Source organism: uncultured Aquitalea sp. (assembly GCF_945957525.1).
GTDB lineage: Bacteria > Pseudomonadota > Gammaproteobacteria > Burkholderiales > Chromobacteriaceae > Aquitalea.
Genome location: NZ_CAMFLA010000020.1, coordinates 1 through 56,513, shown reverse-complemented (window position 1 = coordinate 56,513; position 56,513 = coordinate 1). Strand labels below are relative to the sequence as shown.

Genomic DNA, 56,513 nt, shown 5'->3' with positions numbered 1-56,513 from the left:
GCCAGCAATTCCTGATAGCGCTTGAGGTTGAGCTTTTGCTGGGCGAGATCGGATTCGGCCGCCGTCAGTTGCGCGCGCTTGGCGCTCAGGTCCAGCTGGTAGTCGGCCGGGTCCAGGCGGGCCAGCACCTGGCCTTTTTTCACGTGCTCGCCGCTGTTGACCAGGCGGGCGACAATCTTGCCGCCCACACGAAAGGCGAGGTCGGTTTCATAGCGGGCGCGCACCTGACCGGAAAAGCTTTCCGCGCTGTCGGCTGCAGCGCTGGAGGCCAACTGGTAGCGCACCGGGCGGATGTCTTCCGCGCTGGTGTCTGGTTTGCCGCAGGCTGCAAGCATCAGCGCGGCTGCAAGCGCCAGCGCAAAGCGGGGGAGGTGGGGAATGTGCATGGCGAGGGCCTTGATTATTTTTTCAGGATGCCGGACAGGACAAGATCCAGCGCGTCCTTCAGATAGGCCAGCGGATTGTGCGTGCTGGCCAGGGGGCAGCCCGGAAGTTGGCCGAAGGAGTGGTTCATGATCATGGTGGAGATCAACGGGGCCATCAGCGCGTCCACCGCGTGAGCCACCGGCAAGGGGCGGAACTCGCCCTGGTCGATGCCGCGTTGCAGGATGAGCGCCATCATCTCCGTGCTGGGCTGGATCACTTCATCAAAGTAGAACTGCGCCAACTCAGGGAAGTTGGACGCTTCCGCGATCATCAGTTTGCACAGGCCGGCGGACGGGGCGGAGCCCACCTTGTGCCACCAGGTTTCCACCATCAGGTGCAGTAGGCCGGCAGTGGAGCCGGCGTGCTGGCCTGCCAGCAGCTGGATGTCCTTGAGATTGGCCACCAGGGTCTCCCGCACTACCGCCTTGAGGATGTCTTCCTTGTTCTGAAAGTACAGATAAGGCGTGCCCTTGGTCACGCCGGCGGCGCGCGCAATGTCTTCCATCTTGGTGGCACGGAAGCCTTTCTCCACAAATTGGGCCAGCGCGGCATCCAGAATCTCTGATGGTCGGGCTTCCTTCTTGCGGCGCCAGCGGGCGATGGGGCAATTTTCAGTCATTTCGTTTGCTGAACCGGAATTCATTAATGGCGCGAATGTAGAACAACTACTCAAGTATGGCAATTAATAAATCACTGTTCAGTAGCTTGATTGTTTAGAATGCAACACATTGTCGTCATCCGGCCGGGCCGGCTGGCCGGGCGAGCGCAGCCCGGCTAGGCCGCTACCGGCCCGCATTCATTTCAGGAGAACCATCGTGCCCGTCAACGCCACTGAAAAAGCCCAGATTCTTGCCGAAGCCCTGCCTTACATCCGTCGTTTTTCCGGCAAGACGGTAGTGATCAAGTACGGCGGCAACGCCATGACCGACGACGTGCTGAAAGAAGGCTTCGCCAAGGACGTGGTGTTGTTGAAACTGGTGGGCATCAATCCGGTGGTGGTGCATGGCGGCGGCCCGCAAATCAACGAACTGCTTGAGCGCGTGGGCAAAGAGGGCAAGTTCATTCAGGGCATGCGTGTTACCGATCAGGAAACCATGGACGTGGTGGAAATGGTGCTGGGCGGCCTGGTAAACAAGGAAATCGTGTCTCTGATCAACAAGCACGGCGGCAAGGCGGTGGGCATTACTGGCAAGGACGGTCATTTCATCCGCGCCGACAAGATGTATTTGTCCGACGAAAGCGATGAAAGGATCGACATCGGCCAAGTGGGCGAAATCGCCAGCATCGATCCGGCGCTGGTGTCGCTGCTGGACAGCCAGGATTTCATTCCGGTAGTAGCCCCCATCGGCGTGGGCTCGGAGGGCGAGGCGTACAACATCAATGCCGATCTGGTGGCCGGCAAGTTGGCCGAAACCTTGGGTGCGGAAAAGCTGATCCTGATGACCAACACTCCGGGTGTGCTGGACAAGCAGGGCCAGCTGCTTACGGGGCTGACCGCCGAGCAGGTGGATGGTCTGTTTGCCGACGGCACCATTCACGGCGGCATGCTGCCCAAGATCAGCTCCGCGCTGGACGCGGCGCGCAGCGGCGTGAACACCGTGCACATCATCGATGGCCGCGTGAAGCACGCGTTGCTGCTGGAAATCATGACCGATGCCGGCGTCGGCACCATGATCCGCGCCAATTGAGGGGGGAGCCAGTCAGGCATGCGGCGGCCGAGTGGCCTTGCAAGCGATTGATCCCGCAATGAAAAACCGGCTGCGCTGCGAGCGCTGCCGGTTTTTTTATGTCCGGCAGGCATGATCTATAGTGGTGAAACAGGGGGCTGCGTCCAGTGCCCTGTCGCACACACAAGGGGATGACAATGCAGACTGTCAGACAGATTCTGGAACGCAAGGCTTCGCGCTCGCTGGTGTCGGTGGCGCCGGACAGCACGGTTTTTCAGGCCTTGCAGGTGATGGCGGAAAACGACATCGGCGCGGTGCTGGTGATGGAGGCCGGCGATGTGGTGGGCATTTTTTCCGAGCGAGACTACGCCCGCCGCATCGTGCTGCAGGGCCGCACTTCGGCTGGTACCCGTATCCGCGACATCATGACCAGCCGGGTGGTGTATGTCACGCCGGAGCAAACCCTGGATCAATGCATGGCGCTGATGACCGAAAAGCACATCCGCCACTTGCCGGTGCTGGAGTCCAGCATTGTGCTGGGCATGCTCTCCATCGGCGATCTGGTGCACGCCACTATCGCCGAGCAGGAGGAGACCATCAATCAGCTGGTGCACTACATTCAGACGGCTTGAGCCCGTCCAGATGAAAAAAGCCGCACGGAAAGTGCGGCTTTTTTGTTGGCACAGGCTATCACACCGGCACGATGCGTTGCCTGAGCGCGATCAGCGCCGGCGCAACCTGCTCTTGCATGGTCTGGGCACTGAAGGCGAAGGCCGGACCGCTGGCGTTGAGGCTCATCGGCGGCTGGCCCGGGTTGGGCGAGGGCAGGTGCACGCCCACCGCCATCACGTCCGGCTCGTACTCGCCGAAAGACGCTGAATAGCCGCGCTGGCGATAGTCCTCGCGGGCTTCGCGCAGGCGGGCGTCCAATTCCGGCCAGCGTTTGCCGTAGCGTTCGGCCAACTCCTTGTCCAGGAGGGCGCGGGTCTCTTCGCTCAGGCCCGCATAAAAAGCGCGACCAATGGCGGTGGTGGCGATGGGCACGCGCGAGCCCACCATCAACTGCACGCTGACGCGCGACTGACTGCGGCAGGTTTCCAGATACACCATATCAGTGCCGTCGCGCATGGCCAGGCTGATGGACACATTATTGCTCAGGGCGAACTCCCGCATCAGCGGCCCGGCCGCCTGGCGGATGTCGTAGCTGGCCAGCGTTACCGAGCCCAATGCCAGCAGCGCCACGCCCAGACGGTAAAAACCGCTGTGTTCATCCTGCGTCAGATAGCCCAGCCGGGTGAGCGTGTAGGTGAGTCGCGACACCGTGGATTTGGGCAAGCCGGTGCGTGTGGCCAGTTCGTTGTTGGAAAGGGCGGATTCGCCCGGGCGAAAGGCCGCCAACACTTGCAGGCCGCGCGCCAGTGCGGTGACGAACAGCCGGTCCTTGTCATCTTCTTCCTGCATGCCTACCTCGATTCAATGTGGCGGCCAGCATAACAGACTGGCGGCCAGGGGTAAGAAATGGCTTTACATCCCGAAATGGAGTTGTTAGTCTATTCTGCAATGTAAAACATAATTCCGCAATGCGGAACAAGTCAACCAAGGAGAAATTCAAGATGGCCGCATCGTCCAGCCGCGCTCCCTTTGCTTGGGAAGATCCGTTCCTTCTGTCCGACCTGCTCACCGAAGAAGAGCGCATGGTGCAGCAGACCGCTTACGACTACTGTCAGGAGCGCCTGATGCCCCGCGTGCTGACCGCCAACCGCGAAGAGCGCTTTGATCGCGAGATCATGAGCGAGATGGGCGAGTTGGGCCTGCTGGGTTGCACCATCGACGGCTACGGTTGCGCCGGTCTCTCCAGCGTGGCTTACGGCCTGATCGCTCGTGAAGTTGAGCGTGTCGACTCCGGCTACCGCTCGGCCATGAGCGTGCAGTCCTCCTTGGTAATGCACCCCATCTGGGCCTACGGCACCGATGCGCAAAAAGACAAATACCTGCCCAAGCTCGCCACCGGCGAATGGGTGGGCTGTTTCGGCCTGACTGAGCCGGACGCCGGCTCCGACCCGGCCGGCATGAAGACCCGCGCCCGCAAAGTGGACGGCGGCTATGTGCTGAACGGCAGCAAGATGTGGATCACCAACAGCCCGGTGGCCGATGTGTTCGTGGTGTGGGCCAAGGATGACGAAGGCGAGATCCGCGGCTTTGTGCTGGAAAAGGGCATGAAGGGTTTGTCCGCCCCCAAGATCCACGGCAAGTTCAGCCTGCGCGCTTCCATCACCGGCGAAATCGTCATGGACAACGTGGAAGTGCCGGAAGACGCCATCCTGCCGCATGTCAAAGGCCTGAAGGGCCCGTTCGGCTGCCTGAACAAAGCCCGTTACGGCATCGCTTGGGGCGCGATGGGCGCCGCCGAGTTCTGCTGGCACGCCGCGCGTCAGTACACCCTGGACCGCAAGCAGTTTGGCCGCCCGCTGGCCGCCACTCAGTTGGTGCAGCTCAAGCTGGCCAATATGCAGACTGAAATCGCACTGGGCCTGCAAGCCGCGCTGCGCGTGGGTCGCCTGATGGACGAGGGCAAGGCTGCGCCGGAAATGATTTCGCTGATCAAGCGCAACAACTGCGGCAAATCGCTGGATATCGCCCGCATCGCGCGCGATATGCACGGCGGCAACGGTATTGCCGACGAGTTCCATGTCATCCGCCACGTGATGAACCTGGAAGCCGTCAACACTTATGAAGGTACGCACGATGTGCATGCCCTGATTCTGGGCCGAGCCCAGACCGGTATTCAGGCATTTGCCTGATAGCACGACGGGGGTCTGGCTCCACCGGCTCCCGTCGTTGGTTCCTGTCTGTCCTTGAGGCCCGGGTAGCACCGGGCCCTTTTTTTGGGTGCGCAGCATGGTGCCGGTTGGCCGAAGAGCCGGCAGCATCCTGTTCATCCGCGCGACGGCCGATCCGCGCGCGCGACAATACCGTTATCTAAGGAGAGCAAACATGGCTGGCGCACTGGAAGGCATCAAGGTTCTGGATTTGTCGCGGGTACTGGCCGGCCCCTGGACCGGACAGCTGCTGGCCGATCTGGGCGCCGAAGTCATCAAGGTGGAACGTCCCGGCGCGGGCGACGATACCCGCCAGTGGGCGCCGCCCAGCTTGCCGGACGGCACTGCGGCTTATTTCCTTTGCGCCAACCGGGGCAAACAGTCCGTTACGGTGGACATCACCCAGCCGGCAGGGCAGGAGATTGTGCGCAAGCTGGCGGCCGAGGCCGATGTGCTGCTGGAGAACTACAAGGTGGGCGGGCTGAAGAAGTATGGCCTGGATTACGACAGCCTCAAGGCCGTGAATCCCCGGCTGGTGTATTGTTCCATCACCGGCTTCGGCCAGACGGGGCCTTATGCCGAACTGCCCGGCTACGACTACATCGTGCAAGGCATGTCCGGGCTGATGAGCATCACCGGCCCGGCCGACGGCGAACCGCACAAAGTGGGCGTGGCGGTGACCGATCTCTTTACTGGCTTGTATGCGGCCAACGCTATCCTGGCTGCCCTGATCGCGCGCGGTCGCACCGGCGAAGGCCAGTATGTGGACATGGCGCTGTTTGATTGCTCGGTGGCGACCCTGGCCAACATCAACATGAACTGGCTGATCGGTCGCGAAGTACCGAAGCGCTTGGGCAACGCGCACGCCAACATCGTGCCCTACCAGGTATTCCGTTGCGCGGATGGTCACTTCATTCTTGCCTGCGGCAACGACAAACAGTTCCGCGCGGTGTGCCAGCTGATCGGCCAGACCGCGCTCGCCGAGGACGAGCGCTTCGCCACCAATCCGGCGCGCGTCAAGCACCGCGAGACGCTGGTGCCGATGTTGGCCGAAGCGTTTCTCGCGCGCGCTCGCGACGAGTGGCTGAAGGATCTGGACGCCGCCGGCGTGCCTTGCGGGCCGATCAATACCGTGGACGAAGCCTTTAATGATCCGCAATTGCGCCATCGCGGCCTGGAAATCAGTCTGCGCGACACGGCGGGTCAAAATGTGCCCTTGGTAGGGTGTCCGATCAAACTTTCCGGCACGCCGGTCGAGTACAATCAGGCCCCTCCCAAGTTGGGAGAACATACTGAGGACGTGTTGCGCACGCTGGGCTATGATGCTGCCTCTGTTGCTGCGCTGCGGCAAAGCGGCGTAGTTTAAACGCTTGTTTGATTTTGACGAGCGCGACTGCTTCAATGCATGATGGTGGGCAGTCATAAAAAGGGACAGCCCCACGGGCGCAAAGGAGATGCGGTGGAACGCGAATACATGGAATACGATGTGGTGATCGTCGGCGGCGGCCCTTCCGGGCTGGCCGCGGCGATTCGCCTCAAACAGCTGGCTGCTGAAAAGGGCCAGGATATCAGTGTCTGTCTGCTGGAAAAGGGCTCCGAAATCGGCGCTCACATTCTGTCCGGCGCCGTGATTGAAACCGGCGCGCTGACGGAGCTCATCCCCGATTGGAAAGAAAAAGGCGCGCCGCTGAACACGCCGGCCCTGTCCGACCGTTTCCTCTACCTGACGGAAACCGAGTCCATCCAGTTGCCTACTCCGCCGCAGATGCACAATCACGGCAACTACATCGTCAGCTTGGGCAATTTCTGTCGCTGGCTGGGCGAGCAGGCCGAAGCGCTGGGCGTGGAAATCTACCCGGGCTTTGCCGCCGCAGAAGTGCTCTACCACGCTGATGGTTCGGTCAAGGGTGTGGCCACCGGCGCGATGGGCACCGGCAAGAACGGCGATCAGGAAGGCGAGCCGGGCATGGAGCTGTGGGCTCGCCAGACGGTGTTTGCCGAAGGCTGTCGCGGCTCGCTCACCAAGGCCTTGTTCGAGCGCTTCAAACTGCGCGATGGCGCTGATCCGCAAACCTACGGCATCGGCATCAAGGAACTGTGGGAAGTCAAACCGGAAAATCATCAGCCAGGCGCCATCACCCACACCGTGGGGTGGCCGGTGGACACCGCCACTTACGGCGGCTCCTTCCTCTACCATCTGGAAGACAATCAGGTTGTGGTGGGTTATGTGGTGGGACTGGATTACCAGAACCCCTATTTGTCGCCATTCGAGGAATTCCAGCGCTTCAAGACCCACCCGGCCATTCGTGGGGTGTTTGAAGGAGGCCGTCGCTTGTCTTACGGCGCGCGCGCGCTGTCGGAAGGCGGCCTGCAAAGCGTGCCCAAGCTGACCTTCCCGGGCGGCTTGCTGGTGGGCGATACCGCCGGCTTCCTCAATGTGCCCAAGATCAAGGGCACGCACACCGCCATGAAATCGGCCATGCTGGCTGCCGATGCGGTGTACGACACCCTGACGGCTAGCCCCGAAGCGCAAGGGCTGGAAGTGAAGGGCTATGCCGAGGCTTTCCGCAACAGCTGGTTGCATGAAGAGCTGCACCAGGTGCGCAATATCCGCCCGTCTTTCCGCTGGGGGTTGTGGCCGGCCATGATCTATTCGGCCATCGACACCTTCCTGTTCCGCGGCAAGGCACCGTGGACGCTGCGTCACAAGCATGCAGACCATGAAACCCTGCTGCCGGCCAGTGATTGCTCGCCTATCAACTATCCCAAGCCGGATGGCGTGCTGACGTTTGACCGGCTGTCGTCGGTGTTCATTTCCAACACCAACCACAGTGAAGATCAACCGCCGCACCTGAAGCTGAAAAACGCCGACGTGCCCGTCGCTGTCAATCTGGCTACCTATGCCGCGCCCGAGCAGCGTTACTGCCCGGCTGGCGTGTACGAGATCGTTGGTCAGGAAGAGGGCGAGCCGCGCCTGCAGATCAATGCGCAGAACTGCGTGCATTGCAAAACCTGTGATATCAAGGACCCCACCCAGAACATCAACTGGACAACGCCGGAAGGCGGTGGCGGCCCGAACTATCCGAATATGTAAGTCGCGAGGCTTGCCCACAAAGACCCGCCGCCGGCGGGTTTTTTTGCGCTTTGCGCCACGCCGGCATGACGCAGCGCAAAAAAACGACCCGGCCCGGCTTGACGCCTTCGGTCAACCTTGGCAGGATGGCCGACATGGTTACTTTCTCCGTCGTATACAACGTCTATTTTTATTGGTACCGCAGCTCAGGCGGCGCCAAGGGATGTTGACGGACTAAAGAAAGCCACACCGAAACAAATTCCCCCAAATGCCGCCGCGGTTCTCCGGCGGCATTTGTTTTTGCAGTTTCCGACAAATCAGCTCCGGCAGCCGCAGCGGCCAATACTGGAGACCTGGTCATGAACGAAGTCAGCGATGCCGTGCAGATTGCCCGTGCCAGCGCCCGCGCCGCCCTTGAGGGCGAAGCGTGGTCTGTCACCCTGCTTACCGATGGTGAGGCTTTTGCCAATACCGTTGCGCCGCAGGCAGGCTATCTGCGCGACTATCTGCTGACCGGCGCGGCAACCGGGCAGGTGGTGCTGGAGTCCCTGCTGCCGGAGATTCGCGCCTTGGCCATGTTGCTGGCGTCGCGCCGGCAGCGCGGGGCGAAGGGCTGCATGCCGGCCCGGCTGGCGGATGCCGCCGACTGGCTGGCCGCACGCATCGCCGTGCTGCGCCTTAGCCATGTGGTGGTGACGACCACAACCTTGCCTTGTCTGGATGAAGCGAACCAGCGTCTGAAAGCCTTGTCGGAAGAAACCGGGCACGCCTTGCCGCCGGCCAGCCCCGTGCTGATGACCGGCCTGCTGGCGCCGTCCGGAGAGCAACCGCTGTTGCAGGCCTGGAGCCTGCACCCGAGCTTGGCCCCTGGTCGCGCCACCGACATGGCCGGCTGCCTGAGCGCCAGCCGCCAATTGCGCGAACATTGCCGTCGCCATCTTGGCAGCCGGCTGGTCGGGCTGGGCCTGCACTGACTGTCGCAAGACAAGGACGATATGGACATCATTACCCGCGACGATGAACGTCGCCTGAACAACCTCACGCTGATCGTTTATATCCTGCAAGGCATAGGACTGTTTACCGGTGTGGGCTGGATTGCCGCTGTCATCGTCAATCATCTGAAGCGCGAGGACACGCGCGGGACGATTTACGAAAGCCATTTCCTCTGGCAGCTGCGCACTTTCTGGATAGGGCTGCCGGTGTTGCTGATCGGCATCGTTCTCAAGTTGATTCTGGTGGGATTTTTGGTGGTGGGCGTGCTGTGGGTGTGGGCGCTTTACCGCGTCATTCGCGGGGTGCTGGCGCTGAACGACGGCAAACCGTTGCCCTACTGACAGGGCCCGCGCCGAAGAGGAAACGCCCGGGGCGAGCCTTCGTCCCGGCGGTCGCCGGGAAAAAAGCGGGCGCCCTGGTTGGAAGGCGCCCAAAGCGGCTCTGCGCGAACCGGTAACCGGAATCCGGTTTGGGTTCGCCGATGTCGCACTGGCGCGCGACATCGCGGCAGGGCCTGCGTCGCTGTGGAGTCATCGTCGTGACGACGATGGGGCAACGTCAGCACAAGCTGGCCCGGTCCGCAACATCCTAGCCCCGGCGGGACAGGGCGAACAGCGAAAAGCCCGGCCGGCTTGCGGCAGGTCAAGCGCGCTGCAGTGTTGCGGATATGGCCTTGAAATCAAGGCGGATTGGCGCATCGGCGCTGGCTTTGGCACAATGCGCATCCTCCTGTCCGGTAGTCCATCATGCAAAGAGACGATCTGGAGCGGCTGGTGCGCACCGCCATGCCCTTCGGCAAGCACAAGGGCACGCTGATTTGCGACTTGCCCGGCAATTATCTCAACTGGTTCGCGCGAGAAGGTTTCCCCAAAGGCGAGATCGGTCGTTTGCTGCAACTGATGCAGGAGATGGACCACAATGGACTGCGACCCCTGCTGGACCCGTTAAAAAGGCAATAGAAAATGGCGATTCAATGGTTTCCCGGCCACATGAACAAGGCGCGCAAAGATGTCATGGAGCGCCTGAAAGACATCGATGTGGTCATCGAAATGCTGGACGCCCGCCTGCCGGCTTCCAGCGCCAACCCCATGCTGGCCCGCATGGCCAAGGGCAAGCCCCGCTTGATGATTCTGAACAAGCAGGATCTGGCTGATCCGGCGGTCACCGCCTTGTGGCTGGACTGGTACCGCGCCCGCAAGCAGACACAGGCCATTGGTCTGGACGCCGGCGAGCGCGCCCCGTCGCAAAAGCTGGTGACTGCCTGCCGCGAGCTGGCGCCCGGCCGCGGCGGGCTGGAAAAGCCGCTGCGCGTGCTGATCTGCGGCATCCCCAATGTGGGCAAGTCCACGCTGATCAACAGCATGAGCAGCCGCAAGATCGCCAAGACCGGCAATATGCCCGGCGTGACCAAGCATGAGCAGCGCATCATCCTGGCGGACGACGTCGAGCTGTACGACACCCCGGGCATGCTCTGGCCCAAAATCGAAGTGGAAGAGGGCGGCTACAATCTGGCCGCCAGCGGCGCAGTGGGCCGCAACGCCATGGACGAAGAAGAGGTATCGCTGGAGTTGCTGAAATACCTGCTGCAACACTATGCCGGGGACGTGAGCACCCGTTACAAGCTGCATGATATCGACGGCCAGCAAGACTGGCAGGTGCTGGAGATGATAGGCCGCAAGCGGGGAGCCATGCTGGGCGGCGGCAAGGTCAACATCCAGAAGGCCGCCGAAATCGTGCTGACCGATTTTCGCGATGGCCAGATCGGCCGCATCACACTCGAGCGCCCGGCCGAGTGGGTGGTGTGGGAGAAGCGCGCCAAGGAAATCGCTGCGCAAAAAGCAGCGGAGCGCGAAGCGCAGCGCTTGCTGAAGGCCGGCGGCCAGCGTGGCTGAGCTGTAGCCAGATAGCAGCAAGGAGACAAACCGGCGGCAAACCCGCCGGTTTTGCTTTGCTGCAATCAGTTCTTAACCGGCGCTGGCTATGGTGTGGCTTTTGTCCGGGGTTTTCATTCATGCCGCATACCGCTTCCTCCTTGCGCCGCTGCTGTGCGACGGCGCTGCTTTCCCTGCTGTTTTCCACTGGCGCCTTTGCGGCCAAGCCCGTGGACAAAGAGGTATTTTCCTTTGCCACTGTCGGCGATTCGCGGGAGGAGCCGGGCGCCGGACTCAGCCGTCAGGATGCCATCTGGCTGCAGAACACCCGAGCGTGGTCGCGCATGTTGCGTGAAATCCAGGCAACGCATCCCAAAGCCCTGTTTTTCAACGGCGACATGATCATGGGCTACACCACCGACAAGCCGACGCTCAATCGTCAGTATGCCTACTGGCGCGGCATGGTGTCGCACCTGATGGAGACGGGCACCTATGTGTTGCCGGTGCCGGGCAACCATGAAGTACAGGAAAAATTCAAGGACGCGCAAAGCGGCAAGACGCGCAAGGTGGCCCGTCAGAGTAACGAGGACAGCTGGCGCGACAATATGGGCGATCTGATCCTTGATGCCGAACGTTGGCCGAAGATCGTCGGCAGCCACTACGCGGCGTTTGATCCGGCCAATCATCCCCAGGTGGGCGAGGCCGATCGCATCAGTACCGATCAGACCCAACTGAGTTACTCCTTCGATGTGGCCAACAGTCACTTCGTGGTGATCAATACCGACCCGGTGGGCAATGACGGTCATCCGCCGACTGCCTGGTTGGCCGAAGACCTGGCCCGCGCCAAGGAGCGGGGCAGCCGCCGCTTCTTCGTGTTCGGTCACAAGCCGGCCTACACCTACTTTTACAAACCGGGCATCGATCTGGAGGGTTTCGACAACGACCCGCCAGCCCAGCAGGCGTTCTGGCGTTTGATCGAACAATACGGCGCCACTTATTTCTGTGGGCACGAGCACATTTTCAGTCTGATGCAGCCGCAAAAGACGCAGGGCGGCAAAGCCTGGCAAGTGATGGTGGGTTCCGGCGGTTCGCCGTTCTCGGCGGAAAAGGGCGACAGCAAGAATCCGGAAGACCGCACCTATGCTTGGGCGCAGGTGAAGGTATACCAGAGCGGTAAGGTGAAACTGGAAATTCGCGGATTCGACGACAGCTACGGGCCAACGCGCAGCCTGCGCCGGTTGGAGCTGTAGACAGACGGACGCGCATGAAAAACGCGGGCTCAAGGCCCGCGTTTTTCATGGTTGGCCGAAGCCGGTTTACTTCAGCGCGTGGATGGCCGGCAGATTGCGCCAGGCGCCGCGCACGTCCATGCCGTAGCCGAAGACGTAGCGATCCGGTACGTCCAGGCCGACGAAGTCGGCGGCGATCGGCTTGGCCTTGCTGATCAGCTTGTTGGCGAACACGCCGCTGTAGAATTCCTTGGCGCCCATGCCGAGCACTTTGTCGCGGATGGCGGCCATGGTGTGGCCTTCGTCCAGGATGTCGTCCAGCACCAGCACGATGCGATCCTGCACGTCTTCCTTCGGCGCTTGCTTCCAGACCAGTTCGCCGCCGTGGGTCTTGTCGCCGTAGCGGGAAACGTGAACGTAGTCAAAGTCGAGCGGGAAGTTCAGGCGCGGCAGCAGCTGGCCGGTGAACACCACGGCGCCGCCCATGACGGACAGTACCAGCGGATAGGTTTCACCCAGTTTCTCGGTGATTTCCACCGCCATGCGGTCAACGGCGGCGCTGACTTCTTCAGCGGTGAACAGGATGTCCGAACTGTTGATCAGACCGCGGGCTTCGGCGATGTTGGGCATGATGGCTCCTCAGGCAAATGCAAACGCCGCTCCGTCGCAGGGAGCGGCGTGATGGTTGAATCGGTTGTCAGTCCCGCAGGCTTTGCAGGTAGCGGGTGAATTCGTCGCCCACTTCATGGTGTTTCATTCCGTAGCTCACCGTGGCTTTCAGATAGCCGAGCTTGGAGCCGCAGTCGTAACGCGTGCCGGCAAAAGGCAGGGCCAGCACCGGCTCGTCCTTCAGCAGCGCGGCGATGCCGTCGGTCAACTGGATTTCGCCGCCCGCGCCAGCTGTAGTATTGACCAGCTTGTCGAAAATGCGAGGGGTGAGAATGTAACGACCCACCACCGCCAGATTCGACGGCGCCACGTCCGGATGCGGCTTCTCGACGATGCTACTGACTTGCTGCAGGCCCTTGGCGTTGTCGCGCACTTCCACAATGCCGTAAGAGCCTGTTTCCTCGCGCGCCACGGTTTCCACGCCCAGCACCGAGCTGTGGGTTTCGTTGAACAGCTTGACCATCTGCTCCATCGCACCCGGTTCGCCGTCGATCAGGTCGTCGGCCAGAATCACGGCGAAAGGCTCGTCGCCCACTACTGGTTTGGCGCACAGCACAGCGTGGCCCAGGCCCAGCGCTTCGGTCTGGCGGATGTAGATGCAGCTGACAGATGCCGGGATGATGCCTTGCACGATGTCCAGCAGCTTGCGCTTGTTCTTGTTCTCCAGCTCGGTTTCCAGCTCGTAGGCTTTATCGAAGTGGTCTTCGATGGAGCGCTTGTTGCGGCCGGTGATGAAGATCAGCTCGGTAATGCCGGCGGCGATGGCTTCTTCCACGGCGTACTGGATGAGCGGCTTGTCGACAACCGGCAGCATTTCCTTGGGGCTGGCTTTGGTGGCCGGCAGGAAGCGGGTACCCAGACCCGCGACGGGAAAGACGGCCTTGCTGATCTTCTGCATGAATGTTTCACCTGAAAATAAAGTGAGGCTCGGCGCGCATTCTATCCTGTCTTCCGCAACGCACCAAACCTGATGGGTCAAAGCGGGTATTCCCGCAACGCTTTTGCCACGCTTTCCAGCACAGGCTCCCATTGGGCCGGCGTTTGCTGACGGAAAACGCGCATGCTGCGATACCACGGCGAGCGCTCGCCGGCGGCCATGAAAAAGGGCGCGCTTTCCGCGCGCATCAGCACCCATACCGGTACGCCCAGCGCCCCGGCCAGGTGCACTACCGAAGTGTCCACGCTGATGACCAGATCCAGATTGGCGATGACGGCGGCGGTATCGGCGAAGTCTCCCAGCGGCAGGCTGACGGCCTTGCCCTGCAATTCGGCCGGCGGTTCGCCCAATTGCAGGGAGATGAAGTCGCAGCCCGGCGCATCCAGCAAGGGCAGGAATTGCGCCAGCGGCACCGATTTGTTCTGCCGGCCGTGGTCGGCGATGCCGACGCCCCAGGTGCCGGTTTCCCAGACGATGCCCACCCGGGCGCGGCCCGTTTGTCTGGCGGGCAGGCGCGCCGCCCATTGTTGGCTGAGCGCCGCATCGGCATGCAGATAGGGCTGATCGTCCAGGTTGTCCAGCGTCACGCCCAACTGCAGTGGCAGGGACATCAGCGGCAACTGCCAGTCGTAGTCGTCATGACGCTCGCCTTGCGGCAGCAAGGCGACACCGTCCAGTTGGCCGAAGAGACGGAAAAAGGTTTTCTGGCAGGCGAGTTTGAGCTGCAATTGCGGGTAGCGGCGTTGCAGTTCTGGAATGAAGCGGGCCATCTGCAAGGTATCGCCCAAGCCCTGCTCGGCCCACAGCAACAAGGTGCCGGGGCCGGTCTGCTGCGCATGCCATGGCGCGCGCGTGTACTGCGGCTGGAGAATGGAACCCCAGCGATGCTCGTACTGCGGCCATGCTTCGGCGTAGCGGCCGGCCAGCAACAGCGCCACCGATTGGTTGAACGAGAGGTGCGGGTCGCCGGGCCGCAAGGCCAGGCCACGCTGGTAGCTGGCAATAGCTTCATCCAGCCGCAGCGCGCAACTGTAGGCGTTGCCAAGGTTGTTGCAGCGCGCCGCTGTCTCGCCGCCGCGATGCAAGGCTTCGAGATGGCACTGCGCCGCGTCGTCGTAGCGCAGCAGGAACTGCATCACCACGCCCAGATTGCTCCAGGCGTCCACGTGGTCCGGTTCGGCCTGCAACACTTCCAGCAGCAGGTTCTGCGCCAGCGGCAGCTCGCCCAGCTCTTTGAGCAGCACGGCGAGATTGCATTTGATGTTGGCCGAAGCCGGGTTCAGCGCCGCGGCTTGCAGGTAATCGTCCAGCGCCTCGTGATAGCGCTTGAGCCCCATGCGGGCATTGCCGCGATTGAACAGCGCCTGCCAGTCCTGCGGGGACTGGGCGAGGCAGCGATCAAAGGCGGCGATGGCCTCCTCATAGCGGCCGGCGGCCTGCAACTGGTTGCCTTGCTCGAAAGCGTTCATGCGGGCTCTCCTCTTTACCCTGTCAGGCCGATTGGTCCAGCATGGCCAGCAGGGCCGCTTCGTCGATGACGGCCACGCCCAGCTCCTGCGCCTTGGCCAGCTTGCTGCCGGCCTCGCTGCCCGCCACCACGAAGTGGGTTTTCTTCGACACGCTGCCGGACACCTTGCCGCCGGCCGCTTCGATGCGGTCCTTGGCCTGATCGCGGCTGAGGGTGGGCAGCGTGCCGGTGAGTACGAAAGTCTTGCCCTCGAACAGCGGATGCGCGCTGCCGGCATCCTGCGGCAAGGCAGCCAGGATGTGCTGGCGCAGCGTCTCAAGAGCGCGGAGGGCGTCCTTGTTGGCGGGTGCGTCCAGCCAGTCTGCCAGCGCGTTGATCACTTCGGCGGGCAGGTCGAGCAACAGGGTCTGCTGGCGGCTGAAGTCCGCCAGTGCGGCGAGGCTGCGGATTTGTCCTGCCAATTGCTGGCTGCGCACCTCGGTCAGGCGTGGAATGTTCAGCCGGGCCAGCAGCGCGGCGGTGTCCAGCCTTTCGGCCAACCTGGGCGAGGGAGCGTGCTCGCCCTGCGGCTGCACGTAGCGCAGCAGCTGGTCCAGCGCATCGGCGTTGTGTGACTCGCTGAAGAAGTCCGCCAACGACTGGGCCACCACGCCGCCAATGTCGGGGAGGGCGGCGAACAAGGGGGCCGGGCATTGGCGAATCAGCGCCACGCTGCCCAGCCAGTCGGCCAGGGTCTTGGCGGTGGACTCGCCGACATGACGAATGCCCAGGGCAAACAGCAGGCGCGGCAGCGGCGGGGTACGGCTGGCGGCGATGGCCTCGATGAGGTTGTCCGCCCACTTGCTGGCAATCTTGCCGGCCTTGACGGTTTCCGGCGTCGCGCCTTCGTCTTCGTCTGCCCGGCGTTTCATTTCCAGTAGGTCATCCACGCTCAAGCGGTACAGATCGGCGACGCCGCGTACGTATTCGTATTCCACCAGCTTGTCGATATATCGCTCGCCCAAGCCGTCGATATCCATCATGCGCCGGCCGGCGAAGTGCTGGATGGCCTGGCTGCGCTGCGCCTTGCAACTGAGCCCACCGGAGCAGCGCGCCACGGCTTCGCCCTCCTCGCGCACCACATGGCTGCCGCATACCGGACAGTGAGTGGGCAGACGGTAGGGCGGATATTGCGGCTTGTCTCCCGCGCTGAAGAGGTCGCCGCCGGCTGCGGGCCGCATGGGACGCTGAGCCAGCACCACGGACACCACTTCCGGGATGACATCGCCGGCGCGGCGCACGATGACGGTATCGCCCACGCGCACATCCTTGCGACGCACTTCGTCTTCATTGTGCAGTGTGGCGTTGGTGACGGTGACGCCGCCGACAAACACCGGTTTCAAGCGCGCCACCGGGGTGATGGCGCCGGTTCGGCCAACCTGTTCCTCGATGGCCTCAACTTGCGTCAACGCCTCTTCGGCGGGAAATTTGTGGGCAATGGCCCAGCGCGGCGCGCGCGAGACAAAACCCAGCGTTTCCTGCTCTTCGCGACGGTTGACCTTGTACACCACGCCGTCGATTTCAAACGGGAGGGACGGGCGACCTTGCATCACGCCTTCGTAGTAGGCGGCGAGCCCGGCAGCGCCCTCCACCACTGGTCGCAAGGCAGCCTCCACTACCGGGAAGCCAAGCGCGGCCAACCAGTTCATTTCGCCATCATGGGTTTCCGGCCAGACAGCGCCGCTGACCCGTGCGATGGCGTAAGCGAAAAAGGACAGGCGGCGGCTGGCGGTAATGCGGGAATCCAGCTGGCGCAAACTGCCGGCGGCGGCATTGCGCGGGTTGGCGAAGGTCTTGTCGCCGCGCGCGGTCTGCTCGGCGTTCAGACGCTCGAAATCCTGTTTCAGCATCACCACTTCGCCGCGCACTTCCAGCAGCGCGGGCGGCGTGGCGCTGTTCAGTCGCAAAGGTATGCTGCGGATGGTCCGGATGTTTTCGGTGACGTTCTCGCCGGCGACGCCGTCGCCGCGCGTGGCTGCCTGGGTCAGCACGCCGTCTTGGTAGATCAGGCTGATGGCGAGGCCGTCGAATTTGGGCTCGGTGGCGTAATGCACGGTGGCTTGTCCCAGCTCGCGGCGGATGCGCTCGTCGAACTGGATCAATTCCGCATGGCGTTCGGCAAACCCTGTGGCCTGCATGTCGGAGAAGGCGTTGCCCAAGGACAGCATGGGCACTTCATGGGTCACCTGGCTGAATTCCGGCAGCGGCGCGGCACCGACGCGGCGGGTGGGGGAGTCTGCAGTGCGCAGCGCCGGGTGGGCGGTTTCCAGCGCCTGCAATTCGCGGAACAGGCGGTCGTATTCGGCGTCGGGCACCGTGGGCGCGTCCAGCGCGTAGTATTCGTGCCCGTAGCGGGTAAGCAGTTCTCGCAGGTAAAGGGCGCGTTGATGCGGATCCTGGCTCATCGGGTATCTCAAACGGAAAAGGGCCGGCGGATGCCGGCCCGGTTGATGCTGATCAGGCGAACAGCCTGAGCGCGGCCACGCTGCCGGGGGCGATGCCCCGGTCGTCCATGCTGCCGTAGATGTGCACCAGTTGGTCGCGGATGCGGGCCAGGCCCACATCGGTCAGTACGCGACGGTTGTCGTCCACCAGCTGCGCGTCGAACTCCATCGCCAGCTGCTTGGCAAACTGCACGGCGCGGTCGAACACTTCCACTCCGCCGGCCACGCGGGGCACGTCGAACAGCAGGGTCAGCGCCGGGAAGCTTTTGTCCAGCAAGGTATGGAAGGTGAACGGCATCTGATCGGCCGCCATCAGCGAATACAGCGTGTTGCCGGAATCCGCCAGATAGTGGAAGGCCCCGTCCGGTTCCAGTTGCAGGCCGGCGGCTTCGGCGAAGCTGCGCAGGCGCGTGCCTTCCACCGGGATGCGCGGCACCACGTTAATGCCGATCAGGACGTCGACGTCGGCGCAGAAGCGGTCCAGTTCGCGCGCGGCCACCAGTTTTTGCTGGCGCTGCGGGAAGCTGACGGCGGCATCGTGCTCTTCGGCGAAGTGCGACACTTGCTGGCAGAACACGGCCAGCTCCTGCTCGGAAACAGAGCCGCTGCGATCCACCATCTGCATGCCGATGTTGATTTGCTTGTAGCGGGTGCCTGGCAGCGCTTCCGCCGGCTTCCACAAACCTTTTTCCGTCCGGCCAAGGATGTGGGTGCGCTTGCCAACATTGAAGCGCGGCATGGCGGCCAGTTCGTGCGGCTCGTGGAACACCACTTCGGCGATGAAATCCAGTGACGGGTCGAGCAGGGCGATCACCAGCGCCTGGTGGTCGGCGGATTCCAGCGGCGCGGGTTCTTCTTCATCGCGCGGCAGCGTGTGCGCTTGCGCCGGGGCGGGAGTGGGCGCGGCCGGCATCGGCGCAGGCTGAGGCACCGGACGCTCTACCGGCGGCGGGATGTTCAGGCGGGTGTCTTCGGGGATTTCAGGTTCGAAAGGCTCGTCGTCGAACACGTCCGGCGTGGGCGCGCCATCCAGCAGCACAGGCTCCATGCGGTCGTGGCGGGCGCCGTCGCGAACATTGTTCTTGGGCACGTTCAGCAGCACATCGTCGTGCGAACGCGCGAAGGCCTGCCGCGTCCGTTTGCGGAAGCGCCATTCCTGAAACATGTTGAATCCAAACACCAGAGCGACAACTGCCGCTCCCAAGATAATCAAACCAATCTGCAATTCGCTCATTAGGCCGTCCGCGTTAAGGCGAATAATTTCTGACATAGTATAACGAAACCCGGCTGCAACAGGCTATGCGACGTTCAATTCGCCGCGTCACACCTGCTTTTAACCGCCTGTCATCGACATGATGCGGATGATCTGGCCGGGTTTCTCCTTGAATTCGTGGCGCTCGGGCTTTAATTCGATGGCCTCGCGGATTGCTTGTTCCAGGCCTGCGTCGCTGATGCCGGCCCGCAGTAGGGGGCGTAACTCGAATTTTTCGTTCTGCCCCAGACACATGTACAGGGTGCCGTCCACCGACAGGCGCACGCGATTGCAGGTGGCGCAGAAGTGCTGGGAAATCGGCGTGATGACACCAAGGGTGAAGTCGCTGCCGCTGGCTCGCCAGTAGCGCGCAGGCCCGCCCCCCAGCGACGCGTTTTCCGGTTGCAGGTCGTAGCGTGCTTTCAGACTCTGCAGGATGGGCTGCAAATCAAGATAGGCGGTGTTGCGACCGGTGTCGCCCATGGGCATGGCCTCAATCAGTCGCAGCACGAAGCCGTTGGCGATGCAGAAGCCCACCATGGCGTCGATATCGGCTTCGTTGATGCCTTTCATGGCCACCATATTGATCTTGATGGGCGCGAGCCCAGCCTGTTTAGCCGCCGTCAGGCCGGCCATTACCTGCGGCAGACTGTCGTGTCCGGTGATTTCGTTGACGCACTCTCGCCGCAGGGAGTCCAGGCTCACGTTGACGCGTCTTACCCCGGCTTCGGCCAACCCTTGGGCATGGCGCGCCAGCTGGGTAGCATTGGTGCTGATGGAGAGATCCTGCATGCCCGGCAAGGCGGACAGGCGCGCCGCCAGCGCGGTGAGGTTGCGTCTGAGCAACGGTTCGCCGCCGGTCAGGCGCACGCGACGGGTGCCCAGGCGGGCAAAAGCAGCCACCACGCGTTCGATTTCGTCAAAGGTCAGCCAGTTGTCCGGCTCTTCGAACCCTTTGAATCCTTTGGGTATACAGTAATGACAGCGCAGGTCGCACCGATCGGTCACGGACAGGCGTAGATAATCAATGGTGCGACCGAACCGGTCCTGCAAGATATGCATGAAAGGGAACCTTATCTGGCGATGGCTTGTCGAGATGGCTGCCGACCTGCCGTTTGTCTTCAGGATAACCTCAATCAGGTGGCGGCAAAAGCCGGACAACCGGCCCCTTGTCGACGTAATGGGGGTATGGTTTGTTACAGGCTTGCCCGCTCCCCCTGTCCGTGCTGTCGATCAGGTTTTTGCGAGCCATTCTCGAATGGGCTTGCCAATTTGTACTAATGCAAACTATACTAACTCTAACGACTTGGGTGAATCATGAGCAAATCCTACAAGGAGCCTTTTCTGCCAGTTCTGCGAGAACTCGCTCGTTCCTTCCAGGCCTTCGAACAATTCTCGGCCTTCCACACTCGCCAGATGGGGCTGACGCCGCCCCAGTTTGATGTGGTGGCCACGCTGGGCAATACCGAAGGCATGACCTGCAAGGAGCTGTCGGAGAAGACGCTTATCACCAAGGGCACGCTGACCGGGGTCGTGGACCGCCTGGAAGAAAAAGGCCTGGTGACCCGCACCACGCTGGAGCACGACCGTCGCAGCGTTGCGATTGCATTGACAGACGCCGGGCATGAGTTGTTCCACAAAGTGTTCCCCGCGCATCTGGCTTATATGAAACCGGCCTTTGAGGCGTTCAGCGAGGCCGATCTGAAACAATTCTGTGAACAGCTGTCGCGTTTGCGGCTGGCGTTCACCGACGCACTGGAGCAGCAGAAACATGAAGATTGAGCGTTACGCCGCGCCGACCATTCTTTTGCACTGGTTGGTGGCGCTGATGATCATCGGTACTTTTATCGTCGGTTTGACCGTGTCCGGCATGCCGTTGTCGCCGGCCAAGTTCCGCTATATCGCCTGGCACAAATGGGCTGGCATCACCATCCTGGCATTGGTGGCCGTGCGTTTGGTCGTGCGTTTGTTGACGCGCGCGCCGTCGCTGCCGGCCCATATGGGTCCGATGGAACAGAAACTGGCGCATCTGGGCCATGCTTTGTTGTATTTGCTGATGTTCTCCGTTCCCATGACCGGCTGGTTGATGAGCTCGGCGTATGGTTTCCCGGTGGTATTCCTGCAACTGGTGCAGCTGCCGGACCTGATCGCCACCAACCATGATCTGGGCGACAAACTGAAACAGGTTCACGAACTGCTGAACTGGACCATGCTGCTGGTGGTGGTGGGCCACGCGCTGGCGGCTGTGAAGCATCACGTGGTGGACAAGGACGGCATGCTGTGGCGCATGAGCTTGCGCCAGCCTGCTGCCCGCGATTGATCCCGTCCTGCGCCCACGCCCTCAATAGAACTTCCAGAAGGAAAACCGCATGAAATTCCTGCTTCCCGCCGCTTTGCTGCTGTCTGCCGCAACCGTTTACGCCGCCGCGCCCGATCCGGCCAAGAGTCAGATCGGTTTCGCGATGAAACAGTTGAATGTGCCGGTTAACGGCAGCTTCAAGAAGTTTTCCGGCAATGTGGTGCTGGACTTGAAAAAACCTGAAGCAGGCAAGGCCGATCTGACCATCGATACCGGCAGCATCAGCCTGCCCACCGCGGAGGCCGTCGGCGAGGCCAAGAAGAAGGACTGGTTCAATGTGGCGCAGTTTCCGACTGCTCGCTTTGTCAGCACCAGCATCAAGAATCTGGGCGGCGGCAAGTTGCAGGTAAGCGGCAAGCTGACGCTCAAGGGCGTGACCCGCGATGTTTCCGCGCCCTTCACGGCGCGTCAGGAAGGCGCGCTGGTGATTGTGGAAGGCAGCATGCCGGTATCCCGTCTGGCCTTCAAGGTGGGTGAGGGTGACTGGTCGGATACCGGCACGGTGGCCGACGAAGTGCAGATCAAGTTCAAAGTGGCCGTTCCGGCCAGCAAATAACCCTGTCAGGAGAATGACGTGATGATGAAGCAAACCCTTCTTGCCGGCCTGTTCGCCGTTGCCGCTGGTTCCGTGTTCGCCGCTCCGGTGACCTACGCCGTGGACCCGACCCACACCACCGCCAGCTACAGCGTGAATCACCTGGGCTTTTCCGTGCAGTCCGGCGCTTTTACAAAAGTGAGCGGCAATGTGGTGCTGGATACGGCCGCCAAGACCGGTTCTGTTGATGTCACCATCGACACCAAGTCGCTGCAAACCTTCCTGGCCGCGCGCGACAACCACCTGAAGAGCAAGGACTTCTTCAATGTCGAGCAATTCCCGACCATCACCTTCAAGTCCAAGGACCTGAAGTTCAACGGCGACAAGCTGGCAGCGCTGAACGGCGATCTGACCATTCTGGGCGTGACCAAGCCGGTTACCCTCAAAGTGACCAACTTCGGCGGTGGCAAGAACCCGATGTCCGGCATGGAAACCTACGGCGCCAATGCGGAAACCACGATCAAGCGCAGCGATTTCGGCATGAAGACTTTCCTGCCGGCCATCGCGGACGACGTGACCCTGCAAGTGAGCATCGAAGCCGTCAAGGCGCAGTAATTGCCATCGGCTGCCGCAGGCAATCGAAAAAGCCCGCCATCAGGCGGGCTTTTTGCATTTGGGACGCGGAAGCTTCAGCGCGGCGAAGAAAAATCACTGTCACGGGTGAGACAAGGCGCGCCGTCCCGGGCTGCGCCTGAGTACGGTATGGCGGCGCAATGCAGCATCAGGGGTTCGTTGACCGCTCTTACTGCGCCGCGGCGTCGCGCAAAGAGAAGGTGAGGGGGATTTCCAGCGTGGACTCTACCGCTTCGCCGCCGCGTTTGGCCGGCACGAAGCGCCATTGCCGCACGGCTTCAACGGCGGCGCGGTCCAGCCGACGGAAACGGCTGCCTTGCTTGATATCCACGGCCTTCGGCAAACCTTGCGCGCTGACCAGCACCAGCACCACCACTCGGCCTTCCTCTCCCGCCTCTCGCGAGCGTTCCGGATAGGCCGGCGGAGGGTTGTGCAGATAAGCACTGCGATACAGCGCGGGCTGATCACCTCCCCCCGTTGCCGAGCCCTTGCTCTGGCTTCCCGTGGCGGAGGGGTCGGCCGAAGCGGCGATGCGGGCCGCGCTCGGACTGCTGTTGCTGGCAGCGTCGGCCGGAACGGGTTTCACCTTGCTGCTGGCGAGCTCCGTTGTGGCTGGGCTTGGGCCTGGCTCCTGGCTCGCCAGTGTGCTTGGGCGCCTTGTTTGAGGTTTACTGACCGCTTGTTTCGGCGCGGCTGGCGGCAACTGATGCGGCGGCGCGGGCTCGCGGGTCAGCGCTTCTCCCGCCGCCGGCGGGCCGGCCTGTTGCAATTCCACCAGCAGGGGCGCGGCCGGGCGGTCGTCGCCGCTGGGCTGCTTGAGGGAGAGCCAGCCGATCAGCCCAGCGTGCGCCAGGGTCGAGAGCAGCAGCGCCAGGCTCCAGCCCGCACGCGAGGCACCCGACCGCAATGGCGGCTGCGCTTCGGCAAACGGTTCGGGGCAGGAGTCGGGGGTGGCCATCAGCAGTGCATCGGGGCGGAAGAGCGCCCATATTGCCACCATGCAACGGCCATGGACAGCAGGTAGAACGCCAGAAACAGCATGAATGCCGGGACGAAGCTGTTGAACAAATCCAGCGCGCTGCCAAACGACTTGGGAATGAAAAAGCCGCCCAGCGTTGCGGTGACCGAGCTGATGCTCATGGCGGCAACCCCACGCCGCCCACCGCGGGCATAGGCGGCCGCCACGCTGTCTCCGCGCTCTCGTGCCAGCCGGCCGGCTTCAATCAGAAACACTTTGGGCGACAGTTGATAGGAAGAGCCGTTGCCCACGCCGGCGGCGAGAAAGATCAGCTGGAAGGCGCAGAGAAACAGCGGAAACGAACCGCCGTCCTGCTCGCTGGGCAGCGCGGCCAGAATGCCCAGCGTGCCCAGCGCCATTGCCAGATTGCAGACCAACGTAGTGACGCCGCCGCCAATGCGGTCGCCGCACCAGCCGCCCACGGGGCGGGCCAGCGCGCACATCATCGGGCCGATGAAGAGATAGGGCGTGGCGTCGACCAGCGGGAACAGCTTGCGGGAGAGCAAGGGGAAGGCAGCGGAAAAGCCGATGAAGGTGCCGTAGCTGCTCAGATACAAGAGGCAGATATACCAGGTGTGCCGCTCTTTCATCATCTGCCACTGGTCGGCCAGCGTCAGCTTGAGCTTGGGCAGATCATGGGCATACAGAAAGCACAGCGCGGATATCAGCAAAATCGGCGCGATCCAGATATAGCCTGCGTTTTGCAGCCATACCGGGTGCACTTCCGCGCCTATGCCCCAGATTTGCGGATCGCCCGCCAGCGCGCCGAACAGCGGTGCAGCGATGGCCAGCGGCACCACGATCTGCACCACCGATACGCCCAGATTGCCGAGGCCGGCGTTCAGCCCCATGGCAAAGCCCTTGGCCGCCTTGGGGAAAAAGAAGCTGGTGTTGGACAGGTGCGACGACGATGCCGCGCCGCCAATGCCGCACAAGGCCGCCACCAACAGCAGTAGCGGGAAGGGCGTGGTGATGTCCTGCACCAGATGCCCCACACCCAGCGCGGGAAGCAACAGAAACAGGCTGGAAACGCCCAGCCAGGTGCCGCCGCCTACCCAGCTCCAGATGGTGGCGTAGAAAATGCGCATGATGGCGCCCACCAGCGGCGGGATGGAAACCAGCAGAAACTGTTGCTGGCCGCTGAGCGAGAAACCGATGGCCGGGAGGTTGGCCACCACGATGCTCCACATCATCCACACGTTGAAATTCAAGTGCAGGGCAAGGGTGGAGAGAAGCAGATTGCGATTGGCAATTCTGCGGCCGCGGGTCAGCCAGAAAATGATGTTTTCCGGCTCCCAGCGTTGAATGCGGACCGTCATGCTGCTGTGTTCCGAAGATGATTGCTGATGCGCGTCCCGCGCCGGCCGGCTTGGGAAGTCGCGCAGTATGCCAGCGCGGCCGGTCTGACGGTTTGCCGTTGATCAAGTCTGGCCCTGCTCATGCTGTCTCCCGCATTTTCAGTGCTTCCACAATGTCCACCGCTACAATGCGACTGACGCCTTGCTCCTGCATAGTGACGCCCACCAGCTGCTCGGCCATCTCCATGGTGAGCCGGTTGTGGGAGATATAGAGGAACTGGGTGCGCTCCGCCATCTGTTTGACCAGATCACAGAAACGGCTGGTATTGGCGTCGTCCAGCGGCGCATCCACTTCGTCCAGCAAGCAGAAGGGCGCGGGGTTGAGCGAGAACAGCGAAAACACCAGGCTCATGGCCGTCAGCGCTTTTTCGCCGCCGGAGAGCAAATGGATGGTGCTGTTTTTCTTGCCTGGCGGCTGGGCGATGATCTGCACGCCGGCGTCCAGCAAGTCTTCGCCGGTCAGCACCAGCTCGGCGCGGCCGCCGCCAAACAGGGTGGGGAAGAATTCGCGCATCTTGCTGTTGACCGCATCGTAAGTGGACTGCAGCATCTCGCGGGTTTCGCCGTCGATTTTCTGGATGGCCTCTTCCAGCGTGGCCATGGCCTGGTTGAGGTCTTCGGTTTGCGCGGCCAGGTAGTCGCCGCGTTTGCGCGCCTCTTCCAGCTCTTCCAGCGCCGCTAGATTCACCGCGCCCAGCCCTTCCAGCGCGCGCGCCAGCCGGGCGATCTCCGCCGCCAGGGCATTGGGCTTTACGCCCTCGCTGAGGTCGGCCAGCAACAGGCTTTCGTCCGCCTCGGCTTCCTTCAGCTCTTCGGCAAACCTTTCCACGGCCAAGCGCGCTTCCTGGTGTTTGAGCAGCCAGTCCGAGCGCGCTTCGCGCAGCGCCGGCAAGGCGGCGTTGACTTCCTGTTGCCGCTGCCCCAGCTGGCGCAGCTGTTCGGTGAGACCGTTGAGCCGGTCGCGCGCCGCGCTCAGCGCCTGGTCGCGGCTGTCGCGCACTGCAATGGCTTCTTGCAGCGCCTCTTCCGGCACGGCCTCGTCCACGCTTTCGGCTTCCATCGCGAGATTTTCCAGCCGTTCGGCCAACTGCAGGTCGCGCTCTTCCAGTTCGCGCGCCCGGCGGCCCAGCTCGGCCACCTTTTGGTCTGCAGTGTGCAGCGCCAGACGGATTTCGTGCATCACGCGCTCGGCGTCGCGGGTTTTGTTGCGCGCCAGTTCAAGGCCGGTTTCCGCGTTGAGCCGGTCGATGCGGGCATCTTCCAGTTGCTCGCCCAGCATTTCCAGCGTCATTGCCGCTTCTTCACCGGACAGCTGGCATTCTTCAATGTCCTGTAGGGCCAGCGCGCGTTCTTCGGCAATGCGTTGTTGTTCGGCATGAATGAAGTTGAGCCGCGCCGCACCTTGCCGCGCCGCCTGATCCAGCTTGACGTGCTCCAGCGTGCAGGCGTTGAGTTCCGCTTCCAGCCGGGTGAGCGAGCCCTTCTGCGCGCGCACGGCTTCGGCCAACATATTGCCCATGCTCACCAGCGAGTCGCGGCGTTGTTTCAGCTTGTCGATTTCCGGTTGCAAGGCGGCTTGGCGGACTTGCGCCGCTTCCAGTTGCGCCTTGCGCGCCATCAGGCCGTCGCCGCCGCTCTCGCCATGGAAATACAGGCTGGCAGGGCTTACCTGGTGGCCTTCCGGCGTCAGCAGGCATTCGCCGGCGGTGAGTTCGGCACGGCGCGCCAGCGCTTGGTCCAGCGAGTCGGCCAGCCAGACGCGGCTCAGCCAGTCGCGCAGCGCGGCGTCGAACGGCGCGATGGCGGATACCTGATCCAGCAGGCGGGGCCAGTCGGGATGGGCGTTGTCGGTCATGGCGCAGTCACCCTGCACCAGGGTCAGCGCCGAGGGCGCGGTGTCCCGGCAATCGCTGGCGCGAGCGGTCAGGCGCTGCGCCAGCACGGCTTCCAGCGCGGCGCGCCATGCAGCCGGCACCGTCAGCGATTGCCATAGCTGCGGCGCGTCGCGCAGTGCGCGCTCGTCCAGCCAGCCGTCCAGGTTTTCGCTGGCGGATTCGCGCACCAGCATGGCGGACAGCGCGGACGCTTCGGCTTCGGCGCGCGCCAGATCGCTGTTTTGCGTCGACAGTTGTTGATCCAGCCGTTCCCGCTCCGAGGCCAGATCGGCCTGCTTGGCTTCATCGGCCACGACGCGGGCGCGCACCGCCTCCAGCGCGGCGCGGGCGCGATCCGCCTTGTCGGCCGCATCGGCCAGCGTTGCCTGGTCCGGCAGATTCAGTTCGGTCAACTCCCTTTGCAGGGTTTGGCCGCGTTCGGCCAACTGTTGCAGGCCGCGCTGCAGGTGGTCGATTTTCTGGCGCGCCAGATCGCGTTCGCGGGTGAGGTTGGCTTGTTGCGCCACCAGTTGCGTCAGCGCCTGATCGCGCTGACGGTACTCTGCCTCGGCGCCGGGCAGCAGATCGGCGCCGTCTTCCAGCGCCATCTGGGCTTCTTCCTGCCGCATTTGCGCCTCTTCGCGCCGGGGCAGCCAGTCTTCCAGCTCTTGCGCCACTTGTTGCCGGCTGCCGGCCAGCATTTGCCGCTCGTTGCGGGCGTTGTCCAGTTCGCGATCAATGCGGCCGCGGTTTTGCAGCCGGTGGCGTTGTTGTTCTTCCAGCCGCGCCAGCGCGGCGTTGGCGTCAAACAGCGCTTGCTGGGCTTCGTGCACGGCGTCGGTAGCGGCGAAGTGGCTTTCGCGCTGCACTTCCAGCTCGGTTTCCAGATGGGTGAGGGCGGTTTCCAGCGCCGCCTCTTCCGTTTCGATGCGAGACAGCTCGGCACGGGCGTGTGCTTCGTTGCGGGCGGCCTCTTCTCGCCGCGCCAGCGCCAATAGGTTCTGCTTGTGAGTGAGGCTGCCGCGCAGATCGTGATATTGCGACGCCACTTCGGCCTGCTCGGTCAGGCGTTCCACTTGACGCTCCAGCTCCTGGCGCAGGTCTTCGATGCGTTCCAGGTTGGCGCGGGTGTCGGCGATGCGATTTTCGGTTTCGCGGCGGCGGTCCTTGTATTTGGACACGCCGGCGGCTTCTTCCAGATAGGCGCGCAGCTCTTCCGGACGGGCTTCGATGATGCGCGAGATCATGCCCTGCTCGATCACCGCATAGCCGCGCGCGCCCACGCCGGTGCCGAGGAAGAGATCGGTGATGTCGCGCCGGCGTACTTGCTGGTTGTTGATGTAGTAGCTGGATTCGCCCTGACGAGTGAGTACGCGCTTGATGGCGACTTCGCTGTACTGTCCCCAGGGGCCGGTGAGCTGGCCGTCGCTGTTGTCGAACACCAGCTCCACCGAGGCGCGGCTAACCGGTTTGCGGGTGGAGGAGCCGTTGAAAATCACGTCCTGCATCGATTCGCCACGCAACTGCTTGGCGCTGGATTCGCCCAGCACCCAGCGCACGGCGTCGATCACATTGGATTTGCCGCAGCCGTTGGGGCCGATCACCGCTACCAACTGGCCCGGCACGGGGATGGTGGTGGGGTCGACAAACGACTTGAATCCGGAGAGTTTGATGTGGGTCAGGCGCAAAGCGTCCTCGCTGCGGCAATCAGGGGGAAAGCGGCATTCTAGCAGGCGCGGGGGCATTCTCGGAGCGCTGGACGCATGCCGGCGTCGGCATTCCGGAAGCCGCTGTCGCCGGCATGTCATCCAGCGGCCGGACGCTTGTGCCATAATGCCCGGATGGAATCCGAAGCCCTGTCCTTCAGCGATCACTTCCTGATCGCCATGCCCAATATGGCCGACCCGCTGTTCGCTCGTTCGCTGGTGTACTTGTGCGAGCATGGCGAGCACGGCGCCATGGGGCTGATCATCAACAAGCCGTCCGGCATCGCCATGGCGCAGCTGTTCGACCAGATCGACCTCAAGCTGGAGCAGGATCCGCTGCGGGGCGAATCGGTGTTCTTCGGCGGCCCGGTGCAGCCAGACCGCGGCTTTGTGCTGCATTCACCGGTGTGCAGCTGGCAATCCAGTTTGCTGGTGACCGACGATATTGCGCTGACCACCTCCAAAGATGTGCTGATTGCCGTCTCCGAAGAGCGCGGCCCGGAGCAGCTGCTGGTGACGCTGGGCTATGCCGGCTGGTCTGCCGGGCAGCTGGAGCAGGAAATCGCCGACAACGGCTGGCTGACGGTGAAGGCCGATCCGTCCATCATCTTCGGCTTGCCGGCCGAGCAACGCTACGACGCCGCCATGGCGCTGCTGGGCTTCGACCCCGCCCTGCTGTCGGGGGATGTGGGACATGCCTGAAGGAACGGTACTCGCCTTCGATTTTGGCGAGCAGCGCATCGGCGTGGCCATGGGCGAAACCCTGCTGGGCATCGCCCATCCGCTGATCACCATCAGCACCCCGATCAACGACGAGCGTTTCGCCGCCATCGGCAAACTCATTGAAGAATGGCGCCCCTCGCAGTTGGTGGTGGGGTTGCCGCTGTACAGCGACGGCGCGGAGAGCCCGATGACGGCCCTGTCGCGCCGCTTCGCCAATCGACTCAAGGGCCGTTTCGGCCTGCCGGTGTGGCTGGTGGACGAACGCCTCACCTCGGTGATGGCGGAGTCCATGTTGGCCGAAGCCGGTTTGCGCGGGCGCAAACAAAAACCGGCGCTCGATCAAGTGGCGGCTCAGGCCATCCTGACTACCTGGTTTGAAAGCCCGGGCCTCGCTGTCTGACCCTTCGCATGAAACTCTCCTCCCGTTTTCTCACCCTGTCGCTGATGCTGGCGTTTCTGCTCAGCTTGTCCGGCCTCGTTTATGTGCTGCTGTACACCACGCGAGGGCCGGGCCGCTGGGAGTCCGCCCCCGGTCACGTGGAGAGCAGCCGTATTCTGGTGATTACGCCGGAAGGGCATCCGGATCACACGCGCTGGGAACCCTATGTGCAATACCTCTATACCGTTAACGGCGAGCTGTATCACAGCGATCGCGTGTTTGCGGTACAGAGTGGCCTGCCGGGCGACCATAGCAGCGCGGAAGACATCACCCGCCGCTTTCCGGCAGGCAAGCCCATCGTGGTGTTTTACAACCCGCGCGAACCGGCGATGTCGGTGCTGGTGCGCGACGGCGATACCTCCATCGGTGCCGGCCAGTTCATCCTTGGCGCGCTTAGCACGCTGTTCGGCTGGGCCCTGCTGGATCGACTGATTCGTCGCCGGCATGCGCTTCGGCAAACAGGGCGGCAACATGCCTGAACGCCTCTTTCCCTTATTGTTGCTACTGGCCGGTCTAGGCGCTTTTGGCTGGTTATGGATGCTGGGCGCCAAGGGCGATGCCTCCGCCGGCTGGCCCAGCGTGGCCGGCGTTGTCCTCGAGAGCGCTATTGATGCGCGGCCGATGCGCGGCGGTGGCGACCGCGATGGCGCGGAAGAATATCTGGCTCGGGTTCGCTATCAGTATCAGGCGGCAGGCCAGACCCATGTTTCCGCCAACCGCCGTTTTCCAGACCCGGGCTACGGGCGCAATCGCCAAGAGGCGGAAGACATCGTCGCCCGCTATCCGGTAGGCGCCTCTGTACGCGTCTGGTACAACCCCGCCAATCCCGCCGAAGCTTGCCTGGAAACCGGACAGCACTGGACGGCGTGGGCCGGCAAGGCCATCGCGCTAGTGATTGCCGGCGTCGGTTTGATGCTGGTGCTGCGCGGATGACTCGCTCCCGGATTTAGCGCCGCTGACAACCGCTCGCAGAGACTCTGAGCCAAGGCGCGCCGACGCAGGCCGTACGCAAAGTAGGACAAGGAGGCGCAACGCAGGATCAGGAGCTTTGTTGGCGGGTCTGAACGCGCCCCTCCTGTGGCGCCGCGATGCCAAATTCACTGCCGCGTTTTCCTTATTCCCACCCCTTGCGTTCATCTGTCTGACTACCCGGCGCGCTCAAAACGGCCTCTTCCCGCCTCGCGGTTGATGGGCCCGGTTTTGTTGGTCGCGCTTACCAAGCCCGGCAAATCCGTTTATCCTGCCAGCGGCTTCGGCCATAATGACAAAAAGCCAACCCGCCCGGCGGCAAGCCTTCCACGCCGGTCGTATGAGAAGGGGTAAAAATATGCTGGCCATCATCGGCGGCAGCGGCCTCGCCCGTCTGCCCATCCTCGAAGTCACCCATCGTCAAGTGGTCAGAACGCCCTACGGCGACCCGTCCTGCGCCCTCACTTTCGGTCGTATCGGCCAGCAGAACGTGGTGTTCATCGCCCGTCACGGCTACGGGCATTCGCTGGCACCGCATGAAATCAACTACCGCGCCAACATCTGGGCGCTGAAGGAGCAGGGTGTCAAGGGCATCCTCTCCATTGGTTCCGTGGGCGGCATCCGTCCCGACATGGGGCCGGGCGCGCTGGTGGTGCCGGACAATATCATCGATTACACCTGGGGCCGGAAGCACACCTTTTTCGACGGCCCGGATGCGCCGGTGGTGCACGCGGAATTCACCACGCCCTATGACTCCAGCCTGCGCGACAGGCTGATCGAGGCAGTCAAGGCCAGCGCGTCGCCGGCGGTGACGGCCGGTGTGTATGCCTGCACGCAAGGCCCGCGTCTGGAAACCGCAGCGGAAATCCTCAGGTTTGAGCGCGATGGCGCCGATATAGTGGGAATGACCGGCATGCCGGAAGCTGCGCTCGCTCGCGAGCAGAACCTACCCTACGCCCACCTCTGCCTGGTGGTGAACTGGGCGGCGGGCAAGGGCGGCACCCGCACGGTCGACTTCAACAACACCATCGCCGAGCAGGGCATGAGCGGGGTTACCGCGGTGCTGCAAGCCCTGCTGGCGTCGCATCCGGCCTGATAAAAGCCGCCGGTCTGGCGCGTCGCCGTTGCGAGTTTGGGAGAGTGAAATGAATTCCCCGAGATATGATTTCTTCGCCGAAGTCTTGCTGGACAAGCCTCAGGCGGTCCTACTGCGCCACGGTGAGCGCGAGCTGACGCGCGGCCGCTTTTTCGAGCAGTCCATCCGTTTGCTCAACCATCTGGTGCAGATGGGCGCGCGCCATGGCGACCGTATCGTCATCAGCCTGGAAAACCGTCCTGAATACCTTGAGCTGGTTGCCGCGCTGGCGCTGGGCGGCATGACGGCCTGCCCGGTGGACCCGGCCATCAGCCAGGCGCAGCTGGAGAAGACCCGTGAGCAGGTAAAGGCCTCGCTCACCATCACCTCTTACGACCAACTGGCCTATTCGCTCAGCGACGCAGTGCCCGATTGCGTCGCGCAAGGCGGGCTGGATGCGCCCTTTCTGGTGGTGTTTTCTTCTGGGACGACCGGCGCGCCCAAGGGCATTGTGCAGTCGGTAGGCAACTTCTTCCGCGCCGCCGCCGCTTTTGCCGCGGCGGTGGGCATGCGGGAAGGGGAAAGCACGCTGCACAACTGGCCGATGTTTTACAACGCCGGCCTGTTCAATCTGTTTGCCTGCCCGCTGATGTCCGGCGGCAGCGTGGTGGTGGGCAAGCGTTTCGCCGCGCGCGACATCGGCGACTTCTGGCAGACGCTGGCGGAGCGCCGGCCGTCCTATGTTTATTTGTCGCCCACCATGGCCTCGTCAGTGGCCAAGACCAGCCGTTTCTTCAAACCGGACCTGACGGCCCTGCAGCAGGCTCGGGTCATTACCACCAGCTCCATCCTGTACCCCGCTATCAAGGACGAATTCAAGCGCATTTTGGGCGCGGATCTCTCGCCCTGTTTCGGCATCACCGAGCTGGGCGGGTCCTTCACCATTGGCGGCCCGGATGCCGGCGCCTTCTCTGTGGGGCAGGTAATGCCGGGTGTGACGGTGTCTATTGACGCCGCGGCGGATGGTGAGCTGTTGGTGAGCACGCCGTTCATGGCGCTGGGTTATCTGGTGGACGGGGAGCTGAAAGAGCCCTTTGACCGCGAGCAGGTTTTCCGCACCGGCGATCTTGGGCATCTGGAAGGCAAAGAACTGTTCATCTCCGGCCGCAAGAAAGACTCCATCAAGAAGGGCGGCGAGCTGATTAATCTTTCTGAAATCGAAGACCTGGTGCATGCCGCCGATCTTTGCGAAGAGTGCTACGCCGTTGGCCGTCCCGACCTGTTCTGGGGTGAAACCTACGACGTGTTCTTCATCGCGCCTCAAGGCGGCTCGGCGGAAGAGGTAAAGGCCGAACTGCTGCGCCTGTTCAACCAGGCCTTGCCGCAAACCCAGCGCCCTGATCGCATCGAAGCGGTGAACAGCATCCCGCGCACCTCGTCCGGCAAGCCCATCAAGCGTCTCATCAGTTATCAGGGCGTTACAGCGCCACAGGCAGGACAATGATCCAGACTTTCAATCCGCATGACGGCGCGCCGGTATTCAGTGCGCCGGCGGCCGACGATACCGTGGTCGACAAGGTTTGCCGAAGGGCGCGCGAGGTGTTTTTCCGCGACTGGCGCGTGCTGGAGGCGGAGCGCCGCGCGGAAGCGCTGGCCAGCGTCGCCGCCCATTTGCGCGAGCGCGCCGCGGACTACGCCCTGGCGGAGACGCGGGACACTGGCAAGCCGCAGGCGGCCGCGCTGGGCGAGGTGGCCGGCGCGGCCGCCTTGTGGGACTACGCCGCCTCGCTGGCCCGCGTGCAGCGGAGCGATGCGCTGGGCGCCTCCACGCGCGAAGGGCTGGCGTTCACGCTGCGGGAACCCATGGGAGTGGTGGGGCTGATCGTGCCCTGGAATTACCCGCTGATCACCACGGCCGAGCGCCTGCCTTTTGCGCTGGCCGCCGGCTGCTGCGTGGTGTTGAAGCCCAGCGAACTGGCGGTGGGATCGCTGCCCATGCTGCTCGAACATCTTTCGACCAACCCCTTGTTGCCGGATGGCGTGGTGCAGGCGCTGTTCGGCACCGGCAAGGAAACCGGACTGGCCCTGACGCGCCATCCCGCCGTGGACATGATTGCCTTTGTCGGCTCCACCAGCGCCGGCCGCGCCATTGAATCTTCCGCCACTGCGAATGGCAAGCGGGTGTCCGCCGAGCTGGGCGGCAGTAATCTGGTGCTGGTGTACCCGGACGCCGATCTGCCGCGCGCCGCCGAGGCGGTGGCCGCCAGCGCCCTGCGCAATGGCGGGCAGGCCTGCATTGCCGGCACCCACGTGCTGGTGGATCCGGCGGTAGCCGACCGCTTTGCCGCGCTGGTGAACGAGGTGGTGACGCGTGACTATTCCGGTCTGGACGCGCAAGGCCGGCCGCGCATCCAGCCCATGATCACTTTCGCGCACAAGCAACGATTGGCGGGCGTGGTAAACACGGCTCTGGCCGGGGGCGCATGCGCCATGTCGGCTTCGCAGCTCGATTTGCCGGGCAATTACTATGGCCCGGTGCTGCTGGACGGGCTGGCTGCCGCATCGGCATTGCGGCGACAGGAGCTGTTCGGCCCGGTGATTACCTTTACGCGCATGACGGCGGATAAATTTCCCGCCGAAATTGCCGATAACGCTTATGGACTGGCCGTTTATCTCTGGACCGCGTCGACAGCCGCCGCCTTGAGCGCCGCGCGCCATTGTCGCGTGGGACGGGTCTGGATCAACGCCGATCCGGGCTTTTGGCTGCCTGAGTTGCCGGTGGGCGGATTCGCCGGCTCAGGCACTGGCCGCGAAGGCGGTTTTGCCGGGCTGGAGACTTACTCCTTGTCCAAGTCCGTGTTGCTGTACTGAAGAACCACGCCGCCGAGTCATCCTCGCCAGACTTGGCGGCAGCCCGCCCAGGCGGGCGCCACATTCCCCAGGAGTCGCATCGTGAGCCAGATTTCTCGTCCGCTTTCGCTGGTAGAAAAGCTGAAGCAGGAAACCGTGCAGGACTATATCAACCGGTTCTTGTGGAACAAGAGCAATACCGCCCCCTTTGTGGTGGAGCTGGACCCCACCACGGCCTGCAATCTGGCCTGCCATGACTGCATCAGCGCCAATCTGCTGAATCAGGGCGGCATCGACAATGACCGTTTGCTGAAGTTGGCCGAAGAGTTTGCCCAGCACGGCGTGCGCGCGGTAGTGCTGATCGGCGGCGGCGAACCGATGGCGCATCCGAAATTCGGCGCGCTGGTGGAGTCGCTGTATCGCTCGGGCATCAAGGTGGGCGTAACCACCAACGGCACTTTGCTCAACCGCTACATGGAGCAATGCGCCACCATGACCAGTTGGCTGCGGGTGTCGGTGGATGCGGGCAGTGAAGAGGTGTTCGCCGAGTTCCGTCCGCACGCCAGTGGCAAGTCCCAGTTCAATCTGGTGATCGACAACATGCGCGAAATGGCCCAAAAGCGCACCGGCCTGCTGGGGTATTCCTTCCTGCTGCTGTCCAAGTACCGCGCTGACGGCACGCTGGAGAGCACCAATGCCGTGGATATCGAGAAAGCCGCCAATCTGGCCAAGGACATCGGTTGCGACTACTTCGAGGTCAAGCCCGCTTTCGACATGATGCACTTCCTGCAGCAGCAGGATCATGCCGTGGTGGATACGGTGAACGAGCACCTCAAGCGCATTCATGCGCTGGCCAGCGACAATTTCAAGATCATCGCGCCCTTCACACTGGAAGAAGCCCTGAAGGGCGTCGGCACGCAGATCAAACCCTATAACCGCTGCCTTACCGCGGAGCTTCGCACCGTCATTACGCCCAGCGGCGCCTACGTTTGTCCCTACCATCGCGGCAACCTCAATATGCGCATCGGCGACATCGCCAAGGTATCGCTGGAAGAACTGTGGAAGGGTGATCGACGCTCGGTGGTGATGAATCGTGTCGATCCGGCGCGCCATTGCACCTTCCACTGCATCCGTCACGAATCCAACCTGCTGCTGGAGCGGATGGCGGCCGGCGAGGTGGTGGAGCCCATCAACGATTTCGACCTGTTCATCTGATGCCCGCCATGACGTCCGCCATGAGCCCGCTTGCGCGGGAGGAGTTGCTTGCGCTGGGGTTTGCCGAAGTGGGCGAGGGCGTGACGGTATCGCGCCGCGCTGTCTTCCACGCCATTAGCGGCAAGCTGGGCGCAGGCACCCGCATCGACGATTTCGCCGTACTGACCGGCCATATCGAAACCGGCAGCAAGGTGCATATTTCACCGTTCTGCTTTTTGGGCGGCACCGGCGGCGCGATTGTACTGGACGACGGCGTGGGTTTCTCCACCCATTGCAGCGTGTTCACCAAGAGCGATGACTACCAGCAGCCAGGCGATGGCCCGCGCGACAAGGTGTGCGGTGATGTGCGCATCGGCAAGCACACCATTTTCGGCTCGCAATGCGTGGTGTTGCCGGGCGCGGAGGTGGGCGAAGGCTGCTCGATCGGCATTGGCTGCGTGGTCAAGGATGCGGTGGCAGCCGGCAGCCGGCTGGTCAGCATGGGCATCCGCTCCGTCAACCTGCCCTGAGCCCAGGCTCGGGGCTCATACACATTCTGGAGAATGCAGCATGACCGATGTGCGCCAGTGGATCGTTGATTACCTCGCCGGCGAAGGCAAGACCGGCCTGGACGACAGTCTTCCCCTGTTCCGGCAGATCGACTCCTTCACCGTGGTGGGCTTCCTCATGGCGTGCGATGAGCGCTTCCACTGTTTCGACACGCTCTCGGCCGATCAGCTTACCCAGCTCAATCTGGATCAGGCCGCGACGCTGATCGCCTCCCACGCGCGATCCGCCTGACCGCTCCGCCATGCCTTTTCCATAAAGAGGCATGCCAAAAACCGCCGGACGAGATACCATCGCCTCATCGCGACCGCATGGCCATGGGTAGCCATGCGCGTCAAGGCAGGCTTGAACAACCGGAAGGCAACGTACCTTCAGTGAGGCTAGGGCATGAGTCTGGGCAAGAAAATCCCCTTCGGCAAACCTTTCATCGTCGGCAAAGAGCTGTTTTATATCGCTCAGGCCGTCATGGGCAGCTCCATCGCCGGCGACGGCATGTTCACCCGCAAATGCCAGCAATGGCTGGAGTCCAGCCTGGGCACGCCCAAGGCCTTGCTGACCCATTCCTGCACTGCCGCGCTGGAGATGGCCGCCATCCTGGCCGATATCGGTCCGGGCGATGAAGTCATCATGCCTTCTTTCACCTTTGTTTCCACCGCCAACGCCTTTGTCCTGCGCGGAGGCGTGCCGGTATTTGTCGATATCCGCCCGGATACGCTCAATATCGACGAGCGGCAGGTGGAAGCCGCCATTACGCTCCGTACCCGTGCCATCGTCGCCGTACATTACGCCGGGCAGCCCTGCGCCATGGAGGCACTGAAAGCCATTGCCAAGCGGCATGGCGTGTTACTGATCGAGGATGCGGCGCAAGCGATCCTAGCGCAGTCCGAGGGACAGTCGCTGGGCGCCATCGGCGATCTTGGCTGCCTGAGCTTTCACGAAACAAAGAACATCATCAGCGGCGAAGGCGGCGCTTTGCTGATCAACAACCCGGCATTGCAGGAACGAGCCGACGTCATCTGGCAGAAGGGCACCAATCGCAAGGCTTTTTTCCGCGGCGAGGTCGACAAGTACACCTGGGTGGATATCGGCTCCTCTTTTTTACCCAGCGAACTGACCGCAGCCTTTCTCTACGCCCAACTGGAGCAGGCCAAGCGCATCAACGCGCACCGCAAGGCCTTGTACGCCAAATACATGACCTTGCTGGAGCCACTGAGCGAAAGCGGTTGCTTTCTGTTGCCGCAAGGGTGCGGGCATGTGCCGGAAAACGGTCACATCTTCTATCTGCGCTGCCGCGGCAACGACGAGCGCGCCGCCCTTATCGGCCACTTGAAGCGGCTGGATATTTCCGCGGTTTTCCATTACGTGCCGTTGCATGACTCCCCTGCGGGCCTGCGCTTTGGCCGCGCGCACGGCGACTTGCCGGTGACGCGCGCCGTGTCCGAAACATTGCTGCGTTTGCCGCTGTATTCGGAAATGACCATGGATCAGGTCCGTCAGGTCTGCCAGGGCATCAAGTCTTTCTATTGCTGAAACTTCAACAAACACCAACCTCCGAGGCCGGTATGTCTCACTCCTCTTCTGATTCCGAAAACCGTCGTCACGCGCCGTACTACATCTACTGCCCGCCTTTCCGGGAAACCTCCGGCGGCGTGCGCGCCATGCATTACCTGTGTCACTGGTTGAATGAATCGGGCGAGGAGGCTTATCTCATCAATGAGGGCACCTCGGACAAGCTGAACACACCGGTGCTCAAGCCGGAAATCGGCGACCGTCACCGGCTGGAAGGCCGCGAACCGGTGGTCATCTATCCGGAAGTGATTCACGGCAATCCGCTGCAAGCGCGTCATGTGGTGCGTTATCTGCTGAACATTCCCGGACGGCTGACCGATACCCCCATCGATCTGTTGGGCTGGAGCAAGAACGATATTGTCTATACCCACGGCTGGGACATCGTGCCGGAAGGTTGGCAGGCGGGCCTGCTGCAGGTGCCGCTGCTGGACACCTCGGTGTTTCACCCTGAGGGTGCGGGGGAGCGCAAGGGGTCGCTGGTATGGCTGCATCGATATCTTGCCAAAGGCGGCGAGCCGTTGCCGCTGACTGCGGATTCCACCGAGATTTCCTATCGGGTGCCGGTGCGCACGCCTGAGCAGTTGGCCGAACTCTATCGCAGCGCTGAAATGCTCTACACCTATGAGCACACCACCGCTTGTTTCGAAGCCTTGCTATGCGGCTGCCCGGTGGTGTATCTGCCCAATCCGCTGACCATGGAGCGCCCGGTGCACAGCTATCTGGGCGATGACGGCGTCGCCTGGGGGGCCAGTGATGAGGCCATCGCCCGGGCCCGCGCCACCGTGCATCTCGTCAGCGAGAAATACGCCGAAACCCGCAAGGCTTTTCTGGAGGAACTCAAGGAGTTCATCAGCCATACCCAGTCGCGGGTGAGTGGGTGGCAAGACAAACTGGCCTCCTTGAATGATCATGATCTGGTCCTGCGCACCACTCGACTGGCGCCAGCGCCGGCACTATTGCCGGCAGGGGAATTGCCCCTGCCGGACCAGCGAGTGCGTGTGGGCATTCTCACGGCAGATGTGGTGGACGGCGCGTGCGCGCGGTTGCGATTGCTGGATCCCCTGAGCATGCTGAGCCCCTGGCTGGATGTGGTGTCGTATCCGGGCAAGAACAGCCTGGGTTGTCGCGCCGAGGGCGTGGACATTGAGAAGTTCGCAGCTTGGGCGGATGTTTTCATCGTTCAGCGCGCCGCGTTCAGCAAGAACAACATGACATTTATCGACAAGCTGCAGATCACCGGCAAACCGATGATTTTCGAGCTGGATGACTGGTTGCCCGCCATGCCGGCTTCGCATCGTCAGTTCTCGGAATTCGACCCCACAAACTTGGGACGCATCTGGCGGGAAAAGCTGCATCTATTCTCTGCCGCCGTGGTCAGCACCGAGCCGCTGGCGCACAAGCTGCGCCCCTTTGTCGACAAGGTGGTGGTGTTCCCCAACGTGCTGTCCGGGACACGCATTGCCGCCCTGCCGCAGCGTGAGAATGAGCCGGATGCCCGAGTAGCCATCGGTTTTGCCGGTACCGCCACTCACCAGGACGACATGAAGATCATCGCGCGCGCCTTGCATCGCATCAATGATCGTTTCGGCGCGCCGAATGTCCGTTTTGTTTTCTGGGGGAGCGTCCCGCCCGGCTTTGAGGGGCAGGATAATGTCAGCATCGTGCAAAAGGGCGCGGCATATCCCGATTATCTGAAGGAACTGGCGCGCCTGAATATCGATATCGGTATCGCGCCGCTGGAGGAAAGCCTCTTCAATCTTGGCAAATCGGACCTTAAATGGCTGGAATACACCGCAGTTGGCGCAGCCTGCGTGCTGAGCGATGCGCCAGCCTATGCAGAAGCCAAAGCTCTCGGTTTGGCCGAAGTGGTGGATAACGATTCAGAAAGCTGGGAAAACGCTCTTTCCCGGCTGATTGAAGACAAGGCGCATCGTCAGCGTCTACGCGACCGCAGTTTCGATTATCTTCAGCAGCATGGCTTGCTGGAGAAGAAGCTGGGCATCTGGGTCGAGGCGCTCAAAAGCGTGCTGCCCAAGTCACGGGCCAGCGTGCTGGACAGTTTTGACCTGAACCGCCTCGCACCGGTGGACAATACCCTGCGTCTGATCATGTCTCCGGATAGCTATCGGGAATGGAGCGGCTGGCGCGACAGGCATGAAGTCCGCGAAATCGATGCCGAGATGATGGCTGAGCGCATGTTGCTGACCTGGAAGCAGCAACCGTTGTTCAATCTGATTATGCCGGTGAGGGAAAACGAACGAGAACGCCTTTCCGTCACGCTGGATGCCCTGCAGCGGCAGCTCTACAAGCGTTGGCGTCTCATTGTGGTGGCCGACTGGGAGCAGCCGGATCCCATTTTCAGCGACAACGACACCTTGGGCTGGTTGCAAGTGGAAACACTGGACGACCCGGTGTTGTATACCCAGGCCCTGAACGGCCTGATGGCGGAATTGCCCTGCGATTGGGTAATGCTGCTCAAAGCGGGTGCCAAACCTGAGCCTCAGCTGATGTTGAGGCTGGGGGATATGGCTAACGAGCATCCGCAGGCCTTGGCCATCTATACCGATCACGACAGCTACACGCAACCGGAGTGTCCGGTACTGCCGATGTTCAAACCGGACTTCAGTCTGGATTATCTGCGCGCTTATGACTACATCGACGGCGCGGTAGCCATGTCCTACCAGGGCTTGGTGGCCTTGGGCGGCTTCGAGGCCTACCCCGGCGCGGAGGTGTGGAATCACCTGCTGAGGTTGGCGGAGAACTATGGGCTGGATGCGATAAAGCACCTCGACGAAGTGTTGCTGCAGTTCCCGCTGGACGGCCTTGATGCTGATCATCAGCGTGAAGCCGCGCGGCAAGTGGCGCTGGAGCAGCATCTGGCCCGTCTTGGCATCCAGGCCGCCGTCTCTAAGGGCTATGAAGACAATACCCTGCATATCGACTTTGCTGTCACCGGCGAGCCGATGGTGTCCATCATCATTCCCACCAAGGACAAGCTCGAATTTTTGCAGCCTTGCGTGGAAAGCCTGTTCGCCAATACCGCCTACCCGAATTTTGAAGTCATCGTGGTGGACAACGGCTCCTCCAACCCGGACACGCACCGCTTTTATGAAGACTGGGTGGCGGATTACCCCGAACGCTTCCGTATTGTTCCTTATCCGGACAAGTTCAACTTTTCCGCCCAGTGCAACCTCGGCGTTGAGGCCGCTCGCGGCGATTATGTGCTGTTGCTCAACAACGATACCGAGATCATCCAGAAAGAATGGTTGCAACGTCTCATCGGCTTGGCGCAGCGGCCGGAAGTCGGTGCGGTCGGTCCGCGACTGGTTTATCCGGAAATCGGACGCATACAGCATGCCGGCATTGTGCTAGGCATGCCGGGCGGCACGCTGTCGGTAGCGGATCATGTCTATGAAAAAGCCATGCTTGACGAGCCAGGCTACATGAAACGCCTCCTGACGGAACAGAACTACTCCGCCGTCACCGCGGCCTGCTTGCTCGTGTCAAAGGAAAAGTACCAGGCGGTCGGGGGCTTTGATGCGACGGAACTCACTGTGCTCTTCAACGACGTGGACTTCTGTCTCAAACTGCAGCGCCATGGGCTGCTGAATGTGTTCACGCCCTATGTCACGGTGGTGCATCACCACGCCAAGAGCATCGGCAAGCTCACTTTCGAACCTGCCATCGCGCTGGAAGCGGCCGTGCGGGAGCAAAAGGAAATGGGCACCATGTTGCGCCGCTGGCTGCCGGTGCTTGCGCGCGATCCGGGTTACAACCGCCACCTCACCCTGCGCAACAAGGAAATATACTTTGAGCCGACGCGGGATGTGCCTTGGTCGCCGGGTGTGCCGGGGCGTTACAAGGTGCTGGGTATTCCTTCCCCAGGCGGCAGCGGCGACTATCGCGTTATCCTGCCTTTCCATGCCCTGCAGCAGGCGGGTCGGGTGGATGTGGCGGTGGCACCGCCGGAAAACGGCGGTGTGCCCGTGCTATCGGTGGTGGAAATGGCACGTTTCCAGCCGGATGTCTTGCTGATTCACACCATGTTGCGAGAAGGCGTGCAATACGCGGTGCGGCAGTATCGTGAATTCCTGCCGGACTTGCGCATCGTTTTCGGCCTTGACGATCTGGTCGGCGCTCTGCCTGAAAAGAGCATTCTGCATAAAATATGGCGAAAGACCATGCCTGACGCCCGGCCCAAACTGCGGGAGATGCTGGCCAATGTAGACAGCCTGGTGGTGTCTACTGAGCCGCTGGCGGACGCGTGCCGCGACATGATCGACGAGATTCATGTCATCCCAAATCGCTTGCCGCGCCATATGTGGGACAACTTGTCTTCAAAGCGCGGCGCGGGCAAGAAGCCGCGCGTGGGTTGGGTAGGCGCCATGCAGCACCAGGGCGATCTGGCCTTGATCATTGATGTAGTGAAGGCCACCTACAAGGAGGTGGACTGGGTATTCATGGGCATGTGCCTGCCCGAGCTGCGCCCGTATGTTGCTGAAGAGTACGGCTGGACAGTGTTTGCCGAATATCCGGAGAAAATGGCCTCGCTGAATCTGGATCTCGCCATCGCCCCGCTGGAAATCAATGCCTTCAACGAGGCCAAGAGCAACCTTCGCTTGCTGGAGTACGGCGCCATGCGCTGGCCGGTCATCTGCACGGACATCTTCCCCTACCAGACAAACAATGCCCCGGTATGCCGTCTGGCCAACGAGAGTCGTCTTTGGATCGAAGCCATTCGCGCTCGCGTCCACGATCTGGATGCGGCGTACCGCGAAGGGGATGAATTGTGGTCCTGGGTTAACCGCCATTACTGGCTGGAGGACCATCTGCAAGACTGGCAACAGGCCCTGATCGGGCAGACCGCAAAAAAATGAGCATGGGGGCTAAAGTTTGCCGAAGGACCGACGATAACTAGTCAAGGCCAGCAACCTCGCCCCCAAGAATGCTCTAAGGAGAATCACCATGGCACTCGTCGTCAACACCAATATCGCTTCGCTGCAGGCACAGAACAACCTGAGCAATTCCAATGCCGCCTTGAATCTGTCCCTGCAACGTCTGTCTTCCGGTCTGCGCGTTAACAGCGCCAAGGATGACGCGGCCGGTATGGCCATTTCCCAGACCCTGACTTCCGCCATCCGCGGTAACAATCAGGCCATCCGCAACGCCAACGACGGTATTTCCGTAGGTCAGACCGCTGAAGGCGCGCTGGGTCAAATCGCCAACAACCTGCAGCGTATCCGTGAAATCGCGGTTCAGTCCTCCAACGGTTCGGTCTCCGACATCAACCGTTCGCAGCTGCAGAAGGAAGTGGACCAGCTGACCCAGGAAATCTCGCGTATCACACAAACCACGCAGTTCAACGGCACCTTGCTGCTGTCCGGTGGTTCCACGCTGACTTTCCAGGTAGGCTCTTCCGGTTCCACCGACAATACCGTGTCGGTTTCCGCTTCCGACCTGACCAGTGGTACCAACGCACTGAAGTCGTACGCCAGCGCACTGTCGGCCACCGGCACCATCAACGTGCTGTCGCAAACCGGCGCACAGGCGCAACTGTCTGCTATTGATGGCGACATCGGCGCGATTTCCAACATCCGTTCGACTTTCGGTGCCGTACAAAACCGTTTCGACGCGGTGGTGGCCAACCTGCAGAACTACGTTACCAACCTGACTGCCGCCAACAGCCGTATCGTTGACGTGGACTTCGCTTCGGAAACCGCAAACCTGACCAAGAACCAGATTCTGCAACAGGCCGGTACCTCCATCCTGAAGCAGTCCAACTCCCTGACCCAGTCCGCACTGACGCTGCTGCAGTAAATCTGGTCTACAGTCAGAGGAGTGATTGATAATGGCCTCGGCTGGGTTCGCCAGCCGAGGTTTTTGCGCAGGGAGCTTAATCATGCAATTCCCGACCATCAACGGCATGCCGGTGGCCAATACCGGGCAGCCTACTAACCGGCAACAGGTTGAACTAGCGCAGGGGAGCGGCTCAGAGCAAGGCAATGCGGCGGCTTCGGTACTGCCGAACTCTCCGTCAGCGGTGGCCGCAGTAAATGCTTCGGCAAACCAGCAGGCTAGTCAGAACGCGACCCAGCAAAAAAAATCCACTCAGCAGGAACTTCAGGACTCGCTGAAGCAACTGAATGATGTCGCCAAGATGTATTCCAGCAAACTGGAATTCTCTGTCGACAAGGAAACCAGTATCGAAGTGGTCAAGGTTGTCGACCAGGATACGAACAAAGTCATTCGCCAGATCCCGTCTGAGGACGCGATTCGCATCGCCAAAGCGATTGGGGATTTCAAGGGCCTGCTGCTTAAAGACAAGGCCTGAGAGCTGGCTTTCAGGATACTTGCAGGAGGTAGTCACCCATGGCGTCCATTACTACCAGCGTCGGCCCGCTGGACGTGCAGACTATTGTCAGCCAGCTCATGACGATTGAGCAGCAACCCTTGCAGGCAAGCCAGCAACGGGTCAGCAAATTCAATACGCAACTGAGTGATCTGGGCAAGATCGGCTCAGCCCTGTCTGCCTTGCAGACCAGCGCCTCCAAGTTGTCTACCGGCGCTTTTCTCCAGCAATTCAAGGCCTCTTCCACAGATACCAGCGTTGCCGGGGTTACCACTACCTCCGGCGGCGTCGCGGGTAGTTACACGCTAAACGTCACCCAGCTGGCTAAGCCGCGTCAGTTGGTGTTCGACCAGTTCAATGGCGCGGCAGTCACTGACCCGGCTGCAGCTCTTTCGGGCGCCCCAACTTCGATTTCCCTTACCGTGGGCGGTAAAACCACCGCCATCAATCTCACGCCGTCGCCAACCGATACAGTCAGTCTGAAGTCCATTTCGGATCGTATCAATCAGAGCGGTGTGGGTGTTTCCGCATCGGTTGTGCAGAGCAACGGTCAGTACAAACTGGTGCTTGCTTCCAAGAGCTCCGGTGCGGACAACGCGTTCAGCATTTCGGCGGGCGGTACGGATTCCGGTGCCGCCAGCGGTTCAACTCTGGCAGGGCTATCCCAGAGTGCTACGGCAGCAAGCGAGTCTTACAATGCCAGCAATGCCCAGTTGACTGTCAACGGTGTCAATGTCAGCGCCAGCAGCAATCATTTGACCGACATCATCGGCGGCGTCAACGTCGATATCACCAAGGTGGGGCAAAGCACCATCACCATGTCGACGGACAATAGCGGCATCGCCGCTTCGCTACAGGGCTTCGTCGACGCTTTCAATCAGGTGAAGGCATCGGTGGATTCGGCGCGCGGCGGGAGTCTGAAGGCAAACGCCTCGATTCTGTCCATCCAGCAAAAACTCACCGGTATTCTGGCCAATCCGGTTGCCGGTGCCGATCCGGTGTCCTCTTTTGCATATCTGGCGCAAGTGGGTATCTCCATCCAGAAAGATGGCACCATGAAGCTGGATCAAACTGTTTTCAACAAGGCGCTCAGTTCCAATCCGACAGCAGTTGCCAATCTTTTCGGCAATAGCAGCAGTACCGGCTTTGGCGATCGGTTCAATGCCGCCATCAACGATCTGCTGGGGCCGAGCGGGGTGGTGGAGACCAGCAAGAGCTCGATCAACACTCGCCTGACCACGGAAAACAGTTTACAGTCCAGTCTTAATTCGCGGCTGACGGCTCGTCAGGCGCAATACATCCAGCAATACACGGCGCTGAATTCGGCGCTGGCGCAAATGCAACAGGCCACCACCAATCTGGCGGGCCTGCTCAAGTAGTCTATTGATGGGTAGCACTATGCTCAATTCCAAAATGCTTCGCCAATTCAACAAGGCGTACGAAGACGACGCCCTCAAGACGGCTGTCTATGGCGCGAGCCCCCTGGGTCTGGTTGTCATGCTCTACGAGGGCGCCATCAAGGCCATCAATCAGGCGGCGAGTGCGATTCAGGTCGGGCGTTATGATGAAAAGGCCCGCATGATTTCCAAGGCCATCGATATTATCGATGGTTTGCGCGAGTCGCTGGATCTGGAGCTGCACAGCGATGCGGCCATCAATCTGAATGATCTCTATCTGTACATGAAGCAGCGCTTGAGCGTCGCCAACCTGAAGAATGATCTCGAGGTGCTGGCGGAAGTGCGCAATTTGCTTGAGACCATCCTGCCGGCCTGGCAGCTGGTGGATCGTGACAGCATGTCGCGTTCCGCTTCCGGAGCCAGTCAGGCCCTATGAGCCGCTTGACGCCATCTTCCGGACTGACTGAACTGCATGAATTGTTGGATGGCCTGTTGGCCGAAGCAGAGCGGATTCAGCCCTTGATCAAGGAGCAGAACCTCGACGCCTTGTTGCAAGAGCTTGGCCGGCTTGAAGGCGGTACTACCGAGCTGGTGTCGTGGTTGCAAGCTCGTCCGGAGTTTCTGGACGACACATTGAAAGCGCGATTGCGGCAGTTGCAAGAGCGGCGCGAATCGCTGCAAGGCGTGTTGGAAGGCTGGAGTGAAAGCTTGCGCATCGAGTTGCAGTCACTTTCGCAGAACCAGCGTCTGCAAAAAACCTATTCCCGTTAGAGCGACGACCTTGGGTTGCGGCCGGTTTCACCATACACTTAGTGGAAGAAGCTGAGTCAGAGAGGTCTGGTATGTCAGGTTCACTTTTCCCATCCCTAATGCTTGTCTTGTGGCTGATTTCCATGGCCGCTTGCGGCTATTTGTTCTGGCGCCTGCGCCGGTTGGAAACGCGACGAGACGCCGTGACCACGCTTTACCTGGATCAGCAGCAGCAGCAGATCAGCGCGTTGCAGCGCGATCTTGCCCGCTTATTGTCGCGCATAGAGCAACAGGGTCGCAGCGAACCGGCCAGCCTCAGCCCGTACAACCAAGCGATAGAACTCATCAAGCAAGGCATCTCCGCTTCTGAAGTGGCTGCCCAGTGCGGTATCTCCCGCAGCGAGGCAGAGCTGATCGTCTCTTTGTACCGTAATAACTCAACCTCATGATTCCGTCACTCCCGCCCACCAGTATTGCGCCGCAGACAGTTTCCACCGTTCGTCTGCTGCTGGAGGGCGGGCGCGCCCTGTTGGATGCGTCCGTATTGCCGCCCAAGCTGCCGCCGCTAGTCGTGGGCGAGCAGGTGGATGCGCAAGTGCTTGATCGCAAGGACAATGGACAGCTGGCGGTATTGATCAAGAATGGTCTGTTCACGCTCAACGTGCCGCAAGGCATGGATGTCAGCGGCGACAAGCTCAACCTGAAGGTGGTCAATCTCAGCCCGACGCTGACCTTCGCCTTGCAAGAGCAGACCACACCGGAAGAGAGTAGCAAGGACGGCTCGGTACAGGTGGTGCTCAGCCCGGCTTCGCGTTACCTTACCGGCATGCTGCAGAGCGACAAACCAGCGAGGCCGATGCAGGATATCGGTCTGAATGCGGCCGAGCAAAATCCGGCCGAGGTGGCGCAGGATCTCAAACAGAATATCAGTCAAAGCGGCCTTTTTTATGAGTCGCATCTGAAGGACTGGACCGAAGGGCGAGGCGATCTGCACAAGTTGCAACAAGAGCCTCAGTCCCGGTTGTTGTCGGCAGGGGACAAGAGCGCGCTAAGTCAGCTCTCGCAGGCAGACAAGAGTCCGGAGCCGTCGCACTCCGCAACGTTGGCGCAAGCCGCGCGGGCCGCTGCGCCGGAAATAGCCAATCTGGTGCAGCGCCAGCTGGACGTCATCGAAAATCAGCAATTGGTACTCAACGGCCTGGCTTGGCCGGGTCAGCCGGTGCAACTGCAGATCCAGCAGGAAGAAGCGAATGAGCGCACGGGCGGCAGCAGTGATGAAGAGCAGGGCGCATGGACCACGTCCATGTCGCTCAAATTGCCGGCGCTGGGCGGGCTCAACGCCCGCATCCGCCTGGTAGGGCAGAATGTGCAAATCAGCTTTCAGGCGGATGATCAGGAGGCCAGCACATTGATCCGGCGCAATGCAAATCAGCTGGCCAGCGGCATGGCGGCCGCCGGCTTGACGCTGGCCAATCTCAAAGTGACACACGATGGCGTCCAGAGCGGAGAGTGAAGCTGGGCGCAAGTCCGCCGTGGCGCTGGCTTACCGCGAGGGAAATCGTTCTCCGCAGGTGGTTGCGAAGGGGTATGGACAGTTGGCCGAACGCATCATCGAACGCGCTCAGGAAAGCGGTGTTTTCGTCCACGATTCCCCTGAACTGGTCTCCTTGCTGATGCAGGTGGATCTGGACAAGCACATTCCTGAAGAGCTCTATCGTGCGGTGGCTGAAGTACTGGCTTTTGTCTATTTTCTGGAAACCCAGGCCAGCGGCGCAGCCTACGAATTCGAGACCTGGCTTGCCGGACGCCCAACCCCCTGAGGCGTTTGCGTGGCAGGGCACAATCCTGTCTTTTCTCTCCCCTTGCTGTTTCTGTTGGCACCTTCCCTGTTTGCGTTAAGCTAGACTCTTTACTGTGCAATGCGAGGTAGATGCAATGAAAGTGGGCTACATCGGTTTGGGTATCATGGGTTTGCCCTGCGTGCTCAATCTGCTCAAAGCCGGCCATCAGGTGACCGTATGGGCGCGTCGCAAGGAGTCGGCGCAGGCTGCGCTGGATGCTGGCGCAAGCTGGGCCGACTCTCCGTCCAGCCTGGCCCAAGGTGTGGAGGTGGTTGTCACCAACGTTTCCGATACCGCGGACGTTGAGGCTGTGTTGCTGGGCAATGATGGCGTGGTGCAGGGTGCGTCCGCCGGGCTGGTGTGCGTCGATATGAGCACCATCTCGCCGATAGGCGCTCGCGCGATCGCCAGCAAGCTTGCCGAGTCCGGCATCGATTTTCTTGATTGTCCGGTTTCCGGCGGCCAGGTCGGCGCAGTCAATGGCACGCTCACTATCATGGTGGGCGGGAAAGCGGAAGCGTTGGCGAGGGCAAAGCCCGCGCTGGAGGCCATGGGGATGACGATCACTCACATTGGCGACTCTGGAGCAGGCCAAGTGGCCAAGGCCTGCAATCAGATTGCCGTCGGCGTGGGCGTCGCGGCGGTGGCGGAGGTCATGAAGCTGGCCAAGGCTTGCGGCGTGGATCCGGTGCCGGTGCGCGAGGCCTTGTTGGGTGGCTTTGCCCAAAGCCGTGTGCTGGACATTCATGGTCAACGCATGATCGACGACAATTACGTGCCCGGTTTCAAAGCCCAGTTGCACCTGAAAGACATGGGCATCGTGCTGGATACCGCGCGTGAGTTGGGCATTCGGCTGCCCGAAGCGGAGCGCGTAGAGGGACTGATTCGCCAGCTGGTGGAGCAGGGCGAGGGCGAGCTCGACTCTTCGGCCATTGCGCGCCTGATCTGGCAGCAAAACTGACACTGGCCCCTTCGGCCAACATCAAGCCGCCGCAAGGCGGCTTTTTTGTTGGGAATTGTAAAGCTGCTTGGGCTTGCTTATGGTTTCGCATACGTTGAAAGAACAGCAGTGAAACGATGCGGACGGCGGGGGAGAGCAAGGTGGGCAAACGAACACTGCAACGAGGGTGGATCTGGAGCGGACCACTGCATGTCGGAGGGGCCGGGTTGTACGTGCTGGGTGGCTTCCCGGTGCTGTACTGGCTTCGCAAGGCCATGCTGGCGGCGTTGCTGGTGTTGTCCGCATGGGTGGCGAGGGAGGCGGTATTCCTGCTGCTTGAATCCCAGGGGTTTGAGCCTGCCGCTTGGCAGGGAGACACGCCGGACAAGCTGGGCGTGTCCTCCACCCAGTGGGTAATGACCAGCGGCGACCGGCAACTGATGGCAAGTTGGGTTTCACCATCGCCGATCGCGCCAGCCGTGCTGATTTTCCACGGAGATGAGGAGAATATCGGCAATTGGGCCGCTATCCAGAAAATGCTTTACCAGCACGGCATCGCCAGCATGGTGTTCGATTACAGCGGTTATGGCGCAAGCAGTGGACGACCCACGGTCGCTCACTTGCGGGAAGACGCACTGACTGCGCTGCAGGCGTTTCAGAACAGGGCAGCCGGGGCGAGTAAGCGCTACTTGCTGGGGTTTTCGCTTGGAACGGCCGTGCTGGCCGATATCTTGCCGGATGTGCAGGGGCAGGTAGATGGTGCGGTCATCGCTTCCGGTTTCGCTACTGCGCGAGAAGAGGCGGTCAAGGCCAGTCGCGCACCCAGCTGGATAGCGCCGCTGATGCCGGATGTCTGGGATAGCGAAGCCGCGCTCTCCCGCGTGAATTTGCCGGTGCTGCTATTGCACAGTCGCAGCGACGAGGTTATCGATTATCAGCAGGGTTTGCGCCTGTACCATGCCTTGCAAGGCCCCAAGCGCATGGTTGCGCTGGAGGGGCTGCCGCATGATGCGCCGGTACTGCCGGCATATAGCCAAGCCTATTGGCAACCGGTGATTGCTTGGCTTGGTCCGTTTCGTTCCGGTTAATTTGCTTGCCTTGTAACTTCGTTCTTTGTTTTTCTCGGTAATCTGGGAAGCTGGTGTTTGAGCTTGAGCGCGGGGTGTTCTATAGCGTGCCATGAAATGGCCGCCAACAGGATCGTGATGACGGTGGATGACAGCAGATACCATGCCAGTGGCAGCTCACTCCCCCTCATAAGATGAAGCAGCGTCTGCTGAACGGGGAAGGCGTAGATGTAGGTTCCGTATGAAAAATCGCCGAACCGGCCCGCTTGATTGAGAACCGGATATGAGCGGCTTCCCAGTTGAATGGCTAAATAGGGCAATAGCAAAAGCGACGCCAGCGTAGATTGTCCGAGAAACAGTGCGGCGAGACCTGTGACTAGAACTGGCGCAACCACCCCCATACGGGATGTGTAATCACGGAACAGTTGCATGCAGCTACCAGCGTAAAAGAAAAGCGCCAGTTTAATTGCCAGATTGTCGTAGTGCGGCAGTTGATAAAAATAAAATACTGCTACGAGAACCGTTATGCCAAGTGTGAGTAGCCGCCTGCCCAGCAGTGTCATGACGCCGGCAAACATGAGGGACAAGTAGCAAGATATTTCCAGCGGAATCGTCCACAAAGAGCCGTTGACTGCTACTGGATAGGGGTTGTCTTCAAATACTCCCGGAAGAAAATAAGTCATCCGGAAATACAGGTTTGAGAAATAGTGGAATAGCTCCGGCGCGCCGAAATAGGCGTTGGCAGGCAGCCGGCTTACCACCGGGCCGAGCAGCAAGGCACACAGTAGCGTATTGACTGCCAGCCCAGGCCATATTCTGAGCATGCGCTTTGCAACGAAAAGCCCGACATGAGGTTCTCGCACCCAGCTCTCACAGACAAGGTAACCACTGATGGCAAAAAAAATGAAGACACCGGTTGAGCCGAAAGTCTGACCAGGAAAGAACGCCGGCTCAGCTTGTCCCATCAAGGCGTACTGATGGCTATAGAGTACGCATAACGCTGCAGCCATACGTAAAAAGTCGAAATTATTCGTGAATTTCCGCATGCGGCGATTGTATCGCTCGGCTCCTGCTTGGGAAAGCGAGGATAGTCAAAACGATTATCGATGGTTAAGTTACAGGAAATTGCCAGCAATGCCCTGCTGGGCCGGGCTTGTTCCTTGCTGTTATCGCACCTCAGCATTGTGAAGAATGAAAAAGCCCCGATCTGCGGGGCTTTTGTTGGTTCGGTGCCACGATGTGACACGGCCTGAAAGCTTACTCGATATTCTGGATCTGTTCGCGCATCTGCTCGATGAGCACTTTCAGCTCTACCGAGGCCTGGGTTGTTTCGGTGGATACCGACTTGGAGCCCAGCGTGTTGGCCTCGCGGTTGAGTTCCTGCATCAGAAAATCCAGCCGTTTGCCCGTCTGGCCCCCCGCCTTGAGGATGCGCTTGACCTCGGTCAGGTGCGTCACCAGGCGGGACAACTCTTCATCCACATCGATCTTTTGCGCAAACAGGGCGAATTCCTGCTTGATGCGGTCGTCTTCCACATTGCCCAGTGCTTCTTGCAGGCGCGTGGACAGCTTGTTCATATAGGCTTCGAGGATCAACGGCAGGCGCGGCTTGATGCCGGCGATGATCGTTTCCATGCCATCGACGCGATCCAGCAGGATGGCCTTGAGCTTTTCGCCTTCGCGGCCGCGCGAGGCGTTGAAATCTTGCAAGGCAGTGCCAAGGCTTTCCAGGCACAATTGCTGCAGTACTTCCGGCGGCAGGGTGTTGGTTTTGAGCACGCCGGGCCAGCGCATCAACTCGCCTACCGACAGCCCTTTTGCTTGCGGCGCCATTTGTTCCACATCGGCAGCGACGGCCAGCAAGGAGGCGAGCAGATCCCGATTGAGTTCCAGCGTACTGGCTTCGGTATCCAGCTGATTGAGGCCCACGCGGCACTCCAGCTTGCCGCGAGTAACACGGGAGGCCACCATTTCGCGCAGCTGGGGTTCGATGACGCGCAACTCTTCGGGCAGACGCATCTGCACGTCGAGGTAACGGTGGTTGACGGCACGCACTTCCAGGCTCAACATGCCGCCGGGAAAGTCTCTGCTAACTGCGGCAAAGCCTGTCATACTAAGAATCATTGGGGAACCCCTGCTTTCGCGGTAAAGTGATAACAATTACAGGGCCCGAATTGGGGTGGATGCGCAATCCCGGGCCAGCAAACACTATAGCAACTGCCATCTCATGACTCAATCCAGCCAACTGACTGCCTTGCCCGTGGGCTATCGCCTGGCCGAGTACACCATTGTCCGTCAGCTTTCCGTGGGTGGTTTCAGCGTGGTTTATCTGGCGCTGGACGACGCGGACCGCAAGTACGCCATCAAGGAGTACCTGCCGCGCAATCTGGCCTGCCGCGATGAAGAAGGCATGGTGACCGTGCCGCATGATCTGGATCGCGACGCCTTCAATCTCGGCCTCAAATGTTTCTTTGAGGAAGGGCGCATCCTGGCCGGCATCAATCACGGCAATGTGGTGCATGTAAGCAATTTCTTCCGCGCCAATCAGACGGTTTACATGGTGATGGAGTATGCCGACGGTCGATCGCTGGGTAGAGAGATCGAGGTGGCCGGCGGCAAGATCGAGGAACGCCGCATCCGCAAGTGGTTTGCCGCGCTCTTGTCGGGTTTGCGCGAAGTGCATCTGCACCGGCTGCTGCATCTGGACATCAAGCCCGCCAATATTTACCTGCGTCGGGGCGGCCACCCGCTGCTGCTGGATTTTGGCGCGGCCCGGCAAACGCTGTCGCGCCGCGACAAGCATTTCGCCTCAATGTACACCCCCGGCTTTGCCGCTCCCGAGCAATACGAAAAAGACCAACCCCTGGGCCCCTGGACCGATATCTATGCGGTTGGGGCTTGCCTCTATGTGTGCATGGGCGGCTCCACGCCGCAAATCGCCAAGGAGCGCATGGCAGCCGACAAGCTGGTGCCGGCTGGCAAACTCTTCAAGCACTCCTATTCGAAAGAGCTACTCGAATTGACCGATCAATGTCTCGCCCTGTCTCCTGACGATCGCCCGCCTAGCGTGATGTCCATTCAGAAACGGCTGATCGAAACCGACTACAGCGAGCCCGAGCCCATGCCGGAACCCTCGTTCGGCGCTACCCGTCTGGTAGGCTGGATCAAGGGTTTGACTGGCGGCAGGTCGTCCTGAGGAGAGCGCCTTGAAACTATCCACTTTTCAGGAAAGCCGGATTGGCGGCCGCAATTACAATCAGGACCGCCAGGTCATCGCGCACTCCCGCGAGGCGGTGCTGCTGGTGGTGGCGGACGGCATGGGCGGACATTTGCAGGGCGAAGTGGCGGCCCAGATCACCATTGATCTGATGAGCGAGCTGTTTTACCAGCAGGCCACGCCCACCTTGTCTCACCCCAACCGGTTTCTGGTCAATGCCATCAGCTCCACCCATCAGGCCATTCTGGACTACGCCGCGGATCAACGTTTGCCGGAGATCCCCAGCACCACCGTGGTGGCGGCCATCATCCAGCAAGGCATGTTGTTCTGGTGCCATGTGGGTGATTCGCGCCTGTATCTCTTGGACAAGCAGGGCATGCGACTGCGCTCGCGCGATCACTCACAAGTGCAGCGGCTGATTGATCAGGGCAAGTTGACCGAAGAGGGCGCGCGCACCCATCCCGAGCGCAACAAAATTTACAACTGCTTGGGCGCCACCAGCGACCCGGACATCGACATCGGCGAGAAGCAGTTTCTCTCGCCGGGGGCATCGATCGTGTTGTGTTCAGATGGCCTGTGGTCGCAGATTACTGACACGGAGATGGAGAAGGTATTCATCGGTCGCTCGGTGGGGCAGGTGATGCCGGCCCTGATGAACGTGGCTGAACGCCGCGCCGGCAAGGTGGGCGACAATCTATCCGCCGTGGCGGTCACCCTGCTGGAGGATGCGGCTGACATCACCGGCCGGCCCGATGCCTTGGACACCATGGTGACCCCGCCGCGCCATGCCGGCAGAGTGATCATGGACCCGAATCTGGAGCTGATGCATCAGGAGATTCTTGCCAGCCGGGTAGCCATGCCGTCCGGCAAGAAGGAAAGTTGAACCAGACAAAAAGTTGAACCGGACAAGGTTTGCCGAAGAAACGCGCTGCTATAATCAGCGCGTTTTCTATTTTACGGAATCGCCATGAGACCTTCCCAGCGCAGCCCTGAATCCTTGCGGGACATCCGCATCACCCGGCAATACACCAAGCACGCCGAGGGCTCGGTGCTGGTTGAGTTCGGCGACACCAAGGTGATTTGCACCGCCAGTGTGGAAGAGGGCGTGCCCGGCTTCCTCAAAGGCAAGGGGCAAGGCTGGATCACTGCCGAATACGGCATGCTGCCGCGCTCCACCGGCTCGCGCATGCGTCGCGAATCCGCCGCGGGCAAGCAAAGCGGTCGCACCCAGGAAATCCAGCGTTTGATTGGCCGCTCGCTGCGGGCCGTCGTGGACATGGCCAAGCTGGGCGAGCGTCAGATTCTCATTGATTGCGATGTTATCCAGGCCGATGGCGGTACCCGCACCGCCAGCATTACCGGCGCTTATGTGGCGCTGCATGATGCGGTGCAAGGCTTGCTGCGCGACGGCAAGCTGGAGCATAGCCCGCTCAAGGATTTTGTCGCCGCCGTATCGGTGGGCATTCACCAGGGCGTAGCTGTGCTGGATCTGGATTATTTGGAAGATTCCGACTGTGAAACCGACATGAACGTGGTGATGACCGGTGACGGCCGTTTTGTGGAAGTGCAGGGTACTGCGGAAGGCGAGCCCTTCAGTGAAGCGGAAATGCAGATCATGATGGCGCTGGCGCGCGAAGGCATCGCCCGGCTGGTGAGTCTGCAGAAGCAGGCGCTGGCGGATTGACCGTTTGCCTTGAGTGGAGCAAGGGCCCGATATCGGGCCCTTTTTCTTTGTCGACGGTGGTTTGGGCTGCGGTGCGCCTTATGGCCCTGCAATGGGTACAGCTTGCGTCGGGTGGGGCTTGATTCAGTGACGTTGGGAGCTTGGCTTGGCGGCTCTTAGCGCTTGTGGATGAAGGCTTGCAGCTGCTGGTAGAAGGTGGGGCTGCTGATGGCCATATTGTCTTCAAGTTGACGGCGGTCCACGGTGGGGGCCGAGCTCTGGATGGCGACCAGCATCAGCTTGCCGTCGATACGGGCCAGAATCGGCGAGCCGCTGTTGCCCTCCAGGGTGTCGCAGCGATGAGTGAGGCGACCATCCGGCAGCAGGCCGGTGGAGCGGCAATTTTTGTGTGCCAACAGATGGGTGAGATCGTCCAGCGGGTAGCCGCCATTGGTCACCAGCCATTGGCCTGCCGCCAGCTTTTGTTTGAGCGCGGCAGCATCGCCGCTGAACACCGGAATGACGCCGCGCTGTTTGCCCAGGGGCTGGGCCAGTCGCACGAAGGCATAATCTTGTCCGGCGATTTTCTTCGGGATATAAGTGCCGTCCTTGCGGTGATCCAGCCCGGCGAGGAAGGTCTTGCTGACCTCGACTTCGCGCACTTTCACCTGCTCGGTGTATTCCTCGCCGGCAAGGCCAACCGTAAAGGTAGTGGCCGCTTCATACTTGCCCTTGCGGTTGATGAAGCAGTGGCCGGCCGTCAGCACCACATCCTCCGATACCAGCGTGCCGGTACACACCAGCCGGCTGGGAGTTTGCAGTTGTCCAACCGGTTGCCAGTCAGCGCTGTCCGGGTCTACGCGCACGCGTTCGTCTTTACCGAAAAAGAGAATCAACTGCTCTTTGTTGGGTTTGGCAAGCAAGGCGGTAGCGGGGAGGGCGAGGCAGACCGAGAGGGCAAGAAGAGGGAGTTTCACTGGCGGGCTTTCCAAAATGCAAACGGGGCGCAGATGCGCCCCGAAAGTACTACGTCACTGCCCCGGCGGCAAGCCGCCGGGTAGCCGTTCCAGAATTACTTGGAAGCGGAAGCAGCCTTCTTGTCGGCTTTCTTAGCCTTCTTGGCCGGAGCGGAAGCGTCAGCAGCCTGAGCCTTCTGAGCGGAAGCGTCTACCTTCTTGGCAGCGTGCTTCTTGGCGTGCTTTTTGTGAGCCTTCTTGGCCGGAGCGGAAGCGTCAGCAGCCTGAGCCTTCTGAGCGGAAGCGTCTACCTTCTTGGCAGCGTGCTTCTTGGCGTGCTTTTTGTGAGCCTTCTTGGCCGGAGCGGAAGCGTCAGCAGCCTGAGCCTTCTGAGCGGAAGCGTCTACCTTCTTGGCAGCGTGCTTCTTGGCGTGCTTTTTGTGAGCCTTCTTGGCCGGAGCGGAAGCTTCAGCGGCTTGAGCCTTCTGAGCGGAAGCGTCCTTCTTGGCTACTTTCTTGGCTTTCTTGGCCGGAGCGGAAGCTTCAGCGGCTTGAGCCTTCTGAGCGGAAGCGTCCT

At 61.4% G+C, this 56,513-nt stretch carries 55 protein-coding genes (1 of these 55 running past the window's edge); 39 read left to right on the top strand and 16 right to left on the bottom strand.

The features are described 5' to 3' along the window. On the bottom strand, positions 1-386 hold the 5' end (the start) of the coding sequence (locus Q0P52_RS16465; RefSeq protein ID WP_293766179.1) for an efflux RND transporter periplasmic adaptor subunit. Its footprint begins 685 nt before the window's first position; 386 of the gene's 1,071 nt are visible here — the first part of the coding sequence; it begins with the start codon at positions 384-386; its stop codon lies beyond the left edge, outside the window. A gap of 14 nt (positions 387-400) precedes the next feature. Beyond that, positions 401-1,045: a TetR/AcrR family transcriptional regulator gene (locus Q0P52_RS16460; RefSeq protein WP_293766178.1), complete on the bottom strand. Its 645-nt coding sequence runs from the start codon at positions 1,043-1,045 to the stop codon at positions 401-403. 196 nt (positions 1,046-1,241) lie between these two features. Between Q0P52_RS16460 and argB the strand changes: the two genes are divergently transcribed. Together argB and Q0P52_RS16450 are read left to right on the top strand one after the other, a co-directional pair. Continuing rightward, positions 1,242-2,114: an acetylglutamate kinase gene (gene argB / locus Q0P52_RS16455; protein ID WP_293766177.1), complete on the top strand. Its 873-nt coding sequence runs from the start codon at positions 1,242-1,244 to the stop codon at positions 2,112-2,114. Positions 2,115-2,290: 176 nt separating this feature from the next. After that, positions 2,291-2,725, top strand: a complete 435-nt coding sequence (locus Q0P52_RS16450; RefSeq protein ID WP_293766176.1) for a CBS domain-containing protein — start codon at positions 2,291-2,293, stop codon at positions 2,723-2,725. A gap of 58 nt (positions 2,726-2,783) precedes the next feature. Here the strand turns inward: Q0P52_RS16450 and Q0P52_RS16445 are convergent, their stop codons facing one another. Further along, complete coding sequence (locus Q0P52_RS16445) at positions 2,784-3,554, bottom strand: IclR family transcriptional regulator (protein WP_293766175.1); 771 nt, start codon at positions 3,552-3,554, stop codon at positions 2,784-2,786. Positions 3,555-3,706: 152 nt separating this feature from the next. Here Q0P52_RS16445 and Q0P52_RS16440 point away from each other — a divergent pair, with 152 nt between their 5' ends. The 8 genes from Q0P52_RS16440 to Q0P52_RS16405 all read left to right on the top strand — a co-directional run bounded on the left by Q0P52_RS16440 (position 3,707) and on the right by Q0P52_RS16405 (position 12,099). Beyond that, positions 3,707-4,894: an acyl-CoA dehydrogenase gene (locus tag Q0P52_RS16440; protein WP_293766174.1), complete on the top strand. Its 1,188-nt coding sequence runs from the start codon at positions 3,707-3,709 to the stop codon at positions 4,892-4,894. A 193-nt stretch (positions 4,895-5,087) separates the two neighbouring features. Then, positions 5,088-6,278, top strand: a complete 1,191-nt coding sequence (locus Q0P52_RS16435) for a CaiB/BaiF CoA-transferase family protein (RefSeq protein WP_293766173.1) — start codon at positions 5,088-5,090, stop codon at positions 6,276-6,278. Between the two features lie 108 nt (positions 6,279-6,386). After that, positions 6,387-8,006 carry an electron transfer flavoprotein-ubiquinone oxidoreductase gene (locus Q0P52_RS16430; RefSeq protein ID WP_293766190.1) on the top strand — a complete coding sequence of 540 codons (1,620 nt, stop codon included), beginning with the start codon at positions 6,387-6,389 and terminating at the stop codon, positions 8,004-8,006. A gap of 338 nt (positions 8,007-8,344) precedes the next feature. Then, entirely contained in the window at positions 8,345-8,959 is a 615-nt protein-coding gene (locus Q0P52_RS16425; protein WP_293766172.1) for a hypothetical protein, read from the top strand. Between the two features lie 21 nt (positions 8,960-8,980). Next, positions 8,981-9,319 carry a DUF4870 domain-containing protein gene (locus Q0P52_RS16420; protein WP_293766171.1) on the top strand — a complete coding sequence of 113 codons (339 nt, stop codon included), beginning with the start codon at positions 8,981-8,983 and terminating at the stop codon, positions 9,317-9,319. Positions 9,320-9,724: 405 nt separating this feature from the next. Further along, a complete protein-coding gene (locus tag Q0P52_RS16415) occupies positions 9,725-9,937 on the top strand; it encodes a DUF3820 family protein (RefSeq protein ID WP_293766170.1) in 213 nt (70 codons plus the stop codon). A gap of 3 nt (positions 9,938-9,940) precedes the next feature. Next, the gene (ylqF, locus tag Q0P52_RS16410; RefSeq protein ID WP_293766169.1) at positions 9,941-10,870 is read left to right on the top strand and encodes a ribosome biogenesis GTPase YlqF; all 930 of its coding nucleotides are present in this window, start codon (positions 9,941-9,943) and stop codon (positions 10,868-10,870) included. A gap of 119 nt (positions 10,871-10,989) precedes the next feature. Further along, on the top strand, positions 10,990-12,099 hold the full coding sequence (locus tag Q0P52_RS16405; protein WP_293766168.1) for a metallophosphoesterase: 1,110 nt from the start codon (positions 10,990-10,992) through the stop codon (positions 12,097-12,099). 66 nt (positions 12,100-12,165) lie between these two features. Here Q0P52_RS16405 and Q0P52_RS16400 read toward each other — a convergent pair whose 3' ends face one another. The 6 genes from Q0P52_RS16400 to moaA form a co-directional block, all read right to left on the bottom strand. Then, on the bottom strand, positions 12,166-12,708 hold the full coding sequence (locus Q0P52_RS16400) for a hypoxanthine-guanine phosphoribosyltransferase (protein WP_293766167.1): 543 nt from the start codon (positions 12,706-12,708) through the stop codon (positions 12,166-12,168). A gap of 67 nt (positions 12,709-12,775) precedes the next feature. After that, a complete protein-coding gene (galU, locus tag Q0P52_RS16395) occupies positions 12,776-13,645 on the bottom strand; it encodes a UTP--glucose-1-phosphate uridylyltransferase GalU (RefSeq protein ID WP_293766166.1) in 870 nt (289 codons plus the stop codon). A gap of 77 nt (positions 13,646-13,722) precedes the next feature. Next, positions 13,723-15,153, bottom strand: coding sequence for a tetratricopeptide repeat-containing glycosyltransferase family protein (locus tag Q0P52_RS16390; protein WP_293766165.1), 1,431 nt, complete (start codon positions 15,151-15,153; stop codon positions 13,723-13,725). Positions 15,154-15,175: 22 nt separating this feature from the next. After that, positions 15,176-17,596 (bottom strand): NAD-dependent DNA ligase LigA, encoded by a 2,421-nt coding sequence (gene ligA / locus Q0P52_RS16385; RefSeq protein ID WP_293766164.1) that lies wholly within the window; start codon positions 17,594-17,596, stop codon positions 15,176-15,178. 52 nt (positions 17,597-17,648) lie between these two features. After that, positions 17,649-18,800 (bottom strand): cell division protein ZipA C-terminal FtsZ-binding domain-containing protein, encoded by a 1,152-nt coding sequence (locus Q0P52_RS16380; RefSeq protein ID WP_293766163.1) that lies wholly within the window; start codon positions 18,798-18,800, stop codon positions 17,649-17,651. A gap of 168 nt (positions 18,801-18,968) precedes the next feature. Beyond that, positions 18,969-19,943 (bottom strand): GTP 3',8-cyclase MoaA, encoded by a 975-nt coding sequence (moaA, locus tag Q0P52_RS16375; RefSeq protein WP_293766189.1) that lies wholly within the window; start codon positions 19,941-19,943, stop codon positions 18,969-18,971. Between the two features lie 261 nt (positions 19,944-20,204). Here moaA and Q0P52_RS16370 point away from each other — a divergent pair, with 261 nt between their 5' ends. Genes Q0P52_RS16370 through Q0P52_RS16355 form a run of 4 tightly spaced genes read left to right on the top strand, consistent with a single transcriptional unit; the run spans position 20,205 to position 22,396 of the window. Then, positions 20,205-20,669 carry a MarR family transcriptional regulator gene (locus tag Q0P52_RS16370; protein ID WP_293766162.1) on the top strand — a complete coding sequence of 155 codons (465 nt, stop codon included), beginning with the start codon at positions 20,205-20,207 and terminating at the stop codon, positions 20,667-20,669. Then, positions 20,659-21,207, top strand: a complete 549-nt coding sequence (locus Q0P52_RS16365; protein WP_293766161.1) for a cytochrome b — start codon at positions 20,659-20,661, stop codon at positions 21,205-21,207. The genes Q0P52_RS16370 and Q0P52_RS16365 overlap by 11 nt, the downstream gene beginning before the upstream one ends. 49 nt (positions 21,208-21,256) lie before the next feature. After that, the gene (locus tag Q0P52_RS16360) at positions 21,257-21,802 is read left to right on the top strand and encodes a YceI family protein (protein ID WP_293766160.1); all 546 of its coding nucleotides are present in this window, start codon (positions 21,257-21,259) and stop codon (positions 21,800-21,802) included. 21 nt (positions 21,803-21,823) lie between these two features. After that, the gene (locus tag Q0P52_RS16355; RefSeq protein WP_293766159.1) at positions 21,824-22,396 is read left to right on the top strand and encodes a YceI family protein; all 573 of its coding nucleotides are present in this window, start codon (positions 21,824-21,826) and stop codon (positions 22,394-22,396) included. Between the two features lie 187 nt (positions 22,397-22,583). On the opposite strand, the gene Q0P52_RS16350 is transcribed toward Q0P52_RS16355, so the two are convergent. The 3 genes from Q0P52_RS16350 to smc all read right to left on the bottom strand — a co-directional run bounded on the left by Q0P52_RS16350 (position 22,584) and on the right by smc (position 28,352). Then, positions 22,584-23,372, bottom strand: a complete 789-nt coding sequence (locus Q0P52_RS16350) for an energy transducer TonB (RefSeq protein ID WP_293766221.1) — start codon at positions 23,370-23,372, stop codon at positions 22,584-22,586. Beyond that, positions 23,372-24,751, bottom strand: a complete 1,380-nt coding sequence (locus Q0P52_RS16345; protein ID WP_293766222.1) for an MFS transporter — start codon at positions 24,749-24,751, stop codon at positions 23,372-23,374. The genes Q0P52_RS16350 and Q0P52_RS16345 overlap by 1 nt, the downstream gene beginning before the upstream one ends. A gap of 118 nt (positions 24,752-24,869) precedes the next feature. Beyond that, entirely contained in the window at positions 24,870-28,352 is a 3,483-nt protein-coding gene (gene smc / locus Q0P52_RS16340) for a chromosome segregation protein SMC (protein ID WP_293813777.1), read from the bottom strand. Positions 28,353-28,505: 153 nt separating this feature from the next. On the opposite strand from smc, the gene Q0P52_RS16335 reads away from it, so the two are divergent. The 22 genes from Q0P52_RS16335 (at position 28,506) to Q0P52_RS16230 (ending at position 50,121) form a co-directional block, all read left to right on the top strand. Continuing rightward, entirely contained in the window at positions 28,506-29,072 is a 567-nt protein-coding gene (locus tag Q0P52_RS16335) for a YqgE/AlgH family protein (RefSeq protein ID WP_293766224.1), read from the top strand. After that, a complete protein-coding gene (gene ruvX, locus Q0P52_RS16330) occupies positions 29,056-29,493 on the top strand; it encodes a Holliday junction resolvase RuvX (protein WP_293766225.1) in 438 nt (145 codons plus the stop codon). The genes Q0P52_RS16335 and ruvX overlap by 17 nt, the downstream gene beginning before the upstream one ends. 8 nt (positions 29,494-29,501) lie before the next feature. Further along, positions 29,502-30,011, top strand: a complete 510-nt coding sequence (locus Q0P52_RS16325) for a DUF3592 domain-containing protein (RefSeq protein WP_293766226.1) — start codon at positions 29,502-29,504, stop codon at positions 30,009-30,011. Then, on the top strand, positions 30,004-30,465 hold the full coding sequence (locus tag Q0P52_RS16320) for a DUF3592 domain-containing protein (protein WP_293766227.1): 462 nt from the start codon (positions 30,004-30,006) through the stop codon (positions 30,463-30,465). Before Q0P52_RS16325 ends, Q0P52_RS16320 begins: the two co-directional genes overlap by 8 nt. A 394-nt stretch (positions 30,466-30,859) precedes the next feature. Further along, on the top strand, positions 30,860-31,597 hold the full coding sequence (locus Q0P52_RS16315; protein WP_293766228.1) for an S-methyl-5'-thioinosine phosphorylase: 738 nt from the start codon (positions 30,860-30,862) through the stop codon (positions 31,595-31,597). 49 nt (positions 31,598-31,646) lie between these two features. Beyond that, complete coding sequence (locus tag Q0P52_RS16310; RefSeq protein ID WP_293766229.1) at positions 31,647-33,080, top strand: class I adenylate-forming enzyme family protein; 1,434 nt, start codon at positions 31,647-31,649, stop codon at positions 33,078-33,080. After that, a complete protein-coding gene (locus Q0P52_RS16305; RefSeq protein ID WP_293766230.1) occupies positions 33,077-34,447 on the top strand; it encodes an aldehyde dehydrogenase family protein in 1,371 nt (456 codons plus the stop codon). Before Q0P52_RS16310 ends, Q0P52_RS16305 begins: the two co-directional genes overlap by 4 nt. A gap of 81 nt (positions 34,448-34,528) precedes the next feature. Beyond that, positions 34,529-35,641, top strand: a complete 1,113-nt coding sequence (locus Q0P52_RS16300; RefSeq protein WP_293766231.1) for a radical SAM protein — start codon at positions 34,529-34,531, stop codon at positions 35,639-35,641. An 8-nt stretch (positions 35,642-35,649) separates the two neighbouring features. After that, positions 35,650-36,150 carry an acyltransferase gene (locus Q0P52_RS16295; protein WP_293766232.1) on the top strand — a complete coding sequence of 167 codons (501 nt, stop codon included), beginning with the start codon at positions 35,650-35,652 and terminating at the stop codon, positions 36,148-36,150. A gap of 40 nt (positions 36,151-36,190) precedes the next feature. Further along, entirely contained in the window at positions 36,191-36,421 is a 231-nt protein-coding gene (locus Q0P52_RS16290; RefSeq protein ID WP_293766233.1) for a hypothetical protein, read from the top strand. A 153-nt stretch (positions 36,422-36,574) separates the two neighbouring features. Then, positions 36,575-37,717, top strand: coding sequence for a dTDP-4-amino-4,6-dideoxygalactose transaminase (rffA, locus tag Q0P52_RS16285; RefSeq protein WP_293766234.1), 1,143 nt, complete (start codon positions 36,575-36,577; stop codon positions 37,715-37,717). 32 nt (positions 37,718-37,749) lie between these two features. After that, a complete protein-coding gene (locus Q0P52_RS16280; RefSeq protein ID WP_293766235.1) occupies positions 37,750-42,633 on the top strand; it encodes a glycosyltransferase in 4,884 nt (1,627 codons plus the stop codon). 88 nt (positions 42,634-42,721) lie between these two features. Next, positions 42,722-43,573, top strand: a complete 852-nt coding sequence (locus Q0P52_RS16275) for a flagellin (RefSeq protein ID WP_293766236.1) — start codon at positions 42,722-42,724, stop codon at positions 43,571-43,573. Positions 43,574-43,655: 82 nt separating this feature from the next. Further along, positions 43,656-44,087, top strand: coding sequence for a flagellar protein FlaG (locus Q0P52_RS16270; protein WP_293766237.1), 432 nt, complete (start codon positions 43,656-43,658; stop codon positions 44,085-44,087). Positions 44,088-44,125: 38 nt separating this feature from the next. Beyond that, on the top strand, positions 44,126-45,484 hold the full coding sequence (gene fliD, locus Q0P52_RS16265; protein ID WP_293766238.1) for a flagellar filament capping protein FliD: 1,359 nt from the start codon (positions 44,126-44,128) through the stop codon (positions 45,482-45,484). Positions 45,485-45,503: 19 nt separating this feature from the next. Further along, positions 45,504-45,938, top strand: a complete 435-nt coding sequence (gene fliS, locus Q0P52_RS16260; RefSeq protein WP_293813776.1) for a flagellar export chaperone FliS — start codon at positions 45,504-45,506, stop codon at positions 45,936-45,938. Further along, the gene (locus Q0P52_RS16255) at positions 45,935-46,273 is read left to right on the top strand and encodes a hypothetical protein (protein ID WP_293766240.1); all 339 of its coding nucleotides are present in this window, start codon (positions 45,935-45,937) and stop codon (positions 46,271-46,273) included. The genes fliS and Q0P52_RS16255 overlap by 4 nt, the downstream gene beginning before the upstream one ends. Before the next feature lie 182 nt (positions 46,274-46,455). Beyond that, positions 46,456-46,701: a DUF2802 domain-containing protein gene (locus Q0P52_RS16250; RefSeq protein WP_293766241.1), complete on the top strand. Its 246-nt coding sequence runs from the start codon at positions 46,456-46,458 to the stop codon at positions 46,699-46,701. After that, a complete protein-coding gene (locus Q0P52_RS16245) occupies positions 46,698-47,765 on the top strand; it encodes a flagellar hook-length control protein FliK (RefSeq protein ID WP_293766242.1) in 1,068 nt (355 codons plus the stop codon). Before Q0P52_RS16250 ends, Q0P52_RS16245 begins: the two co-directional genes overlap by 4 nt. Before the next feature lie 19 nt (positions 47,766-47,784). Further along, a complete protein-coding gene (locus Q0P52_RS16240; RefSeq protein ID WP_366062577.1) occupies positions 47,785-48,072 on the top strand; it encodes an EscU/YscU/HrcU family type III secretion system export apparatus switch protein in 288 nt (95 codons plus the stop codon). Between the two features lie 115 nt (positions 48,073-48,187). Next, positions 48,188-49,054, top strand: coding sequence for an NAD(P)-dependent oxidoreductase (locus Q0P52_RS16235; protein WP_293766244.1), 867 nt, complete (start codon positions 48,188-48,190; stop codon positions 49,052-49,054). A 140-nt stretch (positions 49,055-49,194) separates the two neighbouring features. After that, a complete protein-coding gene (locus Q0P52_RS16230) occupies positions 49,195-50,121 on the top strand; it encodes an alpha/beta fold hydrolase (RefSeq protein WP_293766245.1) in 927 nt (308 codons plus the stop codon). On the opposite strand, the gene Q0P52_RS16225 is transcribed toward Q0P52_RS16230, so the two are convergent. Both Q0P52_RS16225 and Q0P52_RS16220 read right to left on the bottom strand, forming a co-directional pair. Beyond that, a complete protein-coding gene (locus Q0P52_RS16225) occupies positions 50,118-51,146 on the bottom strand; it encodes an acyltransferase (RefSeq protein ID WP_293766246.1) in 1,029 nt (342 codons plus the stop codon). The two genes, Q0P52_RS16230 and Q0P52_RS16225, sit on opposite strands and share 4 nt — an antisense overlap. 211 nt (positions 51,147-51,357) lie before the next feature. After that, positions 51,358-52,224 carry a YicC/YloC family endoribonuclease gene (locus Q0P52_RS16220; RefSeq protein WP_293766247.1) on the bottom strand — a complete coding sequence of 289 codons (867 nt, stop codon included), beginning with the start codon at positions 52,222-52,224 and terminating at the stop codon, positions 51,358-51,360. A gap of 103 nt (positions 52,225-52,327) precedes the next feature. On the opposite strand from Q0P52_RS16220, the gene Q0P52_RS16215 reads away from it, so the two are divergent. The 3 genes from Q0P52_RS16215 (at position 52,328) to rph (ending at position 55,001) form a co-directional block, all read left to right on the top strand. Then, positions 52,328-53,296 carry a serine/threonine-protein kinase gene (locus Q0P52_RS16215; RefSeq protein ID WP_293766248.1) on the top strand — a complete coding sequence of 323 codons (969 nt, stop codon included), beginning with the start codon at positions 52,328-52,330 and terminating at the stop codon, positions 53,294-53,296. Between the two features lie 10 nt (positions 53,297-53,306). Beyond that, a complete protein-coding gene (locus Q0P52_RS16210) occupies positions 53,307-54,200 on the top strand; it encodes a protein phosphatase 2C domain-containing protein (RefSeq protein ID WP_293766249.1) in 894 nt (297 codons plus the stop codon). A gap of 84 nt (positions 54,201-54,284) precedes the next feature. Beyond that, positions 54,285-55,001, top strand: a complete 717-nt coding sequence (gene rph, locus Q0P52_RS16205; protein WP_293766250.1) for a ribonuclease PH — start codon at positions 54,285-54,287, stop codon at positions 54,999-55,001. Between the two features lie 155 nt (positions 55,002-55,156). Here rph and Q0P52_RS16200 read toward each other — a convergent pair whose 3' ends face one another. Both Q0P52_RS16200 and Q0P52_RS16195 read right to left on the bottom strand, forming a co-directional pair. After that, positions 55,157-55,957: a trypsin-like serine protease gene (locus Q0P52_RS16200; RefSeq protein WP_293766251.1), complete on the bottom strand. Its 801-nt coding sequence runs from the start codon at positions 55,955-55,957 to the stop codon at positions 55,157-55,159. Positions 55,958-56,052: 95 nt separating this feature from the next. Further along, positions 56,053-56,513 (bottom strand): hypothetical protein (locus Q0P52_RS16195; protein WP_293813775.1); only part of this gene is annotated, 461 nt, incomplete at its 5' end.

What these genes read in the sequence shown, in the direction of transcription:
- Q0P52_RS16310 (WP_293766229.1), top strand. Translation starts at nt 31,647, where the DNA reads ATGAATTCCCCGAGATATGATTTCTTCGCCGAAGTCTTGCTGGACAAG.
- Q0P52_RS16390 (WP_293766165.1), bottom strand. Translation starts at nt 15,153, where the DNA reads ATGAACGCTTTCGAGCAAGGCAACCAGTTGCAGGCCGCCGGCCGCTAT.
- Q0P52_RS16275 (WP_293766236.1), top strand. Translation starts at nt 42,722, where the DNA reads ATGGCACTCGTCGTCAACACCAATATCGCTTCGCTGCAGGCACAGAAC.
- Q0P52_RS16400 (WP_293766167.1), bottom strand. Translation starts at nt 12,708, where the DNA reads ATGCCCAACATCGCCGAAGCCCGCGGTCTGATCAACAGTTCGGACATC.
- rffA (WP_293766234.1), top strand. Translation starts at nt 36,575, where the DNA reads ATGAGTCTGGGCAAGAAAATCCCCTTCGGCAAACCTTTCATCGTCGGC.
- Q0P52_RS16460 (WP_293766178.1), bottom strand. Translation starts at nt 1,045, where the DNA reads ATGACTGAAAATTGCCCCATCGCCCGCTGGCGCCGCAAGAAGGAAGCC.
- Q0P52_RS16335 (WP_293766224.1), top strand. Translation starts at nt 28,506, where the DNA reads ATGGAATCCGAAGCCCTGTCCTTCAGCGATCACTTCCTGATCGCCATG.
- Q0P52_RS16220 (WP_293766247.1), bottom strand. Translation starts at nt 52,224, where the DNA reads ATGATTCTTAGTATGACAGGCTTTGCCGCAGTTAGCAGAGACTTTCCC.
- fliD (WP_293766238.1), top strand. Translation starts at nt 44,126, where the DNA reads ATGGCGTCCATTACTACCAGCGTCGGCCCGCTGGACGTGCAGACTATT.
- Q0P52_RS16435 (WP_293766173.1), top strand. Translation starts at nt 5,088, where the DNA reads ATGGCTGGCGCACTGGAAGGCATCAAGGTTCTGGATTTGTCGCGGGTA.
- Q0P52_RS16235 (WP_293766244.1), top strand. Translation starts at nt 48,188, where the DNA reads ATGAAAGTGGGCTACATCGGTTTGGGTATCATGGGTTTGCCCTGCGTG.
- fliS (WP_293813776.1), top strand. Translation starts at nt 45,504, where the DNA reads ATGCTCAATTCCAAAATGCTTCGCCAATTCAACAAGGCGTACGAAGAC.
- Q0P52_RS16255 (WP_293766240.1), top strand. Translation starts at nt 45,935, where the DNA reads ATGAGCCGCTTGACGCCATCTTCCGGACTGACTGAACTGCATGAATTG.
- Q0P52_RS16215 (WP_293766248.1), top strand. Translation starts at nt 52,328, where the DNA reads ATGACTCAATCCAGCCAACTGACTGCCTTGCCCGTGGGCTATCGCCTG.
- Q0P52_RS16305 (WP_293766230.1), top strand. Translation starts at nt 33,077, where the DNA reads ATGATCCAGACTTTCAATCCGCATGACGGCGCGCCGGTATTCAGTGCG.
- Q0P52_RS16350 (WP_293766221.1), bottom strand. Translation starts at nt 23,372, where the DNA reads ATGGCCACCCCCGACTCCTGCCCCGAACCGTTTGCCGAAGCGCAGCCG.
- rph (WP_293766250.1), top strand. Translation starts at nt 54,285, where the DNA reads ATGAGACCTTCCCAGCGCAGCCCTGAATCCTTGCGGGACATCCGCATC.
- ylqF (WP_293766169.1), top strand. Translation starts at nt 9,941, where the DNA reads ATGGCGATTCAATGGTTTCCCGGCCACATGAACAAGGCGCGCAAAGAT.
- Q0P52_RS16415 (WP_293766170.1), top strand. Translation starts at nt 9,725, where the DNA reads ATGCAAAGAGACGATCTGGAGCGGCTGGTGCGCACCGCCATGCCCTTC.
- Q0P52_RS16430 (WP_293766190.1), top strand. Translation starts at nt 6,387, where the DNA reads ATGGAATACGATGTGGTGATCGTCGGCGGCGGCCCTTCCGGGCTGGCC.
- Q0P52_RS16245 (WP_293766242.1), top strand. Translation starts at nt 46,698, where the DNA reads ATGATTCCGTCACTCCCGCCCACCAGTATTGCGCCGCAGACAGTTTCC.
- Q0P52_RS16360 (WP_293766160.1), top strand. Translation starts at nt 21,257, where the DNA reads ATGAAATTCCTGCTTCCCGCCGCTTTGCTGCTGTCTGCCGCAACCGTT.
- Q0P52_RS16225 (WP_293766246.1), bottom strand. Translation starts at nt 51,146, where the DNA reads ATGCGGAAATTCACGAATAATTTCGACTTTTTACGTATGGCTGCAGCG.
- galU (WP_293766166.1), bottom strand. Translation starts at nt 13,645, where the DNA reads ATGCAGAAGATCAGCAAGGCCGTCTTTCCCGTCGCGGGTCTGGGTACC.
- Q0P52_RS16290 (WP_293766233.1), top strand. Translation starts at nt 36,191, where the DNA reads ATGACCGATGTGCGCCAGTGGATCGTTGATTACCTCGCCGGCGAAGGC.
- Q0P52_RS16420 (WP_293766171.1), top strand. Translation starts at nt 8,981, where the DNA reads ATGGACATCATTACCCGCGACGATGAACGTCGCCTGAACAACCTCACG.
- Q0P52_RS16280 (WP_293766235.1), top strand. Translation starts at nt 37,750, where the DNA reads ATGTCTCACTCCTCTTCTGATTCCGAAAACCGTCGTCACGCGCCGTAC.
- Q0P52_RS16345 (WP_293766222.1), bottom strand. Translation starts at nt 24,751, where the DNA reads ATGACGGTCCGCATTCAACGCTGGGAGCCGGAAAACATCATTTTCTGG.
- ligA (WP_293766164.1), bottom strand. Translation starts at nt 17,596, where the DNA reads ATGAGCCAGGATCCGCATCAACGCGCCCTTTACCTGCGAGAACTGCTT.
- Q0P52_RS16380 (WP_293766163.1), bottom strand. Translation starts at nt 18,800, where the DNA reads ATGTTTCAGGAATGGCGCTTCCGCAAACGGACGCGGCAGGCCTTCGCG.
- Q0P52_RS16320 (WP_293766227.1), top strand. Translation starts at nt 30,004, where the DNA reads ATGCCTGAACGCCTCTTTCCCTTATTGTTGCTACTGGCCGGTCTAGGC.
- Q0P52_RS16445 (WP_293766175.1), bottom strand. Translation starts at nt 3,554, where the DNA reads ATGCAGGAAGAAGATGACAAGGACCGGCTGTTCGTCACCGCACTGGCG.
- Q0P52_RS16440 (WP_293766174.1), top strand. Translation starts at nt 3,707, where the DNA reads ATGGCCGCATCGTCCAGCCGCGCTCCCTTTGCTTGGGAAGATCCGTTC.
- Q0P52_RS16425 (WP_293766172.1), top strand. Translation starts at nt 8,345, where the DNA reads ATGAACGAAGTCAGCGATGCCGTGCAGATTGCCCGTGCCAGCGCCCGC.
- Q0P52_RS16450 (WP_293766176.1), top strand. Translation starts at nt 2,291, where the DNA reads ATGCAGACTGTCAGACAGATTCTGGAACGCAAGGCTTCGCGCTCGCTG.
- Q0P52_RS16405 (WP_293766168.1), top strand. Translation starts at nt 10,990, where the DNA reads ATGCCGCATACCGCTTCCTCCTTGCGCCGCTGCTGTGCGACGGCGCTG.
- Q0P52_RS16315 (WP_293766228.1), top strand. Translation starts at nt 30,860, where the DNA reads ATGCTGGCCATCATCGGCGGCAGCGGCCTCGCCCGTCTGCCCATCCTC.
- Q0P52_RS16295 (WP_293766232.1), top strand. Translation starts at nt 35,650, where the DNA reads ATGACGTCCGCCATGAGCCCGCTTGCGCGGGAGGAGTTGCTTGCGCTG.
- Q0P52_RS16370 (WP_293766162.1), top strand. Translation starts at nt 20,205, where the DNA reads ATGAGCAAATCCTACAAGGAGCCTTTTCTGCCAGTTCTGCGAGAACTC.
- Q0P52_RS16270 (WP_293766237.1), top strand. Translation starts at nt 43,656, where the DNA reads ATGCAATTCCCGACCATCAACGGCATGCCGGTGGCCAATACCGGGCAG.
- Q0P52_RS16355 (WP_293766159.1), top strand. Translation starts at nt 21,824, where the DNA reads ATGATGAAGCAAACCCTTCTTGCCGGCCTGTTCGCCGTTGCCGCTGGT.
- Q0P52_RS16365 (WP_293766161.1), top strand. Translation starts at nt 20,659, where the DNA reads ATGAAGATTGAGCGTTACGCCGCGCCGACCATTCTTTTGCACTGGTTG.
- Q0P52_RS16325 (WP_293766226.1), top strand. Translation starts at nt 29,502, where the DNA reads ATGAAACTCTCCTCCCGTTTTCTCACCCTGTCGCTGATGCTGGCGTTT.
- ruvX (WP_293766225.1), top strand. Translation starts at nt 29,056, where the DNA reads ATGTGGGACATGCCTGAAGGAACGGTACTCGCCTTCGATTTTGGCGAG.